General features: G+C 44.1%; 46 protein-coding genes (1 of these 46 running past the window's edge). 25 read left to right on the plus strand and 21 right to left on the minus strand.

Annotated elements, in window-relative coordinates; genetic code table 11:
* A protein-coding gene (locus tag BY457_RS02840; RefSeq protein ID WP_106151811.1) for an alpha-2-macroglobulin crosses the window boundary here: on the minus strand, positions 1 to 5202 show its 5' portion. The gene continues 324 nt to the left of window position 1, outside the view; 5202 of the gene's 5526 nt are visible here — the first part of the coding sequence; the start codon lies at positions 5200 to 5202; the stop codon falls past the left edge of the window.
* Between the two features lie 128 nt (positions 5203 to 5330).
* A complete protein-coding gene (locus tag BY457_RS02845; RefSeq protein WP_106151812.1) occupies positions 5331 to 6431 on the minus strand; it encodes an SGNH/GDSL hydrolase family protein in 1101 nt (366 codons plus the stop codon).
* Positions 6432 to 6578: 147 nt separating this feature from the next.
* Between BY457_RS02845 and BY457_RS02850 the strand changes: the two genes are divergently transcribed.
* The 7 genes from BY457_RS02850 to nagA all read left to right on the plus strand — a co-directional run bounded on the left by BY457_RS02850 (position 6579) and on the right by nagA (position 14575).
* Positions 6579 to 8219, plus strand: coding sequence for a DUF6377 domain-containing protein (locus BY457_RS02850; RefSeq protein WP_106151813.1), 1641 nt, complete (start codon positions 6579 to 6581; stop codon positions 8217 to 8219).
* 267 nt (positions 8220 to 8486) lie between these two features.
* Entirely contained in the window at positions 8487 to 9665 is a 1179-nt protein-coding gene (locus BY457_RS02855) for a DUF418 domain-containing protein (RefSeq protein ID WP_106151814.1), read from the plus strand.
* A 180-nt stretch (positions 9666 to 9845) separates the two neighbouring features.
* A complete protein-coding gene (locus tag BY457_RS02860; protein ID WP_106151815.1) occupies positions 9846 to 11003 on the plus strand; it encodes an MFS transporter in 1158 nt (385 codons plus the stop codon).
* 180 nt (positions 11004 to 11183) lie between these two features.
* A complete protein-coding gene (locus BY457_RS02865; RefSeq protein WP_106151816.1) occupies positions 11184 to 11786 on the plus strand; it encodes a MarC family protein in 603 nt (200 codons plus the stop codon).
* Between the two features lie 72 nt (positions 11787 to 11858).
* Complete coding sequence (locus BY457_RS02870; protein WP_106151817.1) at positions 11859 to 12761, plus strand: DMT family transporter; 903 nt, start codon at positions 11859 to 11861, stop codon at positions 12759 to 12761.
* Between the two features lie 100 nt (positions 12762 to 12861).
* A complete protein-coding gene (locus BY457_RS02875; protein ID WP_106151818.1) occupies positions 12862 to 13320 on the plus strand; it encodes an SRPBCC family protein in 459 nt (152 codons plus the stop codon).
* A 115-nt stretch (positions 13321 to 13435) separates the two neighbouring features.
* Complete coding sequence (gene nagA, locus BY457_RS02880) at positions 13436 to 14575, plus strand: N-acetylglucosamine-6-phosphate deacetylase (protein ID WP_106151819.1); 1140 nt, start codon at positions 13436 to 13438, stop codon at positions 14573 to 14575.
* A 286-nt stretch (positions 14576 to 14861) separates the two neighbouring features.
* On the opposite strand, the gene BY457_RS02885 is transcribed toward nagA, so the two are convergent.
* Together BY457_RS02885 and BY457_RS02890 are read right to left on the minus strand one after the other, a co-directional pair.
* Positions 14862 to 15476, minus strand: coding sequence for a deoxynucleoside kinase (locus BY457_RS02885; protein ID WP_106151820.1), 615 nt, complete (start codon positions 15474 to 15476; stop codon positions 14862 to 14864).
* A gap of 373 nt (positions 15477 to 15849) precedes the next feature.
* Complete coding sequence (locus BY457_RS02890; protein WP_106151821.1) at positions 15850 to 17361, minus strand: GH3 auxin-responsive promoter family protein; 1512 nt, start codon at positions 17359 to 17361, stop codon at positions 15850 to 15852.
* Positions 17362 to 17448: 87 nt separating this feature from the next.
* On the opposite strand from BY457_RS02890, the gene BY457_RS02895 reads away from it, so the two are divergent.
* The 3 genes from BY457_RS02895 (at position 17449) to BY457_RS02905 (ending at position 20278) form a co-directional block, all read left to right on the plus strand.
* Entirely contained in the window at positions 17449 to 17979 is a 531-nt protein-coding gene (locus BY457_RS02895; RefSeq protein WP_106151822.1) for a CvpA family protein, read from the plus strand.
* A gap of 92 nt (positions 17980 to 18071) precedes the next feature.
* Positions 18072 to 19364, plus strand: a complete 1293-nt coding sequence (gene tyrS / locus BY457_RS02900; RefSeq protein WP_106151823.1) for a tyrosine--tRNA ligase — start codon at positions 18072 to 18074, stop codon at positions 19362 to 19364.
* Between the two features lie 11 nt (positions 19365 to 19375).
* A complete protein-coding gene (locus tag BY457_RS02905; protein WP_106151824.1) occupies positions 19376 to 20278 on the plus strand; it encodes a CPBP family intramembrane glutamic endopeptidase in 903 nt (300 codons plus the stop codon).
* 66 nt (positions 20279 to 20344) lie between these two features.
* Here the strand turns inward: BY457_RS02905 and frr are convergent, their stop codons facing one another.
* The 6 genes from frr to BY457_RS02940 form a co-directional block, all read right to left on the minus strand.
* On the minus strand, positions 20345 to 20908 hold the full coding sequence (frr, locus tag BY457_RS02910) for a ribosome recycling factor (protein WP_106151825.1): 564 nt from the start codon (positions 20906 to 20908) through the stop codon (positions 20345 to 20347).
* Between the two features lie 178 nt (positions 20909 to 21086).
* Positions 21087 to 21869, minus strand: coding sequence for an alpha/beta fold hydrolase (locus BY457_RS02915; protein ID WP_106151826.1), 783 nt, complete (start codon positions 21867 to 21869; stop codon positions 21087 to 21089).
* A gap of 368 nt (positions 21870 to 22237) precedes the next feature.
* Entirely contained in the window at positions 22238 to 24580 is a 2343-nt protein-coding gene (locus tag BY457_RS02920) for a hypothetical protein (protein ID WP_106151827.1), read from the minus strand.
* A gap of 7 nt (positions 24581 to 24587) precedes the next feature.
* Positions 24588 to 24998, minus strand: a complete 411-nt coding sequence (locus tag BY457_RS02925; protein ID WP_106151828.1) for a hypothetical protein — start codon at positions 24996 to 24998, stop codon at positions 24588 to 24590.
* A 396-nt stretch (positions 24999 to 25394) separates the two neighbouring features.
* Complete coding sequence (locus BY457_RS02930) at positions 25395 to 26126, minus strand: YiiX/YebB-like N1pC/P60 family cysteine hydrolase (protein WP_106151829.1); 732 nt, start codon at positions 26124 to 26126, stop codon at positions 25395 to 25397.
* Between the two features lie 322 nt (positions 26127 to 26448).
* Positions 26449 to 27801, minus strand: a complete 1353-nt coding sequence (locus BY457_RS02940; RefSeq protein WP_106151831.1) for a phospholipase D-like domain-containing protein — start codon at positions 27799 to 27801, stop codon at positions 26449 to 26451.
* 544 nt (positions 27802 to 28345) lie between these two features.
* Between BY457_RS02940 and BY457_RS02945 the strand changes: the two genes are divergently transcribed.
* The 4 genes from BY457_RS02945 (at position 28346) to BY457_RS02960 (ending at position 32977) form a co-directional block, all read left to right on the plus strand.
* The gene (locus tag BY457_RS02945) at positions 28346 to 29047 is read left to right on the plus strand and encodes a succinate dehydrogenase cytochrome b subunit (RefSeq protein WP_106151832.1); all 702 of its coding nucleotides are present in this window, start codon (positions 28346 to 28348) and stop codon (positions 29045 to 29047) included.
* Between the two features lie 22 nt (positions 29048 to 29069).
* Positions 29070 to 31010: a fumarate reductase/succinate dehydrogenase flavoprotein subunit gene (locus tag BY457_RS02950; protein WP_106151833.1), complete on the plus strand. Its 1941-nt coding sequence runs from the start codon at positions 29070 to 29072 to the stop codon at positions 31008 to 31010.
* 32 nt (positions 31011 to 31042) lie between these two features.
* On the plus strand, positions 31043 to 31798 hold the full coding sequence (locus BY457_RS02955) for a succinate dehydrogenase/fumarate reductase iron-sulfur subunit (RefSeq protein WP_106151834.1): 756 nt from the start codon (positions 31043 to 31045) through the stop codon (positions 31796 to 31798).
* A 477-nt stretch (positions 31799 to 32275) separates the two neighbouring features.
* Positions 32276 to 32977, plus strand: coding sequence for a hypothetical protein (locus BY457_RS02960; RefSeq protein ID WP_106151835.1), 702 nt, complete (start codon positions 32276 to 32278; stop codon positions 32975 to 32977).
* A gap of 26 nt (positions 32978 to 33003) precedes the next feature.
* On the opposite strand, the gene BY457_RS02965 is transcribed toward BY457_RS02960, so the two are convergent.
* Together BY457_RS02965 and BY457_RS02970 are read right to left on the minus strand one after the other, a co-directional pair.
* A complete protein-coding gene (locus BY457_RS02965; RefSeq protein WP_106151836.1) occupies positions 33004 to 33750 on the minus strand; it encodes a glycosyltransferase family 2 protein in 747 nt (248 codons plus the stop codon).
* A 16-nt stretch (positions 33751 to 33766) separates the two neighbouring features.
* A complete protein-coding gene (locus tag BY457_RS02970; protein ID WP_106151837.1) occupies positions 33767 to 35023 on the minus strand; it encodes a glycosyltransferase family 4 protein in 1257 nt (418 codons plus the stop codon).
* A 124-nt stretch (positions 35024 to 35147) separates the two neighbouring features.
* Here BY457_RS02970 and BY457_RS02975 point away from each other — a divergent pair, with 124 nt between their 5' ends.
* Positions 35148 to 35702 carry a GNAT family N-acetyltransferase gene (locus BY457_RS02975; RefSeq protein WP_106151838.1) on the plus strand — a complete coding sequence of 185 codons (555 nt, stop codon included), beginning with the start codon at positions 35148 to 35150 and terminating at the stop codon, positions 35700 to 35702.
* Between the two features lie 4 nt (positions 35703 to 35706).
* Here the strand turns inward: BY457_RS02975 and yidD are convergent, their stop codons facing one another.
* The 4 genes from yidD to BY457_RS02995 form a co-directional block, all read right to left on the minus strand.
* The gene (gene yidD, locus BY457_RS02980) at positions 35707 to 35958 is read right to left on the minus strand and encodes a membrane protein insertion efficiency factor YidD (RefSeq protein ID WP_106151839.1); all 252 of its coding nucleotides are present in this window, start codon (positions 35956 to 35958) and stop codon (positions 35707 to 35709) included.
* Positions 35955 to 36350 (minus strand): ribonuclease P protein component, encoded by a 396-nt coding sequence (locus BY457_RS02985; RefSeq protein WP_106151840.1) that lies wholly within the window; start codon positions 36348 to 36350, stop codon positions 35955 to 35957. The genes yidD and BY457_RS02985 overlap by 4 nt, the downstream gene beginning before the upstream one ends.
* A gap of 99 nt (positions 36351 to 36449) precedes the next feature.
* A complete protein-coding gene (locus BY457_RS02990) occupies positions 36450 to 37196 on the minus strand; it encodes a uroporphyrinogen-III synthase (RefSeq protein ID WP_010662309.1) in 747 nt (248 codons plus the stop codon).
* A gap of 50 nt (positions 37197 to 37246) precedes the next feature.
* Positions 37247 to 38431, minus strand: coding sequence for a DUF4271 domain-containing protein (locus tag BY457_RS02995; protein WP_106151841.1), 1185 nt, complete (start codon positions 38429 to 38431; stop codon positions 37247 to 37249).
* A gap of 691 nt (positions 38432 to 39122) precedes the next feature.
* Between BY457_RS02995 and BY457_RS03000 the strand changes: the two genes are divergently transcribed.
* Entirely contained in the window at positions 39123 to 40598 is a 1476-nt protein-coding gene (locus tag BY457_RS03000) for a methyl-accepting chemotaxis protein (protein ID WP_106151842.1), read from the plus strand.
* A gap of 137 nt (positions 40599 to 40735) precedes the next feature.
* Complete coding sequence (locus BY457_RS03005; protein ID WP_106151843.1) at positions 40736 to 42139, plus strand: ABC transporter substrate-binding protein; 1404 nt, start codon at positions 40736 to 40738, stop codon at positions 42137 to 42139.
* 51 nt (positions 42140 to 42190) lie between these two features.
* Here the strand turns inward: BY457_RS03005 and BY457_RS03010 are convergent, their stop codons facing one another.
* From BY457_RS03010 to BY457_RS03025, 4 genes are all read right to left on the minus strand, one after another.
* On the minus strand, positions 42191 to 42928 hold the full coding sequence (locus BY457_RS03010) for a hypothetical protein (protein WP_146130946.1): 738 nt from the start codon (positions 42926 to 42928) through the stop codon (positions 42191 to 42193).
* Between the two features lie 566 nt (positions 42929 to 43494).
* Positions 43495 to 44073 (minus strand): LOG family protein, encoded by a 579-nt coding sequence (locus tag BY457_RS03015; protein ID WP_106151845.1) that lies wholly within the window; start codon positions 44071 to 44073, stop codon positions 43495 to 43497.
* A gap of 330 nt (positions 44074 to 44403) precedes the next feature.
* Positions 44404 to 45108 (minus strand): DUF6048 family protein, encoded by a 705-nt coding sequence (locus BY457_RS03020; protein ID WP_106151846.1) that lies wholly within the window; start codon positions 45106 to 45108, stop codon positions 44404 to 44406.
* A complete protein-coding gene (locus tag BY457_RS03025; protein ID WP_106151847.1) occupies positions 45068 to 45538 on the minus strand; it encodes a DUF6452 family protein in 471 nt (156 codons plus the stop codon). The genes BY457_RS03020 and BY457_RS03025 overlap by 41 nt, the downstream gene beginning before the upstream one ends.
* A gap of 462 nt (positions 45539 to 46000) precedes the next feature.
* Between BY457_RS03025 and BY457_RS03030 the strand changes: the two genes are divergently transcribed.
* The 8 genes from BY457_RS03030 (at position 46001) to BY457_RS03065 (ending at position 55654) form a co-directional block, all read left to right on the plus strand.
* A complete protein-coding gene (locus tag BY457_RS03030) occupies positions 46001 to 47323 on the plus strand; it encodes a M16 family metallopeptidase (protein WP_258176541.1) in 1323 nt (440 codons plus the stop codon).
* A gap of 82 nt (positions 47324 to 47405) precedes the next feature.
* Entirely contained in the window at positions 47406 to 49469 is a 2064-nt protein-coding gene (locus BY457_RS03035; RefSeq protein ID WP_106151849.1) for a M16 family metallopeptidase, read from the plus strand.
* A gap of 332 nt (positions 49470 to 49801) precedes the next feature.
* Positions 49802 to 50371, plus strand: a complete 570-nt coding sequence (locus tag BY457_RS03040; RefSeq protein ID WP_106151850.1) for a TetR/AcrR family transcriptional regulator — start codon at positions 49802 to 49804, stop codon at positions 50369 to 50371.
* Between the two features lie 49 nt (positions 50372 to 50420).
* Positions 50421 to 51194: an outer membrane lipoprotein-sorting protein gene (locus tag BY457_RS03045; protein ID WP_258176542.1), complete on the plus strand. Its 774-nt coding sequence runs from the start codon at positions 50421 to 50423 to the stop codon at positions 51192 to 51194.
* Positions 51195 to 51271: 77 nt separating this feature from the next.
* The gene (locus BY457_RS03050; RefSeq protein WP_106151852.1) at positions 51272 to 52516 is read left to right on the plus strand and encodes an ABC transporter permease; all 1245 of its coding nucleotides are present in this window, start codon (positions 51272 to 51274) and stop codon (positions 52514 to 52516) included.
* A gap of 61 nt (positions 52517 to 52577) precedes the next feature.
* Complete coding sequence (locus tag BY457_RS03055) at positions 52578 to 53789, plus strand: ABC transporter permease (protein WP_106151853.1); 1212 nt, start codon at positions 52578 to 52580, stop codon at positions 53787 to 53789.
* A 60-nt stretch (positions 53790 to 53849) separates the two neighbouring features.
* Positions 53850 to 54533, plus strand: a complete 684-nt coding sequence (locus tag BY457_RS03060; RefSeq protein ID WP_106151854.1) for an ABC transporter ATP-binding protein — start codon at positions 53850 to 53852, stop codon at positions 54531 to 54533.
* Positions 54530 to 55654, plus strand: a complete 1125-nt coding sequence (locus BY457_RS03065) for a hypothetical protein (RefSeq protein WP_106151855.1) — start codon at positions 54530 to 54532, stop codon at positions 55652 to 55654. Before BY457_RS03060 ends, BY457_RS03065 begins: the two co-directional genes overlap by 4 nt.
* Positions 55655 to 55729: 75 nt before the next feature.
* Here the strand turns inward: BY457_RS03065 and dxs are convergent, their stop codons facing one another.
* A complete protein-coding gene (gene dxs / locus BY457_RS03070; protein ID WP_106151856.1) occupies positions 55730 to 57640 on the minus strand; it encodes a 1-deoxy-D-xylulose-5-phosphate synthase in 1911 nt (636 codons plus the stop codon).
* Positions 57641 to 57671: the final 31 nt, after the last annotated feature.

Here is a 57671-nt window from a genome sequence, read left to right on the forward strand (position 1 = left end):
CACAACATACAGAAAATCCGTACCTTGTTCAATATTCTCCGGATTAATACGACTACCGTCCATGGTCTGAAATGAAGTTTCCATCCGAAGGTTCTCCGAAAAAGAGGAAGAATCAATCCCAGCGGGAGTGCCTGTCACAATAAGCGTTGCAAACAACTCATCGTCAGTGTCATTGGCAACCTTTACTGAACCATCACGCACCTCACTCACTTCAATATCCCTCTGAGAAACGGCCTTATCAGACCCAATGGTCATCTCATCACCCGAATTCACACTGTAGGTATATTGCAGCGACTCCCCTGCCATGTGCTGACCGGAAAAATTAACAATACTCATCAAAGCCCATGCGGTGGTTTGCGTACTATACCAGTTTTGACTACTCAGTCTTTTTGCGGCTTCACGAACCATTGGAAACGCAGTCTCTCTCCTGTCCAGCAGTGTTAGTGCGTTGATTAGAATCGCTTTATCCCGCAAAGGTGACCCATAGGTACGGTAAACAACCTTAGCTTCATCGGAATCGACACCACCATCCATCAATTCAACAGCCACTTCCTGCATACCGGATATGGAATAAGCGGATGCCAAAAGCCAACGAGCCTGCAAGATTAGATTTTCCTGCTGTCGCAATCGGTTCATCGCCCCTACAACGGGTTCTCCGGCCAGTGCAAGCGTAAACAAGCGATATGCCTGCAACATCTGCTCTGACCCCAAATAACCTGTTTCCGAATCAGGAAGCCAGGCTTTGGCCCGTTGCTTTTGCCATTTCAACCAGGCCGACTTCACGTTTGGCTTAACCATATATCCCTGTTTCTCGGCCTCCAACAGAAAATGTCCTGCATAAGAAGTGCCCCACTCGTTGGGATACGACTGACCGGGCCAATATGCAAATCCTCCCTCGGGAGTTTGATAGGAACTATAGCGATTCAATACACTTCCGATATTCTCCCGTGCCCGGGACTTTTGTTCCTCATTCATATCCACTATTTTGTCGAGATACAATTGAGGGAACCCCCCGGAAGTGATCTGTTCAATACAACCATGGGGATATTCAAGCAGATAGGAGAGCCTGGCGGTCAAATCCATTGGAGGAATAGCACTTACCTCCAACCGTATGGAGTTAGTCCCGGCAATTCCCGGCAACTCATATTTTAAAGACCCTGATTCCTTTCCCTTCAAGCTCGTAAAAACAGTTTTCGTCACCGACGGATTAGGCATCCTAATCATCAGGCTTTTGGTGATTTCATCTTTTCCCTGATTGCTGTTTGCCGAGATGACAAGTTGCGACATTCCGGTAACAGAACCGGTTTCCAGTTCAAAATAAACGGTCTGTTCACCAGGTTGGTCAAAGCTACGTTTCTGAGAGGTTTCACCCGATATCTTATAATGTTCCGATCCTTTCAAGGAAACCGTCACATCCCGTACTTTTTCATCAGTGACAAAAATCGTCACCGGAAGCCAGAGTTTCTCCTGCGGCCCCATCACACGAGGCAGAGAGCTCCATACCATTACCGGCTTTTTCACCTTAACAGTTGTCTCTTCACTTCCGGTAGCGGCCCCGTTGGTTCCTATAACCATTACTCTGACCGAACCGGTATATTCAGGAACCGTAAATTTGTGCTTTTCAGAACCACGCTTCAAATGAAACGGACCAAAAAAGCGGACCATCGGCTCAAAACGACGCATCTGATTCTGACTTCTGTCACCCGATAGTTCTCCGTCACCTCCAACGCTAAACAGCTGCTCAATTTTACCGCCAAAAGCACCAATCACCTCATCGTACAAATCCCAGGTTTTAATTCCCAGAGCCTGCCTTGCATTAAATCGCTGCCAGGGATCAGGCGTAGGGAAACCCGTCAAATCCAGCAAACCTTCGTCCACCACGGCAACCACATAATCAAAAGCTTCATTGTTTTTCTCACTCACCTCAATTTGGGCCTCACTGCCCGGCAGCCATGTATCTGATGTTTCAATTTGCGGTTCCAGTCTTGTTCCCGGATCCTCAACCAAAACCGGAACAACGCCATAAAGTCTGATGGGCCGGTTATTTCCTGTTTGAGCATGCGGCTGAAGCAGCGTGACACTCACATAGATATTGGGACTCATCTCCGGTGTGGCTTTAAAAGAGAACCGAGTCTCTTTAGCTTCGGGTGAAATCCACCAGCTTTTAAGAATACGGGTTCCTGTTTCCACTGAAACCAGGGCACGTCCTTCTTCTGCCGATGGAAAAGTGACCACCACATCTTCACCCACTTTATAGTTCTTTTTATCGGTAGAGAAGATTAATTCGGATGCACTTTCTCCTCCCCTGGACTCACGAGCCCATCCCGGCCAGTCAACCCTGACAGTGGCAGCAGTAGAGTGCCCGGAAGAAGCATTGGCAACCCTTATCAGGTATCGACCCCATTCAGGTTTATCAATGCGCAAATCAAAACTTGCTTTTCCGTTACCGGATGTGGTTACCATGCCATGATCAACCCTGTTGTTGCTGTGAAATGACACATAACGGCCCAGATCTTCATCTGATTTTTCCCACCACCAGCGCCACTCTATTTTATATATGCTGTAGGTAAGATTCTGTCCACCAACCGGATTACCTTCGGCATCCACCGTCACCAGTTCTATGGCATGATCCTCATCGGTAAGCAGGAGTCCCCGATCGTCACCAGGTGGTGTACGCATTCCTGTATAAACATCATAGGGAGATAACGAAACCCGTTGTGAGGAAATACTGAAGGCGCCTCCCTCTTCAAAAACCCGTGAGGTAAGCTGAGCCGTCAGTTTTCCTGGAGCACGCTTATACGATGGCACTCTTTCCCGGAACGAAGCATTTCCCTTATCATTGAGAAGACCATCAAAAATAGTTACCTCGGAAGCATCCAGGCTACGGGTAGCATCATCAAAAATATATCCTGAGTAATCAGGAAAGGAGGTCTTTCGCTCCTTTACCGACATGCGCACATCTGCCCTGAGATCAGAGGCAGGAGAACCGTGTAACCATTCGGAATGAACAGAGAAATCTGTCGATACACCCGATTGTAATTCCTCTTCAGAAAAATCCAGATTTATCTTTAACCGGTTGGGCCTGATGGTTTCCACGCGCAATGTTTTTTCAAACACCACACCTCCCATCGAAATCCGGGCCAGCCACATCCCGGTGGGAGCCTCTTCAGATGTGAGGGTACGAAAGGTATAAAGCAAATTCCGTGGATGTGTACTTACCTGACGGTCAACCAATCTTCCGCGCGGATCGGTTAGCTCAAAAGTTACGGGGTGATTGGAAGACAAGGTTCCGGGACTACTTTCCACAGGCATAAATGAGACAAAAATAGAATCACCGGGGCGCCAAACTCCGCGCTCTCCAAAAATAAATCCACGCAATCCCTCCTTTACGGTTTCCCCGGCTACATCAAAACGATCCAGCGGCAAAGCCTCACCCTCATTGAGCTTAAGATACCCGCGTTGCTTGCCCTGTTTGGCCACAAGCAAAAACGGTGTCTCCTCAAAATTAAAAGCAGCAAAACCCTCTTTATCACTGATCTCTTTGCCCATAGACACCATCTGCAGATTAAACACTTCCACCTCCACTCCTTTGAGTGGTTCGGTATTGCGCAAGTCGGTAACAGTCACCAGCATCTCCCCATTGGTACCACGTTTGGCCATAATTCCCAAATTGGAAGCCAGCACATTGGTTGCCACCCAACGCTGACGAGTGTAGTAAGAATCGGAACATGGATCATCCCTGTCGTACCAGTTGTAGTTGGAGTTATAATTGTATGGATAAGTGGAATAGTAATCATCTGGCTCATCCCAAAACTCATCATCCGAATCAGACTTATTGCCAATGGAAGGTTCCGATTCATCCCCTTCTGAACAGGCATAAATGGCATCCTCTTTTTCAAATCCCAACTCCACGCGATAAATTGCCCCAGGATCGGGTTGTACAAATTTCGAGAGATCAAGCGAAAAGGTATTCCATCGATTCAAGTCCAATGTGGGATCATTATCAATGTCAATGCGTTGTCTGTGAACCAACCGACCGGCACGTTTTAATTGCGACTCTCCTCCAAGTTGGTTGATCTGAAGAAAATGTCCGATGTTGTGCTCATAAATCTTGATAATCCGGACTTTCACCGATTTGAGACTCACTGCTCTGAATGGCAGGTACAAACCATCTGAAAAAGGCATAATGGTTCCTTCTCCTAACAATTCAACCTGAGGCGCTTCAGTGGAAAAAGAAAATGAAAAAGCTCCTTTCCTGTTTAACTTTGTTCCGGCAACATTTGTGATTTCCGGCAATATCTTCAATGTCTGATTTCCCGTGACGGACTCTCCGGGATAAAGTTCCACCCTGTTGTTTTCGATATTCCAGTCAAGATCAACACCCTGCATCACAAAAAGTCCGGAAACATCCTGAGCCGGATCTATGGGGTCACTGAAGGTTACCGTAATCACATTGCGAGGAGCAGACTCCATGCGGGCAGACACAATTTTGAAGTCATCGAGGGCAGGAATGGCAACCTCCAATTCACGATTATCGTCGGGCGATAACGGGCCCTCTGCAACTTCTATCAGCAATTCGTTCTCTGAACGGCCCCGGGACAAACCTGTCACCGACAGTTCATGAACCCTGCCATCAATGTGTGTCCATTCAGGGGACAACTCCGCTCCTTCGTATGTTACTGTTACATTTTTCTCTACCACTTCGTCAACAGCTACATCAGCCAGAGCCACGCGGGCAGTAACTGTATAGGAATCATACTCGGACACCGAAACCGGCTGGATATTTTCCAGACTCAACCAGGCATTTTGCTGAACTGTGCGAAAGGTGAAGAAAAAGGATTCTTTCTCCCCGGGCAACAACCGGGGAAGATTTACCTCAACCTTAAACTCCTTCCCGGAAGGGAGCATCTCTTCAGGTTTAAAAACCAGGGTCCGGCTACCGACCCAAACTGCTGAGCCTTTAACTGATGGAGAAATCTTTACAATTCCCTCCTGCACAACCTTGCCGGCCTCGGCGTTTGCCACCGAAGAGGAAAACTCCACCATTACCGGAGAGGTGGAAGAAACCTGACCGGAAGTGAATGCACTAATTTTAGCATGAAATGGAGAATGCGCGGGCGCATCTTCTTTAACAGAAGATTCACAACCCCAAAAAAGAACTGCGACAATCAGCATTGACGCCAGCGAAGTAAAAATTTTCATAGGGACAGAGTTCCTTTAAATCTGATTTATCCATGAATAAATTGTAATGAGTTGTACAAACTCGTTCCAAATCACATATAAATCAGGTTGAATTAATAATTGAATATAAAATACAATCGTGATACCTATTAGTCTTGCGAAAAGTCATCTTCTACAACCGCCCACCCCATCAGATCAGATAGATAAGCCGTAAGTTCAGCGGCATTTTTCTGATGCTGGGCCACGGTAGGATGCGAATCAATACCAATTCCCAAATCGCCTGTTTGGGGGGACATTTCAAAAAAGGTAACAGAGCCCCTTCCTTTGTCATTGGCCGTATCCACAATATATTTGAGATAACCCCTCACCTCATTCAGTACATCTCCATTCATCATAGGCCCAAGCAGACAAACAATTTGAGGCTGATGGTATTTGGATTGAATGATATCCAGCAAACGCAGGTAGTTATCCACATACAATACTGAATCTCCCCCAATGGTGCTAAAATCATTGGTTCCAAGATTGATGCAAAACACATCGGGTTGCCTGGCAAAATCATATTTAGGAAAATCCTCGTACAAAAATATGCGGTCATAACGATTGGTCATACAATCGGAATTTCCTTCTGCGGGTCCGTCATAATTGCGATATACCCCGATACCTGACTTTGAAACAGAGATATGCCGGGCATATAAATTTCTGGCAGTTATGGCAGCATAAGTCAGATAATGATTTTCTGTCTCCGGTCCAAAAGTATCTCCATTCAGTCCTTCGTTTCCATAACCGCAGGTGATGGAATTGCCAATGAACTCAATAAGGCGGTCCTGTTTGGTAAAGAGTGGTTTCAAGGTTGCCCCCGATTCAAGCTCAAAACCTCTAAAGGTTGTTTTGCCAAAGCTGACTTCCGTGCGTTTAAAAAGTTCTATCTCATGATTTGTCCCAGTCAGTCCTTCCGCCAATACGTAAGCATGTTTTCCTTTAGCTGTATGAATTGTTCGTAACACTTCACCGTCCAAAATAACATTGTAGAAGTTTTCCCCTTTCTCATCCTCCAGTATGGCAATGATAAGGCCTCCGTCAAAACAAGCCCTGATACTCACTCCGGAATAAGCAAAAGATGGAGCTTCAGGGTTTGAAAAATCGATACGCCCTGTATATTCAATCAGAGCGTTACGTGCAGAAATACGGCTTTGAGCATTAAGCAAAAAACCGATCATTGAAAACATAAAAATCAGAAATATTTTTTTCATTAAGGTCACCTTTTCATTTGACCAACTAAAGTACAACAAATCGATGAAAGTTTGATGTTTGGCTTGAAGAGATCATCAACCCGCCATGACTTTTGTCCAATTTTATTAATTTTACAGTTCATAATCAAAAGGCAAACATTAAAAGCCATGAGACAAGCCATTTTCCTGTTCTTTCTTTTACTGACTTCCACAAACAGCGCCTTTGCCAATATTAGTGCAGAGGCTATCCTCGATAGTCTGGATCAGACCATTGCCCGAAAGCAGGAATATGAACAACAAAAAGAAAAGGAGCTTTCCCTGCTTAAAGAGTGGCTCCGGGAAGCGACGACACAAAGGGAAGAATTTGATCTCAGCACACGATTGTATGAAGCCTACCGAAAATATCAGATCGACTCGGCCATTGTATATGCTCAAAAAGCTCTGAAAAATGCAAAAACCCCAGAGAATGTTCAACACACACATCTTCAGCTCGTCATTTTGTACTCTTCCACAGGCATGTTTCGCGAAGCAGAAACCATTCTCCAACGGTTAAATAAAAATGAGCTTCCAAAGTCGCTGTTGGCTGACTACTACAATGCCTGGCGCTTGTTCTTCAATTATTATGCGGCTAATGTGCAGCTTCCCGAATATGATCAAAAAACCAGAACCTACCGCGACTCTTTGATCCAGGTATTGAATCCAGAATCGATGTTTTTTCGCATCAACCAAGCGGAAAGTCTTATAGAAAAAGGGGAAACTCAGCCAGCCGGCCAACTGTTGACCAATATGCTCGGGGAAATCAATCCTGAAAATGAGAACTATGCCATGGTCACCTTCTTAAAAGGATTGCTGCACGAAATCAGAGGAGAAACAGAAAAAAGTCAACGATTCTTCGCTTTATCTGCCATCAATGACATCCGAAAATCCACGAAAGACAACTCTTCTATTCAACATCTGGCGGCACTGGCTTATGAACAGGGCAATATAGAACGGGCTTTCCAATATTCCCAAGTGGCCCTCAACGACGCCCTGTTTTGTAACGTGCAGTTCAGAACTTATTATCTGACACAGTTTTTTACGTTCATCAATGCCAATTATAAGGAGAAAATTGAGAAGCAAAAAAACCAGTTGCTGCTCTTTCTTTTTCTTATCAGCCTGCTTTCTCTGTTTCTGATTGGAGCGGTAATATATGTTTACAAACAAAAAGACAAAGTATCCGGAATCCGCCGGGAGCTGGATGAAATGAACAAGGAACTTTTACGTCTGAACAACAACATAAAGGAGAAGAACAATCAACTGAATGAGCGAAACACCCTGCTGCAGGATGCCAATCAGATTAAAGAGGAGTACATAGCCCACTTCTTTGATCTGTGCTCCAGTTACATCAACAAACTGGAGGATTACCGTAAATCACTCAACAAAAAGGCTGTCAACGGAGAGCACGAAAAATTGTTCAAGATGCTTAAGTCCACCTCCATCATCGAAACGGAGGTGGAAGAGTTGTACCGCAATTTTGACACGATTTTCCTCAATTTATACCCTACTTTTGTGGAGGAATTTAACCAGCTTCTTACCGATGAAGAAAAATCGGAACCAAAGAACGGTGAGAAGTTAAACACTGAGTTGCGCATCTTTGCATTGGTTCGACTGGGCATTACCGATAGCGTAAAAATAGCCTCGTTTTTACGTTACTCTCTAAGCACCATTTACAACTACCGCACCAAAGCCCGCAACAGGTCGGCTGTGCCCCGTGAAAAGTTTGAAGAGATGGTTATGAAGATTGGCACCCTGCGAAAACCAAATCAGTAGATAAATCTTACGCAAAGCTTTAGCCAATCATTAACAATGCCCTGCAAAGATCTGTTCATTGCGAACGTAGTGAAGCAATCTCAATTTTCTAACCGGACACCAATCATTCCATTTCTACTACTTTTTCAAGCTTCACAACAGCAGCAACAAACTCTCTATCAGGAACAAATGTTTTACAACAACTACTTTTAGCACCTTCTTTCACAGGTCGCTTTCTATTTGGCTAACTTTGATTTCCGAAATAAACAAAAACGATAAAACAAATTCATGGCTGCAGAAAGTAAAAGGTTTTATGTAGTGGATGCATTGCGTGGCTTTGCCATCATTTCAATCATGTTATTGCACAACATCGAGCATTTCGACTTCTACTATGTGCCGGAAAACATCCCCCAGTGGATGGCATCCATTGATACGATCATCTGGGATACGATGTTTTTCCTTTTTGGAGGTAAATCATATGCCATGTTTGCCCTTCTATTTGGTTTGACCTTTTACATCCAGATGCACAATCAGGAGAAACACGGAGAAGATTTTCGACCGCGTTTTGCCTGGCGTATGTTTTTGCTGCTGATTTTTGGAATCATAAATTCTGCATTCTTCCAGGGAGACATTTTATCAATTTATGCAATACTCGGAATCCTGCTGATACCGGTGGCCAGATTCAGTGACAAAGCACTATTTATTATCGCCCTCATTTTATTTCTGCAACCCTACGAAATGATCAGGCTTTTTATAGCAATTCAGAATCCTGAAATGCAGATATCCGATCCTGCTTCATGGGCATATTTCGGGAAAATGAGTGAATACGCTGCTGGAGATTCCTTATTTGCCACCATCAAAGGGAACCTCACCAACGGCAAGGTGGCCGTGCTTCTCTGGAACTGGGAAAACGGACGATATTTTCACATTCTGGCCCTGTTTATCTTTGGATTACTTGCCGGCCGAAGAAAGTTATTTGCCTGGAATGACGCAACCAAACAATTCTGGACCAAAGCACTCATTATTTCTGCAGTAGCCTTCATTCCTTTGTTTGCAATAAAAACCAGCACCGGAAACCTTATAGACAGTGACGCCATTCGCCGCTCTTTCAGTATCATTGAAACTTCCTGGACCAACATAAGTTTCATGATTGTCTTGCTTTCTGGGTTTGTTTTGCTTTTTCATTCAAAGTTGATGCATAAAGTACTCAATGTCTTTACCCCAATCGGAAAGATGAGTTTATCAAATTATGTGTTTCAGTCAATCATAGGGGCGTCCATCTACTATGGATTCGGACTCGGTTTATACAAACATGCCAACACCACCCCCGCATTTCTCATCGGACTGGTTCTTGCTGTCATCACCTGGCTTCTTTGCAGCTGGTGGGCAGCAAATCATAAAAGGGGACCACTGGAAGCCATCTGGCACAAAGCAACCTGGTTCAATTCAGAAAAAAGACATCATTAAGGCGAGGCTTTCTGTCTGTAACAACACACTCCTTTCACACACGCCAATGACAATCTGTTACAGAGACTGCCAATTTAAAACCACCCGGAGACTGGATTCTGCGGGTGGTTTTCGTTGTAATCCGGATTATCCATAATTTTTTTAACTTCGATAAATTTTTAATTTTTCCTTTTATCCTGTATGCAACTGAAAACAAAACAATTCTGGGTTTCAGGTCTGGTGATGATGCTTTTCGGAATCACCATGGTAGTGGTGGGCACCATCAACAATTTCCTGGTCGTGGAGTTTGGCGTAGATAAACTTTTCATCGGCCTTTGCGCATCCATCCTGGCTGCCGGGGTGTTTTCAGGTCTTTTCTCATTTGGGCCAATGGTTGAGCAATGGGGCTACAAACCGGTAATGTTGGGGGGGTTACTGCTGGCAATCGCAGGCATAACAGGAATTGTTTACACCCCTCTGGTACTTTATGTTCCGGTATTTTTCTTTTTTATCGGAGCCGGAGGAGGAGCTGTCAATGGAGCCACCAATATGCTGGTGGCCAACATATTTCCAAAGAACAACAGCGCATATCTAAGTCTGCTGGGCGTGTTTTATGGCATCGGAGCATTGGGATTGCCGTTGCTTACCTCACTCATGCTTGAGAGTGATTTTCCCTATCAGACCATCCTGACTCTGGTGGCGGGATTTCTGTTTATCCCCATCCTACTGGTCTCGTTTCTGAAATTCCCCGGAGCCGTCAGGTCGGCCCCCATCCCTCTGAGGAAGTTCTTTCTCATGCTTACCCATCCGGCAATACTACTTTTTGGGTTTTATATGTTTTTTCAGGGCTCTGTAGAAGGCATCATTCCGGTATGGGCTCCGTCCTACCTTTCAGAAATCACAGGAGTAACATACGAAAAAGGGTTATATGCCATTACCATCAGTGCTACGGGCCTTACTTTCGCCCGTCTCTTGCTTGGGCGTTTTCTTAAAATATATCCTACTTTCCATGTATTGCTTATCAGCATGGTCATTTTCACTTTCGGAACAATCATCTTCGGCTGGGGTAGTTCGTTTTTGATCAGTCTCGCCGGAATTGCCATTATGGGACTGGGGATGGCAGCCTTCTTTCCGGTAATGATGGGCTATACTGTAAGTCATTTCCCTGAAAATCCTGGAACTGCCCTTAGCCTGGTTATGGCAATGGGCCTGGGTGGCAATTTACTAATCAACTATATCACCGGCATTATGCTGGATTCTTTCGGCGTCGATAAATTCATTTACATGATTGCAGCATTAATTCTCGGCCTTTTTATATTGCTTTATTTAATAAAAACCAGGCTTTTGGATCAAAAATAACCAGTGTATATCAGAAGCCGCCTCCCCTTTTGCCCAGAGCTAAAGGTTCCCCGAAATCATCCATGGTGGAATCACAATGCAACCAGGATGCTGGTCTCTCCTTAAAAAAACATTTTTTTACAAGGAAATAAATGCTACTTTCGCGGCCGATTTTTTCAACAAAACAATAATAGTAAGAGCATGGAAAATCTGGGAGACTCAGTTTGGTCAGCAGCAGTATTGTTATTTTTCCTGATGGATCCGTTGGGTAACATCCCCGTATTGTTATCCATTCTCAAAGGAATTGAAACCAAACGTCAGCGAATCATCATTGCCCGTGAACTTTTCATAGCCCTGGGAATTCTCCTCGTCTTTCTTTTTGCAGGAAAACCACTGCTCAATTTCCTTCATCTGGAACAGGAAGCAGTAACCATTTCCGGGGGGCTTATACTTCTGATCATAGGTTTACGCCTTATCTTTCCTCAGAAACACGGCCCCATGGGACAAACCCCGGGAGGAGAGCCTTTTCTGGTACCCATTGCCATCCCAATGATTGCAGGTCCCTCCGTGTTGGCTATGCTCATTCTGATGACACAAAGCCAACCCGGCAACATGACCAACTGGTTTTTTGCGTTGCTCATTGCGTGGGCACTTTCGGCCATCATCCTCCAAACTGCTCCGGCACTTCTTCGCGTATTAAAAGAAAGAGGACTCATTGCCCTCGAACGCCTCATGGGAATGATTCTGGTAATGATGGCTGTTCAGATGCTCATCAACGGTTTTAAAGTTCTTTTTGCAGGTTAACAGAATCTGTTTCTTTTTTGCCGGATTACCTTTGACAATTCCTAATCACTATTCTTATATTAGTGATTAGCTATGTTAAGAAGCCGCCTTTTACTCCCCCTTACCTTCATCCTCCTTTGGAACTCCGGGTTCATTGGAGCTGAATTTGGTTTGCCTTACACAGGACCCTTTACACTCATGTTCTGGCGCTACGGAATCCTTACGCTCATCCTTTTTCTTTACCTGCTGATAACCAATCGACTCTGTTTTCCGGAATGGCGTATAACGATTCCAAATATGTTGGTAGGTTTATTAGCGCATGGTGTGTGGCTGACCGGTGTTTTATTCTCCTTAAACCTGGGTGTTCCGGCGGGCATTGTTGCTCTGATTACAGCACTTCAACCCATGGCCACGGGGGCTTTTTCGGGATTAACTACAGGGGAGCAGACCTCCCGGCATCAATGGACAGGACTGACCATCGCCTTTGCCGGGGTGGCCCTTACCATACTTGCACGCATGGACTTTTCCGACCTCGGAACAAGCGGGGCCTACCTTATTCCTTTTGTCTCGGTAGCAGCCATGACCTCAGCCAACCTGATAGAACGAGAAATGGAAATTGCAGAACACTGGCGCCTTCTACCCATGGATCAGACACTTTTTCTCCAAAGTCTGGCCACATTTATGGTTTTCATCCTGCCTGCTGTATTTTTTGAAGATCTAAAAACTCAATGGAAACCCCCTTTCATCCTAACCCTGATGTGGCTTATTGTACCTGTATCAATCGGGGCCTATGCGAGCATGTGGAAGCTGCTTGAACGAATGGAAGCAAACCGCTTTGCAGCCTTTTTCTATTTCAGTCCACCTGTCACCATGCTTATGGCCTGGGTTGCTTTTGGCGACACTCTCTTGCTCACCGATTTGGGAGGACTGACCATCGTATTTACAGGAGTAATCTTCACTCAAAAACATTCTTTTAAAAGGGCAGGGAAAGATTAAAATAGAAGTGTCTGTTCATAAAGTACCGTTCTTCATTACACCACCAAACAAAAGAACGAGCCGGATTGTTTTTAAAAGCACATTACTCAAAAAATCACCAATGGGAATTTATCGTTTACAGGTCCAACAAAAGCTTAATGCTTCCAGGGAAGAAGTCTGGGATTTCATCTCGTCCCCTCACAACCTAAAACTTATCACTCCTGAACATATGGGATTCGATATCCTCACACCCGGGTTGCCCGAAAAAATGTATGCCGGAATGATGATTGAATACCAGGTTCTTGCTCTTCCCGGCTACAAAACACGATGGCTTACGGAAATCACCCAGATACAACCGGGTGAATTTTTTATTGATGAACAACGTTCCGGACCGTATAAGTTGTGGCACCACCAGCACCACATCTCTTATAATGAAAACGGAACCCTCATGACGGATATCGTACACTACATTCCACCGTTTGGCTGGTTTGGAGACCTGGCCAATCAACTGATGATCAAAAAACAACTCAATGCCATTTTTGAGTTTCGGAGAGTGGCCCTGGAGAAAAGGTTTCCCTGATAAAGATCCCTTTAAAAAATCAATGATTATCTGGTTGTTCAGAAATAAAATGACTATCTTAAAATGAATTTCCAGATTAGTCGGTTGCTTTGTATTGATTTTAAATTATTAAGCCATGTCTCCAGCATTCATTTTAAAAAACGGAAGAATATTCGACGGACGTTCCTTTCTGTCACCCGGTTTTTCTATCGTGGTGAGGCCTCCGCACATCCTGGCCATAACCCCTCATCCCCCATCTCATTTGCCCTCCATCGATCTTCAGGGAAAAGTGATTGCCCCGGGGTTCATCGACTTACAGGTAAATGGGGGCGGAGGGAAATACACTTCCCTGGAACCATCTGAAAAGTCTTTCCGGCAAATCCTCAATTCCCATCTCCGGGAAGGAACCACCTCCATGCTGCTAACCATTATTACTTCTGCGGATGAAACCCGCCGGCAGGCCATAAGCAGCATGCAGACAATCATGGAGAAAAACCAATCTCTTCTTGCCGGAGCTCATCTGGAAGGTCCCTTTCTCAATCCATCAAAAAAAGGAGCTCACCATGAACCATGGCTGCAACTTCCTACCCCCGATCTCCTCAAGCAGGTATCCGAAGAAGGCGGTGACACCATTAAAGTCATAACCGTTTCTCCGGAACTGTTCACTTCAGGTAACCTGGACATTCTTTTGGACACTGGCTGGGTACTATCGGCCGGACACACCACCGCCTCCTACGAAAGTGCTGTGTCCTTCTTCGATCATGGCGGCCTTATGGCAACACATCTCTTCAATACCATGCCGTCACTTAAAGGAAGAGAGCCGGGAATTGTCACGGCCATCTTTGAGCATCAGGGAGCCAAAGCAGGGATTATTGCCGACGGGCACCATGTTCATCCAGCTGCCATTCGGCTGGCACAAAAAGTGATGGGAGATCGTTTATTTCTGGTTTCTGATGCCACGTTCCTCGGGCAGAAAGACGGTGAAGTTCACTTTGGTCCTGCCACTTTCCGCATGAAAGACGGAATCTGTTACAATCAGGACGGCAAACTGGCAGGCTCCTCAATATCAATGAGTCGCGCAGTTCAATACTGCATTACAAAAGCAGGAATATCAGAAACAGATGCTTTACGAATGGCCACGTACACCCCCGCATCAATTCTGAAAGCCACAGATCACATTGGAAACCTGCGCAAAGGAGTACTGGCCAATATGGTCGTTTTGGGTGAGACCTGGGAAATTGAAAAGGTTTATTATGAAGGCGAACCGGTGGAATAGGCAATTCTCACTGATGACAAAAAAGGGATATTTATCACATCCGAAAAGAATTGAATTGAGAGCCTCAAAAATGGCGGATCAGAATCCGCCACACCTGTTCCTCCCTTCTGTTTTATGAGATAGTCAGCACTAAAAACCAACCGGCTTTACTTACAAGGAATACATAATGTTGTTGTTTTACTAAAAGATTGAAAGTCTTTAAGCAATCGCCTGGAGCGTTGCCCTGAGCTATTGCTATCAGGCTTTCAGTCTGCTTACAACATCCCTGTCTTATTACTTAGCAAGATTAAAACAGACCATTGATTTTGCTGTCAACCTTATCAATGACAGCACTCAAATTGCTTCTGTCCTTGATGAAGTCGTTGTTGTCCACATCCACAATCAATAAATTGCTCTCTCTGTAGTTTTTGATCCACCCTTCGTAACGCTCATTCAGCCGGCGCAAATAATCCAGGCGGATTGATGACTCATATTCCCTCCCCCGCATTTCTATCTGACGAACCAGCGTGGGGACAGACGCCCGGAGATAAATAAGCAAATCAGGAGGAGCAATCAAACTGCTCATCAGATTAAACAAACCGGTATAATTTTCATAATCCCTCGGACTCATCAGTCCCATATCGAAGAGATTGGCTGCAAAAATCACCGAATCTTCATAGATTGTCCGATCCTGAATAACACTGGTATTGCCTTCCCGTATTTTCACAATCTGAGAAAAGCGACTCTTCAAAAAATAGACCTGAAGATTAAAGGACCATCGCCGCATATCATTGTAAAAATCTGCCAGATAAGGATTGTCTTCCACATCCTCGTAATGAATATCCCATCCATAATGACGACCAAGTAAACCGGCAAGTGTTGTTTTTCCGGAACCAATATTTCCGGCTATTGCAATATGCATCTGAATTATTTTTTATGAAAGGTACTATTTAGTGTTTGTCCATAAAGTACCATTTACTGCGTTACGCTTGCCCGAAAATTACTCATTTACTCAAGTAAACTGCTTATTTTCGGGCTTCGCAAGCCCCCGAAGAAAAATCGGGGCAGGCTTTGTAACTGGCACTTTCTTGACAAACACATGACCAGAACCAAATTTTGCTTAGTTTATAGACGGGTACTAAATAGAGTCCGTCTATAAACTAAGCGTTTTTCAAGTGTTTGAACTAGAAAGTTCAAATTCAAGGCGTGTGAAAAATCTAAACCGCAGAATACTAATGTATTTGAGGATTTAGATTTTGAGCAACAACGCAGAAGTTGGACTTTATAGACAAACACTATTTATTCATCTTCAACAGATCATCAAGATAATCCCGGTTATTGGACAGTCGTGGCACCTTATTTTGACCACCCAGCTTGTTGCGCGATTTCATCCAGTCGAAAAACAAGCCTTCCCGTGCTACCACCAAATCAGGAGGATCTAAAGTAATGCCTTTATATCTTTTAGCCTCATAATCACTGTTTACATCCTGCAACCCCTGATCAAGCGTATCCCGGAATTTCTCCGTCGAATCCGGTGCTTTTTCAAATTCAATAATCCACTGATGGGCTCCTTTACTTCCGGTACTCATATATAACGGACCGGCAGTAAATTCCTTAATAACTGCCCCTGTGGCTGCGCAGGCAGCATCCAAAGCCTTGGTGGCATTGTCAATGATAACCTCCTCTCCAAAAGCATTGATAAAGTGCTTGGTACGTCCGGAAATAATAAACTTAAAGGGATACCGGTGAGTGAAACGCACCGTATCGCCGATCATGTAACGCCACAATCCACCATTGGTACTGATTATGATGGCATAGTCCTTATTCAGCTCCACCTCATCGAGGGTCAGTGCTTTGGGATGAGCTTTCCCCACCTCTCCCATCGGAACAAACTCAAAAAACACCCCATAATCAAGCATGAGCAACATGGATGAAGACTTCGGATCGTCCTGAATACCGAAAAACCCCTCCGATGCATTGTAGGTCTCCATATAATGCATCTTATCGGTAGGGATCAGCTCCTTGTACTGTTGCCTGTAGGGAGTAAAATTAATACCACCATGAATAAAAAGCTCCAGATTGGGCCAAATGTCCAACAAGTTCTTTTTTCCTGTTGTATGAAGAATATGCTTGATCAGCACCAGAAACCAGGACGGAACTCCGGCAAGGGAAGTCACATTCTCCTTAGTGGTGATTTCAGTCATTTTCTCCAGCTTCTCTTCCCACTCTTCCATGAGGGCAACATCGGGACCGGGAGTTTTCAGAAACTGGGTCCAAAAGGGCAGGTTTTCTATTAGTATGGCGGATAAGTCGCCATAATAGGAATCATTACTGAAATTATTAATCTGATGGCTTCCCCCCAAAGTCAGGGTCTTGCCTGTAAAAACCTCATTATTCGGATAATTGTCGTTGTACAAGACCAATACATCGCGGCCCCCTCTGAAATGGCAGGACTCCAGGGCAGATTTGGTTACCGGAATGAACTTACTTTTTGAGGAGGTAGTCCCGGAAGATTTGGCGAACCAGCGCGTTACGCCCGGCCATAAAACATCCTTCTCTCCCTTCTTCAAGCGTTCCACATAAGGTTCGAAACCTTCGTACCCCTGAACCGGCACACGCTCCTGAAACTGATGAATACTCCGGATATCTGTAAAGCCATGTTCCTTCCCCCACTCTGTATCCCGGGCTTGTTCAATGAGAGAAAAAAAGACCGATTCCTGCACTTCCATGGGCGCTTTTCGAAAAAGATCGATCTGCGACAACCGTCTGGCATTGAACAGTCCAACAATGCTGGGTATAATTGGCATAAAAATGTCTGTTTTTTGTTTAGATTGTAAATATAAATAATTTTGCTCCAATCAATCAACCACATCCATCAACACAAACCATAAACTATGAGTTATTTCGATATTATCGTGGGGATCCTGCTTATCCTGGCGGGACTCAAAGGGCTCAAAAACGGTCTGGTCAAAGAGCTCGCCGGCCTCACAGCTCTGATTCTGGGAATCATATTAGCCGTTCAGCTTTCTGATTTTACAGCCAGTCTGCTTTCCGGATTTTTCCAATCTGACCACATGCCTGTAATCGCTTTTCTGGTCACTTTTATTGTCGTTGTAGTCGGGGTGCACCTCATTGCTCAACTGCTTCACACTCTTATCAACGCCGTTGCACTGGGAATATTCAACCGAATTCTGGGTCTGGCCTTTGGTATCCTCAAGGCCGGCTTCTTCATCAGCATCTTACTGCTTGGTCTGCAGGTTTTCGGGTTGGAAAACTCCGTTGTAACGCCCAAAGAACAACAACGGTCCAAACTCTACCCGCCGGTAAAAAGTGCCGCTCCTTTTATTTTCGATCTTTTTGAAAAAGATCTGGATGAGTTTTTCCGTCCCGATAAAGACAATGGGCAAAGCCCTGTGACAGTTTAACCTGATCAGGCAAAACAGGTTCATTTATTATTTGTATTTTTGCCGATTCTAAAGCAAAATCTATAATTCCGGATACAGAAAATTTTATAAATATGAATTTCGTAGAAGAACTGAAATGGCGCGGTATGATTCACGACATCATGCCAGGAACAGAAGAACAACTGGAAAAAGAAATGACCTCAGCTTATGTGGGTATTGATCCCACAGCCGATTCTTTGCACATCGGACACCTTGTAGGAGTCATGATGTTGCGCCACTTTCAGGCCGCAGGCCATCAGCCAATTGTGCTTCTCGGTGGAGCTACCGGAATGATTGGTGATCCTTCCATGAAATCTCAGGAAAGAAATCTGCTTGATGAAGAGACTCTCCGACATAATCAGGCCTGCCTGAAAGAACAATTAGCCAGCTTTCTTGACTTTGAGACCAACGAGCCCAACAAAGCCCTGATGGTCAACAACTATGACTGGATGAAGGAATTCTCTTTTTTGGAGTTCATCCGCGACATTGGTAAACACATCACTGTCAACTACATGATGTCCAAAGACTCCGTGAAGAAACGTCTGGGCAGTGAATCTCGTGAAGGGCTCTCATTTACCGAGTTTACCTACCAGCTGGTTCAGGGATATGATTTCCTGCATCTTTACAACCAAAAAGGCTGTAAATTACAAATGGGCGGTTCCGATCAGTGGGGAAACATCACGACAGGTACAGAACTTATCCGCAGAAAAACAGGAGGCGAGGCGTTTGCCCTTACCTGTCCGCTGATTACCAAAGCCGACGGAGGAAAATTTGGTAAAACGGAATCCGGGAATGTTTGGCTAGACCCCGAACGCACCAGTCCTTATGCCTTTTATCAGTTCTGGCTGAATACCTCAGATACCGACGCGGAAAAATACATCAAAATCTTCACACTCCTTTCTAAAGAAGAAGTTGAAGCCCTGGTTGCTGAACATCAGGAAGCCCCTCACATGCGCAAACTACAGAAGCGACTGGCCGAAATCGTAACCGAACTGGTACACGGCAAAGAAGCTCTGGAAACTGCCATTGAAGCATCACAGATTCTTTTCGGGAAAGCAGTTACCAATACGCTTCGAAAACTGGACGAAAAAACGCTTTTGGCGGTATTTGACGGAGTTCCAACTTTCAACATCAGCAAAAATGAACTAACCGCCGGCATCGGTATCATGGATTTGGTAGCTGAAAAAACCCAGGCATTGCCCAGTAAGGGCGAGGCTCGCCGAACCATCAAAGGTGGAGGTTTGGGACTCAATAAAGAGAAAGTAACATCCGACGATCTGGTTGTCACCACCGACGACCTGCTCAACGAAAAGTACCTACTGATACAAAAGGGGAAGAAAAACTATTTTCTCATCATAGCCGAATAAATCCGGATACCATGAAGGAAATGTGGAGTCATTTGGGCGGGTTTGGAAAACTACTGGTCACTGTACTGTTGGTCTTTACCAGCTTTATGGTCTTTTCCCTGATTGCACTGCTGGCAGCACTTCCTTTCTCGGATGGACTTTCGTTGCTCAGCGGTCCGCAAGCACCACTGTCAACCGGGATGCTTCGCTATTTCCAGATTGTACAAAGTATATCTGTATTTATCATCCCGTCATTGCTGGCGGGATTGCTTTTTTGGGGGCATCTTACCCGCGGAATCGGGTTCACTCAGCCCCGTGCAGTGTCAATCATATTCAGCCTGCTCATTATTGTGGCTTCACAACCACTGGTAAGCTACCTTGGCATCTGGAACAGCTCCATGCAATTACCGGACATGCTCCGGGGACTTGAGCAATGGATGGCCCGGTCGGAAGAAAATGCGGCAGATTTTATTTTTCAGATACTGGACACGGACGATCCGGCCATTCTATTACTGAATATTCTGATGATTGCCATTCTCCCGGCACTGGGTGAAGAGATGCTTTTCAGGGGTGTTTTACAACCCATTTTTGGAGAGTGGTTCCGAAACAATCATTTAGCAATACTGGTAACAGCTTTTCTTTTCAGCGCCATACACCTGCAATTTTTCACTTTTATGCCCCGGTTTTTCCTTGGTCTGGCATTGGGATATTTAATGGTTTGGAGCAGGAACCTGTGGTACCCGATCGCAGGGCATTTTGCCAACAACTTTCTGTCTTTGGTGATCTTTTATTTCTACCGGCACACACATCCTGAAATCAATCCAATGGAGCCCGACGCTGAAATGCTGTCACCGGTGTGGCTTCTGCCATCAATAATACTGCTGTTTTGGCTTTCCTGGTCATTTTTCCGGAAGGAAAATTCACTTAAATCCTGATATAAGAGCACAAAAAAACGTCCACCGAAATTCCGGGGACGTTTTTTATCGATTTGGCGGATTTTTCTATACAGTCATAATATCCTTCTCTTTCTTCTCAAGCAGGTCATCTACTTTCTTCGTAAAGTTATCCGTTAGTTTCTGAACCTGATCTTCGGCATCTTTTTCCATATCTTCAGGCAGGCCGTCTTTCTTCAATTTTTTCAGATCATTCATAACATCACGACGCGCGTTTCGGATACTGATGCGGGCTTCTTCACCCTCCTTTTTCACCTGCTTAACAAGTCCCTGACGACGTTCTTCGGTGAGAGGCGGAATATTTATACGAACCAACTCACCATTGTTATCCGGATTAAGCCCTAAATTGGCATTCATGATGGCCTTTTCTATGGGGCCGATCATACCGCGCTCCCAGGGCTGAACAGCAATGGTCCGGGGATCCGGTGTGTTAACACTGGCCACCTGCTGCAAAGGTGTCATGGAACCGTAATAATCAACCATTATTCCATCCAGCATTTTGGGGTTTGCTTTACCTGCACGGACTTTACCCAGTTCCCGGTCCAGATGGTCGATGGCTTTTTGCATATTTTCTTCTGCGCTTTCCAGCAAAATTTGAACATCATCTTCCATGATTATAAAAGTATTGGTTGGTAAAAAATTAATTTCTTATTCTTTAATTGTCAACAAAAATATAAAACTTTGGAACATTACGAAACAACAGACACTTTATCAGTCAGGGAAATCTGCTGTTTGTGCCCTGGATAAGCCACTACTCCGATGTAGCCACAAATACCTATATCAGAACAAATTACTTTTCCAAAAACTGCTTTGCCACTTCCAGCGAAGCCTCGGGAACTTCGAGAAAAGAAGCATGACCACAACCGGTGAAATGGCAGTGAGCCATCTGGGGATATTCCAACAAAAGAGTTTTGTAATAATCTGCCGGCATAAACGGATCATCACTTCCGGTAATCAATAAAACATCTTGCATTTTTTGTTTCATCAACTCCCCATAATCCGATCGGTTCATTATGGCCTCAAGGGTTTTTATCATTCCTTCGGCGGGACACCTGTCAGCTTCGGCTTTCAGTTTCCGCCCCATATCCGCAAGACGCTCTCTGTTTTCGGGTGCAAACATCGAAGGACCCACACTTTTTATCAACAAAGACTTTCTGCCTTTCCGAATTAATTCTATTTGCCTTTTGCGTCGTTCAATCTGAACGGGACTATCCGTCATTGGCGTGGAATGCAACAAAACAACCTTGCCAATTCGCCGGGGATAGAGAAGTGCCATTTCCAGGGCAAGATATCCCCCCATGGAATGCCCAATAATATGGACGAGTCCGTTGGATGCTTGATGCTGACCTATAACATCCATCAAATGCGCAGCCCAGTGAGGGAACATTTCCCCAGCCTCCCAGGCAGGTGTGCTTCCATGTCCAGGCAAGTCCGGAATATACAATGATCCGTTCAGGGCCATTTTTTCAGCCCAGGGAAGCCAGACGCCGCCATTTTCCAGAAAACCATGCAGAAACAAAAAAGCGGACTCTGTCTTTTCTGCCCTGTGGTATAAATGCATCGTATAATCCATTACGGCAAAAATAACGAAATAAACTTTCTCCAGGGATTATTCACTTTTGCCATGACTTGCCACCAAGATGATAAGGTCACTAATTAGTGACTGTCTGTAAACTAAGTAAAACTTCTCAAGTTCGCTGTGTCGGTCCAGAAGGTTTCGTTTACAAGGCTTGCCATTAGCGGAAATGCGGAGTTTACTAAAGTAAATGAGTAATTTCCGCTAATGGCGTAACGTAGTAAACGGGACTTTATGGACGGACACTAATTACAAGGTGGATGGACAAAAAAAGACTCATGGAATGCAAAGAGGAGACAACCCTTTATCCAGGCGTCTTTGCACTCCGATGAGCCTCTGTATATGATTCCTGAGAAATCCAATCCTTAACGCGAAACTATCAGTTCCGGTTTTTTAGAGCGTGCTTTCACAATCCCGAATTCGGAACTGAATTTCTCAATGTATTCCATAAACAATGGGATTCTTCTCACTGTATAACCACAGTCATTCTTGAATGGAACACACCGGATTTCTGTAAACACCGACCCTTTTTCAGTAACAACAATCACCTTTATGGGAACTTCCATCTCTTTTCCCGAATTGGATGATAAAGTAAGATAATTACCGGAAGTTTTATATTCAAAGACTTCACCCTGCACACGAACTTCACCTTCAGTTTCCGGCTTAAGTCCATGTCCGTCAACCGACCAATTGACTGAAGAAACAACGGCATCTCCATCCACCGAAGCCCGAAAATGACCAGTTTTACTTTTTCTTTCCGGAACCCTTCTTTCCAGCCAATCCCCAACTGCTTTATGGTAATCCAAAAATTGCTTATCGAGTGTTAATGCTTCACCATAAAGAGGTTCTAATTTAGCATCAACTGCTGGTATCGCGCTTTTTAAAGCTACCTGCAGGCCCTGCTTTTCATCAACACGCTCGCTTCTGATTGCTTCAACTTTATCAATTAAATCCAGTGACTTGTCATCAAATTCCAGCTGTACCTTTTCCCTAAAGTGACTGTTTAGTTCAGCGGCAGAGGTATAGTTAATTTCAGCCACCTCAAAATTCGCCCATGCAGGCCGGCATCTGAAAGACCCGACAATGCGCACCGTTGACGACTCCATTTGATAAGTACGATAACGAATGTAATAATTCGAATCATCCACATGATATATCTGAAAAAGACTCAGACACCCATCAGAAGTTTTTGCCCCAAATACTCTTCGGGAACAAACATACTTATCTTCAATCCATGGCAGCGGAAAATCTACATATACCGCAACCTGATCAAAAGGAACCTCATTAACCTCTCCATATGTCAACCGATACAGATGAAATCTTCTGGCTTTTGAAAAATCAGGCAACCTGCCGGCACCAAGTGATGTTCCACAAAGGGTTTTCATCTTTCGCCCCACATGAGTGCCCTCTAATTGAAATTCAGCTCCGCTAAAGTTGCTGCTTTTCACAATTCCGTTATCCAAATCCAGGAAATAACCATTTCGAAGGGTCAGATTGCCTTCCGATTTAACTTCTGCATATTCCTCCGGAAACAAGTCATAGGTAATCGTCAGGTCATCAATAAAGGCCCGGTCAAGTACATTTCCCACACCAACCAGAGGAACTGTTACTCCTGCCCCTCCGATTGCATCCGTTACCTGGCCAGCAATATTACTTACTGTGGATTCTATCACAGATTGGGCAATCCACAATATCAAAGGAATCAATATGGCACCCACAATTGATGAAATGACTCCAATCAGGATACCGCCAAGAGCTCCCAGGATTCCACCTGCAAGATAACAATACCAGGGAATATCCACGTCAATATCAGGATCATCAGTCTCGAAACGAACTCTCAATTCACCCGCCTGAATGGATACAAAAATACGGGCCCCTATCTCCCCTGAAGCCTCGTAACAAGTGCCTGATTTCTTAACCTTCCCGGAAACTTGTATATTATCATCACCGGGGGCAATATCAAGTTCGGTAAGTTTTACTCCATCTTTTATTGTGTGACTTCCGCGGAAACGACAATTGCTAAACGCCCCTTCGGAAAGACCAATGGATTCTTCTATCCTGGGCCCTATATTCCGGCACAGCCAGTCAAAATTAATCGCGACTGCGGCACCAGCTCCTTCTCTGGCAAAGGCACTGTTAAAGGCTCCAAGGTTGCCTGCTGTCCCTCCTCCAAAAGTAAGCATCACACCTAACGCATCTCCATCCTCATCTGTGGAATCATCAATAATCTTCAAATCAGCTCTGGTTATATCAAGCGTATCTGAAGAAGATCGATTCACCGGAATAGGAATCAGTGGAATGGAATGCTCCTTAAGCCTATTTGCCACAAAAGTATTGACCAGCCCTATCGATGTGCCGTCAATAGATAATTCACAAACAAACAGATGATCCTTGAAATCTATTTGAACCAGATCCATGTCTTCATCAGAGCGATCAACCACCATCCCCGCAACAATTCTAAGCTGTCCTGTATTTTCTTCTCCAAATTCGAGCGATGCTATTAATTCCACGGGGTTTTCCGCAGAAGCCGGAACATCCGGCGGTCGGTTAAAGTTGGTTGCAAGATCAAACCTCTCAAGAATATAAGAGTCGGGGAATAAACTACCAAGAAAACCTTCATTATCGAAGATGCCGGAGACAAGATTATTGATGGTCGCTGTACTTACTTCAATAACCATGTCAAATCCATGTGTTTGACTTCCTGCCATAGCACTATTATTTTATGTTAATCCTAATTTTGGGAACAAGCCTCTGCCCGTTGGGCATCATAAAATCCTCTACAGGCAATATTTCCTGCAGTCTGAACCCTTTCATTTTCCTTTCCAAAAAAGGAGATACCTTGATTTTATGCTTTTCCAAAAAAGCCCCGGGATCTTGCACAAAAAGCTCTTTCTCCTTTGGATTCCGAAGCTTGGCGGTAATTATCTTTTCATGCTCCATCAACTCATTCAGTTGCTCCTGAATTCCTGGGGAAAACTTCTCAAAACCAACTGCATCAATCAGATCTGGTCTTTTGAAAGTTATCTTCCGGGCTTTTAAACCAGGAATCGTAGTTCTTTTTGTTTCTTTTGGAGCTTTAGCGGGATTGTCCACACTTTTTCCGGATTTCTTTTCCTGTTTTTTCATCAGTATATAATTTATCTAAGTTATTGGTCTGATGGAACTCGCATGTAAGGAATTTATACATTGTCTTTTGTGACATCCCTTGCCATGCTCGTTTCATAGACACATAATTTTAATTCAACACAATCACGGACTCTCTTACAACTGTTTAGTAGTAGGATCACAACTGTTTTATTCGTTTAAAATTTTGTATTTGCCTGATAAAAAACTAATTAAAAAATTGAGCACGAATGAAACCGCTTCGCTGTCGCATTATATTTTTTAAAACATATTCTCTTGTGATATTTATGCTTAAACAAGTGTTTTTGATAAAATGCAGAATGTCAATACCTTACGATTTCATCTAACCTCTAACTTCTAAAATCTAACGATCTATTGTTATGATATTATCGAAATAATTTAACCGTTGCGGTTCTTATTCTTCAACTGAATAACTGCAATATCAGAATACCTGACACTCTTACTTTTCCAGACAAGCCTGAATCCTGGCGTAATAAAATCATCGGGAATCAAAATTTCTTTCCTGAGAAAAAACACCTGGCGGGATTTAATACTCACCCCATAATCTTTCAGGACTTTTTGAAAACATGCATACACCAGTTCGGTACAGGAAAGAGCATTGTAATTGGAAAAATTAAACCCAAAATCATAAGGTCTGTTGAGAAAACGAATTGCGGAACCAATAACTTCATCGGTACTGAGGTTGTCACCTTTCCCGGATTCAATAGATGGATTTCGTCTGAGGACAACCATATAATCGCACCGACAGAAGTTTAGAAAGTCTTCCATAAACACGCCTTTCGCCATAGCATGAATGACCATCTGTTCTCCGGCAACGATTGCATCCTGCCTTACATCAGGAACGTATTTCCGGGCTTTGTCCAACGTTGTCTCACCAATAAAAATACCTGCATGCGTGAAAAATCCGGGAATAAAATAACCATCCAGATAGGAACGATATCCCCTTATTAAGATATCTCCGGGCCTGACACTTTTCATGGCCTCCCTCATCTCATCTCCTTTGATAAGGTAACTCCCCGGATCGTAAAGTAAAAACATTGGATAGACATAAACCTTAATGTCTCCAAAAAAGGTTAAGCCTTTGTTGCGCAGGTTTTCAAGCAGTTTCATAGTTCTTCATTTATCCACAACAACCAACCATTCCGGTGAAAGAATGAAAACCGGAATGCACAAAAGCCGCTCAATTATGCAAATTGAGTGGCACCTGAAGATAAGCTTTGGTAAAATGAAACAAGTCCCGATTGTTCGGAACGAGTTCCATTCGACCTTAATTAACAAATTTTATACGGATGAAACGAGCATGGCAAGGAATCCACAAAAGAACATGTATAAACCCCATTCATGTGAGTTCCATCAGACCAATAACTTAAACAAATTTTATACTGATGAAAGAAGTGGCCCTAATCAGGCTTAATGTATGGCCAAAAAAAGATTATGTCAATATCCGCTTGTAATTCTTCCGGAGAAGTTCATTAAATATTTCTTCCGGAATCAGCTCTTTATCAATCATCAGGTCACGTTCATGCAATACCCGATCAAAGGCATTTCGGGCCGGAAGCTTATGTTTTATCTCACTTAAAATTACTTCACGACAGTCTTTTAAATCTATGTAAAATTGTGCTTCAACCTGCCTTATAATTTCCGGATCATATATCAAAACATTGCTTTCTGAATGGTGATAAGTTGATCCCCTTGCGATATTGTAGGATCCAATGGAGCAAACAGTGTTGTCAATCAATAGATTTTTAGAATGAAAAGCACCTTTGGGCTGCCATTCATAAATATGTATTCCATTCTCGAGCAAATACCTAAAATGCTTGGTACATTCCCAGTACATCCAGCCAAATAGACCGTTCAGCATCAAACTTTTAGAGGATTTTTTGCTGCAGGTAATCAAATGAACCTCCACACCCCTTTTCACAGCTTCGGCCAGATAATAACCATAAATTCTTGGCGGACGAATACCATGACACCCCCAAAAAATATGCTCCTTTGCAGAAGCTATTAGTTCAAGAAATTTATTGGTAAGAGGTAATTCTTCATCGTCGTATGGCTTGTGAGCCATATATGCCACGGAGGCAGTTCCGCAAGGTTTATTATTTTTGAGGTAACCGGGAAACTGCTCCTCTACAAAGCCGGAGTTAATCCATTTGATGGTTTTTACAAACTCATAATACCGGGAACGGGGCTTCTCGCGAACTGTTCTCTCCCACAATTTGTATCGATAAAAGTCCTTCAAAAACTGAATTTGAATATCCCTTACCACAGGTCCTTTAAGATAAACATCACTGTCACGCCACGCTTCTTCTCTTATGCCACCGTAAGCATATTTATCTCCCCAGTTAATCCCTCCCAGGATCACCTCCTCCCCATCAATGACCATGTATTTTTCATGAAAGTGCTGCTTAAGTTTAAGCTTGGCATTTCGCATCAGCTGCTTAAATGGGTGGCCTTCTTCCCAGTGGATTCTCCATCCCTGACCAAGTGGATTGTATTGATGCAATTCAGCCCCGTTTTTTTCAAGCCGTTTCAATAGTTTCCCGACAAAAGTCGTTTTATTAACAATTTGGTCTAATATGATTTTAACTTCAACCCCTCTTCTCAGCTTTTCCAAAAGCTTATTCACCAACCGATGCGTCGTTTCATCATTCATAAACGAAAAGGTGACAAGATGAATGGTTTCCTGGGCATTGTCAATCAGCTTCCACCGTTTTTCAAAAGACAATTTCCCTGAGGGTAAAAACTCCACATAATTCCCTTCTCTGATTTTAGAATTTGACATCATGCACAATCATTTTTTTATGATTCCTTTTCAGACAGTATTCCGTTAAACTTTTCGATAATGACTAACGAGGAACTATTTAAACACCAGTAGTTTTCAGAATGCAAATTCATAATTACATCGAACCATTGGTTCTTTTAAAACCCTGGAATATGCAATCTTCAAAAATTTTGTTTACTTAGAAAGATACATAAATTGCAAAGGGAATTCAACTCACCAGAAGAAACTCAAGAAAGATACATCCACTAAAAGAAGTTAAAACCACCGGAAATAAACCAACCTGAAGTTTTCAAAAAACACATTTTTTATCCTATCTTTACACTAAGATTCCTTCGAAAACCTCCAAAATGTAAATAATTGCATCGCAGATGTAAAATAGTGTTTCATCACGAGGTGTAAATCAGCCCGGCAAATTAGACTTGTTATAAATAAAGAACAATTTCTTTAATTTTCTTAGCGAATAAAAAACGTAGCATCTACCTTTGCATTTCTAAAATCCCAAAGGGGTAAAATAAATATCGAGATACAACTAAAAAATAATGATTTTATGAGCAGTACACTTGGTTCTTCTATTGGGAAGAAGTTGCTGATGAGCCTTTCAGGACTTTTTCTGATTATGTTCCTGCTGGTTCACCTAACCGTGAACTCGTTTCTTTTAATCCCCGACGGGGGTGAATTTTTCAATGCCGGGGCACATTTTATGGCCACAACGCCTGCCATCAGGGTCATTGAGCCATTGCTGGCCATCGGGTTTTTGATTCACATATTGTATGGAATCAAGTTGACCCTGGAAAACCGCAAAGCACGTGGATCAGCCCGGTATGCATCAGGGAAAAAGACCACCGGCGTTACCTGGGCATCTCAAAACATGCTGGTTTTGGGAATTACCATAGGTGCTTTTTTGGTGTTGCACATCGCACACTTTTGGGTGAAGATGAAACTTACCGGCGATCCGTTACTGGAGCACACCACCATTACCATTGGCGGGGTTGAGACCGAAGTCGAAAATGCTTACGCACTGGTCAATCACACTTTCAGTTATCTCTGGATTGTGATTGTTTATGTGGTTGCTGCCGTGGGACTGGCCATTCACCTGTCTCATGGTTTCTGGTCGGCTTTTCAGACCATCGGATTCAGCAACCAGATTTGGAGAAAGCGCCTGACGGTTCTGGGCAATATTTTTGCCTTTGTAATTGGCTTTGGCTTTTCCATCATTCCCGTGCTTCAGTATTTGTTCTATCAAGGCTAATCATTAAAAAACCGGAGAGATTATGGTAAAAATAGATGCAAAGATTCCCGAAGGGCCAATAGCTCAGAAATGGGAAAACTATAAAGCTAACCAGAAACTGGTTAACCCCGCAAACAAAAGAAAACTGGATATCATTGTTGTTGGTACCGGTTTGGCAGGTGCTTCTGCAGCTGCTTCATTTGGTGAAATGGGCTTTAATGTAAAAGTCTTCACCATTCAGGACTCCCCACGTCGTGCACACTCTATCGCAGCACAGGGTGGTATCAATGCTGCTAAGAACTATCCGAATGACGGTGACTCTATCTACCGTTTGTTTTATGATACAGTAAAAGGTGGTGACTATCGTGCCCGTGAAGCCAACGTACACCGTTTGGCCGAAGTCAGCAACAGCATCATCGACCAATGTGTGGCTCAGGGTGTTCCCTTTGCCCGTGAGTATGGCGGATTGCTCGATAACCGCTCTTTTGGTGGTGCTCAGGTAAGTCGTACATTTTATGCCAAAGGACAAACGGGTCAGCAGCTGTTGCTCGGTGCCTACCAGGCCCTCATGCGCCAGGTAAATGCAGGAAGCGTAAAATTGCATACCCGCAACGAAATGGTGGAAATTGTAATGGTGGACGGCAAGGCTCGTGGTATCATCTCGCGCAACCTGGTAACGGGTAAGCTGGAACGTCACTTCGGACATGCCGTTGTACTGGCCACCGGAGGATACGGAAACACCTTCTTCCTCTCTACCAACGCCATGGGATCCAACGGATCAGCAGCCTGGAAAGCCTACAAGAAAGGCGCTATGTTTGCCAATCCCTGTTTCGCACAGATTCACCCAACCTGTATCCCTGTTCACGGAGAGTTCCAGAGTAAGCTTACGCTGATGTCGGAATCACTTCGTAACGATGGTCGCATCTGGGTACCCAAAAAGAAAGAAGACGCTGAAGCCATCCGCGCAGGAAAACTCAAGCCTACTGAAATCGCTGAGGAAGATCGCGACTACTATCTGGAGCGTCGTTATCCTGCTTTCGGAAACCTTGTTCCCCGTGACGTGGCCTCACGTGCAGCCAAAGAGCGTTGCGATGCAGGTTTCGGAGTAGGAACCACCGGTCTTGCTGTATATCTCGATTTTAAATCGTCCATCGAGCGTCTGGGACGCGATGCCATCGAGGCTCGTTACGGAAACCTATTCCAGATGTACGAAAAAATTGTGGACGACAATCCATACGAAACACCTATGATGATTTATCCGGCAATCCACTACACCATGGGCGGTATCTGGGTAGATTATGAACTGCAAACCACCGTTCCCGGATTGTTCTCCGCCGGAGAGGCCAACTTCTCAGATCACGGAGCCAACCGTTTGGGAGCATCAGCATTGATGCAGGGTCTGGCAGACGGATATTTTGTTCTGCCTTATACAGTCCAGAATTACCTGGCAGACGATATTGCCACCCCACGCATGACCACCGAAGAGAAAGAGTTTGAGGAAGCTGAAAAGGCAGCAAAAAGCCATTTCGAAAAACTGATGGACATCAAGGGTAACCGCTCAGTGGACAGCATCCACAAAGAGCTGGGTCTTGTGATGTGGGACTTCGTGGGTATGGCCCGCAACAAAGAAGGTCTGGAACAGGCCATCGAAAAAATCCAGGCCATCAAAAAAGAGTTCTGGAGCAACGTACGTATCCCCGGTTCGGAAGAAGATATGAATGTAGAGCTTGAAAAAGCCGCACGTTTGGCCGACTTCATCGAAATAGGTGAACTGATGGCCCGCGATGCACTGCACCGTGAGGAATCCTGCGGAGGTCATTTCCGTGAAGAGTATCAGACCGAAGAGGGTGAAGCACTGCGTCAGGACGACAAATTTGCATACACCGGCTGCTGGCTCTTCAAAGGCGAGGATCAGGAGCCCGAACTTCACAAAGAAGAGCTGAAGTTTGAAGTAGTGAAACTGGTTCAGCGTAACTACAAGTAAACAGGGTGTTAATTTAAAACGAAGTATCAATCATGGAAAATTCAATAAATATCAAACTCAAAGTTTGGCGTCAGGCCGGCCCCAAAGCCAAAGGCCGGTTCGAAACTTATGAGCTCAGCAATATTTCTACAGACAGCTCTTTTCTTGAAATGCTTGACATCCTTAACGAGCAACTGATAAACAAAGGAGAGGAACCTGTAGCGTTTGACCACGACTGTCGTGAAGGAATCTGCGGTATGTGCTCACTTTACATCAACGGACGTCCGCACGGACCCGATGATGATGTCACGACTTGCCAGCTGCACATGCGTAAATTCAAGGATGGACAGACCATTACCATTGAACCCTGGCGATCTGCTGGTTTCCCGGTAATTAAAGATCTTATCGTGGATCGTACCGCATTCGACCAGATTATTGCAGCCGGTGGATATGTTTCAGTAAATACAGGAGGTATTCCTGATGCGAATGCCATTCCTATTCCCAAGCCCGATGCTGACGAGGCTATGGACGCTGCATCCTGCATCGGCTGTGGTGCCTGTGTGGCCGCCTGTAAAAACGGATCGGCCATGTTGTTCGTTTCAGCCAAGGTTAGCCAGATGGCGCTGCTCCCCCAGGGACGCGTGGAAGGTGCTCGCCGTGCCAAAAATATGGTTGCCAAGATGGACGAACTTGGATTTGGTAATTGTACCAACACCGGTGCCTGTGAAGTGGAATGTCCAAAAGGCATTTCATTGGCAAACATCGCACGCTTGAACCGTGAGTTCTTAAAAGCCAAGGCTCAGGACTAAACCATGGAAACCGTCTTTGCAAAAAGACAAACTCCCTGATATCACGGTAAAACAAATACATTTTCAACCCGCTTTCGCTGATTTTTCCCAATCATTCGAAAGCGGGTTTTTTTGTTAATTAGTGTCTGTCCATAAAGTACCATTTACTGCGTTACGCTTGTCCGAAAAGTACTCATTTACGAAAAGTAAACTCCGTATTTTCGGACTTCGCAAGCCTTGTAACTGGCACTTTCTGAACAGACACAGCTCCAGCCAGAAACTTTCCCGACTTTATATACGGGCACTAATTAGTGTTTGTCCATAAAGTACCACTTGCGTCCCCAAAGGATTGGGGCAGGCATAGCAATTGGCCCTTTCTGAACAGACACATGACTTTTTGCAAACTTTCCCGAATTTATAGATGGACTCTAATTAGTTATTAGTCTTGTATGTAGAAAATCTTTTTTTTAACTTCATAGCGCCGCAAAAAGAGAGACCATGCCATACAGACGACTTCCAAACACTGACCAGGCCCGACTGAGGGCACTTAAAACAGCCCAAAGCAAAGGGGCTCAGCTCCCACCAATGGAACTCGCCTTTTCTCAAAAATCACTTTTCGACATCAAAGCTTTCGTGCCTCAATATGAACAGGCCATTCAACAGTATCAATTCAGTCGTGACCGTCAGGCTAAATTCGGAAAATCTCTTTCCGAGCACTTCAAATTATCCCGAATGTATCTCTCTCATTTCTTGCAAGTGGTGAACATGGCCATAACCCGGGGAGAATTAAAACCAGATGTCAGATCATTTTACGGCCTGGATCGTGAAACAAAAGCCATCCCTGACATCAATACCGAACAACAATTACTGGAATGGGGCAAAAAAGTCATTCAGGGAGAGGACAAACGCATGAGCCAGGGCGGGTCGAGGGTGTTTAACCCCACCATTGCCATGGTAAAAATGCGTTTCGAAAAATTTCAGGAAAACTACGACTTCCATAAAGATCTGCTCAAAACCTCACAGAAAATGCATGAAAAGGTTACTCAGGAGAGAGAAACGGCTGACCAACTCATTGTGAAAATCTGGAATGAAGTGGAAGCCACCTTCAACAACCTGGAACCGGATCAAAAAAGGAAAAAAGCCTCGGAATACGGAGTGGTCTATATCTATCGTCCATCGGAAAAAGAACCTCCGGAATAACTTCATATTTCCTTGTAATCAACAGGCTAAAAGCGTTTGTTCACAACCCAAAACCAAAAGAACCTCGGGGCAATAACAAAGTGCGAAAGTATGGTTGAGACAAGCCCGTAATTTCTGACCATTATCCGGAACCGCTCCTTCAGACCCGGAACAATATTCTGCCTCGTAAGACCGCCCTCTCTGAAACGACACAATACCTTATGCGTATTTCGGATTTCTGAAGCTCCGTGAAGAGCCTGAAGACACCAGTCAAAATCTGCCGAGAATTTATACCTTAAATCATACTTTCCGGCCACTTTTCGTGATGCGATGAACGCCTGGTGACTTACCAGCATACCATGTCTGAAATGACGCCAATTTAGCTTTTCCGGTGGCGACAACCGACGCAAACCAATTTCACGGCCATCAGAATGGATCATTAACGTTTCTCCGTAATAAACGTCCGCAAGAGTATCTTTCTCAAAAAGATTGTCTAACACATCGGGTGAGGCGGGTTCATCACCGGCATTTACAAACCAGAAATAATCCCCGGTAGCCAGCTCCATCCCCTTATTCATGGCATCGTACAGTCCTTTGTCAGGCTCACTGATCCAGCGGTCAGGTACCGTTTCATTCTGTCTGATTACATCCAGAGTCCCATCGGTGCTCCCGCCATCCACGATCACATATTCCAAATTGGAATAGGTTAACTGTTGGATTGTTGAAATGGTGGACTCAAGATTTTCGGCATCATTAAAAACAACGGTAATTATGCTTATTTTAGGTCTTTGCATTCGAAAATTTTCTAAATCACCCGGTAATTTGCTGATATAATTTTTGATATTGCTGAGCAATAACTTCAGGATCAAAGTTCTCCTCAGCAAAAATCCGTGCATTCCTCCCCAGTTCCGCATGGTTTTCCAGAACTGAAAGGATGCCCAGGGCCAGCTCTTTAGACTTTCCGGGAGCCGATAGAAACCCGGACTTCATATGATGAACCATCTCCGGAACACCGCCAATTTGAAAAGCCACCACGGGGGTCCCACAAGCCATGGATTCAACCACCGTATTGGGCAGATTGTCCTGCATCGACGGCAAGACAAACAAATCTGCAGCCTGATACAGGCCGGCCATCTCAACTTCGCTGGTTACAACATCGTATGAGTGAAGCTTAAAAGGCAATTGACCGCCCAATACTTCAATGTTTTTCCCGAAAACCATCAACTCAAGTTTCTCCTTCAGTTCAGGTTCTTTTTGCGCAATATAATTCAGCGCTCTTAACAAAAGTCCTATTCCTTTTCGGGGGTCAGCAACATTAGCGGCTCCAAAAAGCAGTAAATTCTTCCCTTCCGGCAAACCCAGACTCTGTCGCAATTTCATCTTATCCACAGGTCGGAAAAGCCGGGTGTCCACGGGATTGAAAATCTGCTCCACTTCATGTTTCAAATCCTTCCGAACAAGCGAACTTCCGGCTGCCATCTTCTGCATCCAGCGGCTGCAACCCACAAATGTAATGGCAGCATCTTTATATATTTTCTCTTTGGTCTCGTGCTGACGTGCGGACAAATCATCCGGAGCTGGCGATTTAAGCATGGGGCATTGGCCGCAGGTGGAAGTAAACCCGCCACAAGTTCCAGGATAATGACACCCTCCGGTAAAAGGCCAGGTATCATGAAGGGTCCACACCACCGGTTTTCCAAGATCTATTAATTTACGGAGTCCCTTGAGGGATAAAAAACCCTGATTAATCCAATGCAAGTGAATAACATCCGCCTCACGAACCAGAGGATGACGGCTGATGTCAAAACCGAACCTACTCCGGGAAAAGGAAAAACGATTCTGCCGGTTTTTTTCAAAAGGAACAAAGGAAAAAACCTCTCCAAGAAACATCATCTGTCGATATATCCCGGAGCGACCCAACAACTCAACCCTTGCGTGATCTCCGAAACCTTCCAGCACCAACATACGCACATCGGTGCCATGCTGATGCAAAGCATCCAGAAGTCTCACCGCAGCCACTGCAGCGCCTCCCACATGATCGCTTTTATTGATATGTAATACTTTCACGGATATTCGGGATTTATGGGTAAAGATATAATTTTTGAACGATACCGCCCGAAGATTTGTTGTGCTAACAAAACAGGGATAAAACATCCATGCAATATGGTAACCTCAAAAAAGCGGAAATGAGATGAAAGGAAAAGAGATAAAAATATTACAAGCTAAAGATGCAGATTTAAAGCACATCCTCTTTGTTGATAAAACAGTCTTTGGTTCTAATAAAAAAGCTGATTTAACGGCCAGAATTATCAAGGACAATGCTGCGCAACCCGTTGTTACATTTCTGGCATTTGACGATCAAACGGCTGTGGGTTATGCTATTTTCGCCAATGCTGAGGTGGACGGATGGCACCAGTCGGACCATGTAAGCATTCTTGCACCATTGGCTGTAATCCCGGAATACAAGGACTCCCAAGTCAATAAATTACTGATAGAAGAGGGTATAAAAAAACTTAAGCAAATGGGAACCGAGATGGTTTTCACTTTCGGAAACCCTGAATACTATAAGAAATTTGGATTCGTACCAGAAGCCGAAAGTTTCGGATTTGCTCCCCCGGCGACACTTACTAATGAGAGCCGTGAGAAATGGATGGTTCAGGCCCTCACCCTTAAAGGGCTGAGTAAAAACGTTGGATCTGTGGTTTGCTCCGAATCAATGAATAAACCTGAATTCTGGGGATTATAGACCGCTACGGCACCGGATCATGTCCACTTCCGCCCCATGGATTACAGGACAAAATTCGTTTGATCGCCAGCCAAAGCCCTTTAAAAGGTCCATGTTTTTTCAGCGCCTGAACGGAATAGACGGAGCAGGTTGGTGTGTACCGGCACGAAGGCCCGATCATCGGTGATATTACCCATTGGTAAATCCTAACAGGAATAATCAGAAGAAAAACCAGGATTTTTTTAAAGCCCTCATATATTTTCCGAAGCATCCTCATAAACCCTGCACCTCATTAATTAACCTTTGAATGGCCTTCTTCATAGCCTTCTCAATAGAATGATAATCCATTTCTTCTTTTGAAACAAAAAGAAAAGCGATCCCTGCCTGCTTGTTTTTCTCTTTCAAAACAGCGAGGAGTGGCTCTTTGTTCAGGCGATAGGCTTCACGCATTCGGCGCTTCAGCAAGTTACGCTTTACAGCCCTTTTGAACCTTCTCTTGGAAACCGAAAACATAGCCTGAACCTGTACATCCTCCGGAAGTGCATCACACAAATACTGCACCCTGAGCGGAAAAGCCATAAAAGCTTCACCACGGTCAAAAAGTTTGTCAATTACCTTCCGACTGCAAAGTTTCTCCGATTTCCCAAAAGTGAATGCTCTTTGCTTCATTTTCAACTTGCCTTCATTCCCTGATAAAATATTCTACATACAAAAAACACTCCTTCCCAGACCCGGGCAAGGAGTGTTTTAACTGTTCAAATATCGTTGTTATTTTTTGTTATGCTTTTTAATATACATCTCGAGCGCTGCCGTCATTGAAGGAGCCTGAGGCATAGGAGCCTGAATATCCAGCCGAAGTCCTGCTTCCTTTACTGCTTTCGCTGTGGCGGGGCCAAAAGAAGCAATAAGGGTGTCTTTCTGCTCAAAATCGGGAAAGTTTTGCATCAACGACTTTATTCCCGAAGGACTGAAAAAGACCAAAACATCATAATTGATGTCCTTAAGATCACTCAAATCGCTGCTAACCGTACGATAAAGGATGGCCTTGGTATATTTAATTTTAGCCTTGGTCAGCAGATTGGGAATTTCAGGTTTATGAATATCCGAAAGAGGTACCAGAAATTTCTCCTGCTTGTGTTTTTTGATTACCTCCACCAGGTCGGGAAATTTCCCTGTGGAATGAAAAATCTTCCGTTTTCTGTAAACAATGTACTTTTGGAGATAGAAGGCGGTAGCTTCCGAAATACAAAAGTACTTCATGTCATCGGGCACCGTAACCCGGGTTTCTTCACAGATCCGGAAAAAATGGTCAATAGCAGTTCGGCTGGTAAAAACCACTGCGGTATGATCCAGAATATTAATTTTCTGTTGTCTGAATTCTTTAGAAGAGACCCCTTCAACCTGAATGAACGGCCTAAAATCAATCTTCACATTGTTCTTTTCCGACAGGTCAAAGTAAGGGGATTTTGGTGTTGACGGCTTAGGCTGCGAAACCAGGATTTTTTTGATCTTCAATTTGCTTAAGTTTTAGTTCAACAAAACCAGAAACCATTACACTCTTTACGTCAATAAAACAGCACTTTAATCAGCATTGACAAGGGTAAAATTTCCAGGGCACAAAGGTACAAAAATATGTAATAACCTGAAAGCCCACCCCTTAAATTTGCCACAATTCCGCGGCCTACCTGAACTACATACATTAAAACAAAGACAGAAAAGCCAATAGATGGGATCCAATGTCGTGCCTCAGGCTCCAAAAAAGGAAAAAGAACCACCAGTGGCATCAAAACCAATCCAAACGCCTTGCTCATTACCGAGGATTGAAAAAGATACCGCGAAGTTGCTTCCTGAACCCGGAAAACCCATCCAATAAACCTATATACGATAAATTTAAGGGTAAATATGACTATCAGAAACCCAAACAAAGGGATAAGCAGCCTCCAACCCGAAAGGTCGAAAAACGTGCGCCCCGAAAGACGTAAAGATTCAAAAAACAGCAACGCGAAATTGGCATAAAACAAGAACTCCAGCCAAAAAGACGCTACAGCCCGACCTCCGCTGTTCGCAGATTGTAATTTACCTGCAATGTTTTTGAAAAAAACAGCACTAAAAACGTCTGAAAGGTATTTGTGCCATTTGAACCTGATAAGGCCTGTCAGCGCGACAAGAGCAACCAGGAGTATCAGAAACCAGTTTTGCCCAAGCAAAGGGACCTCCCGATGATGAACGTTAACGGGGATGGGATCCTGAATCTCGGCTGTTTCCAGCTTTTTGAGCGCTTTTTGTGCGATATTGGAGGAGTCAGACACAGACTGAATCCCCACTTCGTCCTTTTTTTGGTAATTCGCATGATCATCCACCTCCACATCTTTCGCACCCCCTGGGTATTGGAAATAATCCAACGGAAGCAGACTAATACTGTCATTCCTTTCAGAAACCCACAAATCACCCTGAAACCCTGAGGCCTGCCAATCGGTCAATAAAATGGCATCCAGAGAATCCGGCCCGGTATATAGGTTTTCGGGTTCAGCGTCATCAGCGGATGCATCCAATACCGATGCCTTTTGTTGAACTGCCTGCTCTTCCTGTTTTGGAGCAGAAGGCTCTTCCTCCTGCAACAATTGAATGGCAGGTGGCTCTACCTTAAGCTCAATGCGTTCGGGAACATCGATAGACGGCTGCAATATCTTCGCAGTACTATCCTCTTTTTGAAAGTTTGGCAAAAACACGGGAATCTCGTTTGGTCTCATCTGTAATCGGGTTAATCTGCAAAAATATAACAAATTAAAGGAATATATCCTCCTCCGGGATGGAATTATTAAATCGGAACAACAAGTGTCTGGTCAGAAAGTGACAATTGCAAAGCCTGCCCCGATTATTCTTCGGGGGCTTTCGACCCCCTGCCGCCTAAAGCTTTAGCGGTCGCACGGATTGTCAAAAGCGCAGTTTACTTACATAAATGAGTCTTTTGGCGGCAGGTATAACGCAGCAAGTGGTACGTTATGGACAGATACGAACTATTCTTATGATCTCTATGCCAAAAATATCATACTCATTTCATCCCTTCATCGTACCGTCGATAAATCCTATGAAGGCCTCAAGCAAAGTCTCATACATAATCGATTCTCAGGAAACCCTGCCATGCCAGCTTCGTTTTTAATATGGCAACGATCCCTTTTACAGGAAATTAATCAAGCTCTGTAGTTTCGTTTACCTCATGATTCAGCCACAATAATCAAAAAAACGTCAAAAAATCGTAACTTTTTTACAAAACATGAGTTATCAATTAAGACTGTACCCCATTATATTAGTCATTGCTCAAAAACCCATCGATCTTTTCAAACTTTTTTAAAGTCATTTTCAAAAATTAAAACTTTTTATATATTTGTAAAAACTGTTCTGTTCTGTTTTGTGATATTGTATAACCAAAAACAAAACGCTATGTTCGAAAAATACTTTAACAAACTGTCCTACAAGATAGGCGCTCTCATAATCCTCACCCAGCTTGCAGCACTGATCATCATCGGATATTTCTTCATCAGCACCTTTGCCGGAGAAATAGAAACCCGAATAGAAAACCAGATCAGCACTCCCGCCTACATGATGTCGGAAGGAGCGCTCGCTTACGAATCGGCAGAGAATGCAGAAATCATGGAAAATGTAGTTGGTGAGACCATCAGCGAATGCATCATTGTAGGAACCAATGGTTTTGTCTATTACTCTTTGAACCCCGACTTTCGGGAAAAATATGTGGATGAGACCACCCTTTACGAACATTTCCCGGAGGTAACTGATGAGATAAGTGACCCTGTTTTCAAAAATATGGAGCTGCAATCGAAAGAAAGTTACGCCAGCATTGCTCCAATTGTTCTGAGCGACGGCCGCAGACTGGGAACCATACTAATTGTTGCAGAAGCAGACAAGGTCGTTCAGCAAAAAGCAAATATTACCTGGGTCGTGATTGCAGGAATCCTTTTCTGCCTGATACTTACTTCAGCTGTCATTCTATTCCTTTTTAACAAGTTTATTACCACAAAAATTCATATTGTGCTGGATGTTCTGGACAACCTCAAACAGGGTAAACTACAGAACAAGGAAATCAACACCAACTCCAACGACGAAATAGGACTAATAATGAAGGCGGTTGACAAGTTGAACCAAACTTTTAAAGAGATTGTTTCCAAAATCCATTCCAGCTCCCAGCGACTTTCGTCTTCCAGCATCAACATGAGCGATGTTTCACAGCTTATTGCAGATGGGTCTAATGAACAGGCATCCTCTGTAGAGGAAGTTCTTGCCAGCATTGAAGAAATGTCGGCCAACATCGAAAACAACTCGGAAAACTCACTAAGAACAGAGAAAATCTCCGACAATACCTTTGAAGGACTCAAGAAAATGTCGGACGAAGCCGAGCTAAGTCTGAAATACATTCGTGAAATTGCAGACAAAATAACGGTCATCAACGACATAGCATTCCAGACCAACATCCTTGCGCTCAATGCAGCAGTTGAGGCAGCAAGGGCAGGCGAGCACGGAAGGGGCTTTGCAGTGGTTGCCGGAGAAGTGAGAAAGCTGGCTGAGAGAAGTAAGTTTTCGGCGGATGAAATCAACAAACTGGCCAATGACTGTGTAAACATTACGGAAAGTTCACACGACATGATGACCGAGCTGATTCCGGAAATTGGCAATACCACCAATCTCATCAAAGAAATAACTGCCTCCAGTATGGAACAAAAAACCGGAGCCTCTCAAATCAGCTCCGCAATCAGCCAACTGAACGAAGTTATTCAACGAAACACCAAATTTGCGGATGATTTGTCGAAATATTCCGGCGATCTCGAAAAAGAATCGCAGGAATTGAAAGCACGCGTCCGCTTCTTTAACACAGACATTGATGAACAAAACAGTGAACTTTAACCGGCGGTTTTTATCACTCTGTACCCCTGTTTACCGGGGCAGGCACCGGCATTATTGACGCTCAACATCAACAATGCCAATGGCCGATCAAAATAAGACTGATATCAACCAAAAGAATCATTTCAAAAACGTGTCGTATGAAACGAATCAAATATTTTCCATCCAATATTTTCCTCATTGCTTTTTCTTTACTGTATCTCCTTTCCTGCGCTGATTCAAATCAGTCAGCGGACACGGAAAGAGATAGCAATGAAATTGAACGCCCTGAACAAACAGAAATTAAAATGGTAGGTCAATGGCTCGGCCAGGGCGACAGGGAGCAGTTCATCCGTGAATTTGTGCGCGAGTACAATTTCCTCCATCAGGACAAGAAAGTTACCATGATTTTCCCTGAAGATTTGGTTGGCAACGACCGTGGAGGACAAAAACTGGATCAGATGACTGCCAAACAACTGAAAAGTGACCAATCAGAATACGATTTGTTGATGCTCAACAACGTAAACAACATCATCCTTGATGAACCTGACTGGGCCGAAAAATATCTGGTTGACTTTACCCAAATTGACGGCTTCGCAGAAAATACCGTGGACGGAGTTATCGAAAAAAACAAGGAACGATGGTCGGGAATCATCCCCGGTCCGTTTATAGAAGGCTATAATTACGCCCTGTGGAGCAACCAGGAGGTGGCAAAAAAGCTGGGAATTGAAATCAAACAAATCGGGATGACCTTTGAGGACTTCAGGAGTTATCTGAAAGCAATGCACGACTACAATCAAACGGTAAGAGAAGAAGAACGCATTTATGGAATACTGGAAGCAGGAGACTGGTCAACCCTGGTTAACCTCTTCAATCAACTCTTTTTATCCAATCTGGAAAATCCGGACCATTACCATAATGAATACATCAGTGAATCCAAACTAGAAGCCTGGCACCAAAGTCTGAAACAACTGGAAACGCTTGCCCCATATAAACCGCTCCATCCCGAATGGACATCGATGATCTGGAACGATATTTTTCCCGAAATGCTGAATGGGAAATACCTTTTCTTTTCAAATGCCACCTGGATGTACAACTTCTGGCAGGGAGTGAACAATGGCAACCTGAACAATATGATGCCTTCTGAATATCCGGTAACAAAACCGGTAAATTACTATATCGGCGGATATCAGATAATGTGGGTTGTTCCCAAAAACGCGAAGAACAAAGAGGCTGCAATAGAACTTCTGATGGCAATGAATCAGCCCAAAGTAGCTGACAAGTGGGTAAGAGCCGCCAAAAGTCCAACCGGTATCAAGGCAGAGTTGTCCTCATCTTCGATGGGAGGCGATCAATTTGAGAACTTCATCAACTCCATAGAAGAAAAATATGGTGAAAACAAAATTACCCTTGGCGGAAACAGCCAGTACATCTTTGATTATGATCGCCGGTTTTCCAACAACTATGGACATGAAGTAATGGCGGGTCAAATGACGGCCGACGAAGCCATAAGAACGATTAGGGAAAGCTTTAGAACACAGAATATCAAAATAGTAAAAGAGTGAGGTTCGCCCACTCTTTTACTTTATTAAATTACCAAATATGATTACACCAGATTAATTACAATTTTCATTGTAATCCTGAATGGCCTGTAAGCGCACATCTTCTCTAAAGACTGAATTATTAAGGACTTTATTCAAACCCGAAGCCTCTTCTCCGTCTTTACCGACTACTTTGTACGCTCCCTTCTGCTGTTTTTCCACAACCTGAGGACAATCAGAAAGCTCTTTTTCAATGTTCAAATTATTGACAAGTTTCAATTTTCCGTTTTTGCCAATTTTATATACAAGGTTTGGCTTTGCATTCTCCTCAAGCAGTTCCACATACTCATTTCCCTCATACACCATCACATCGGGGATTTCATAAAAGTGCATATACAACGATATTTTATCTTCTGAAATTCTGCGCATAAACATTTTTTTGGGTAGCATATTCATCCCTACGGCAGACATATCAGCATATTTGACCGATTCATAAACCAGCGAATCATAGGTATATCCGTCAATATCTTTTGCATCGTATTTCTCGAAGTGCTTATTCTTTACCTTCTCAGTATTTTCAAAGGTCTTGGACGGGATAAATTTAATTTTTGATTGAAATTCCCATGGTGCAGGGTACCACTTATCATCATGATAAGTCTTTCCAAGAATCTTGATATACCCGTCAGTGGCTTTACCACCTTTAATAATCGTGCCTTTTACAACACCCTCTTTTTTCATTTTCTCTTCAAGTTGTCCAAAAAGAACAGAAGAAACGCTGAAAAACAGCATCAAACAAATAACCAAATGTTTCATAGTATAAAATATAGATTAGAAAAAAAATATCAACGGGGAAAATCGCTGTCTTTCAAGACAATATGCAGCACAAAAACACGCCCCCCAACTAGGCATTGTCAAGAGGATTCACCATGAATACGAATTAAATAAGAACCGAAAATTTCAATAAGAAAATTAGAAAAGAGCCATTTAAAAACTCCTTCTGAATTGGCGAAAAGAATCGCAAGAATGGGGCGGGTCATAGATGTTGTGTTAAATTTCCTTAACAAAAATATATATTTTTTGAAGAAATCCCACTATTTATTGTACTTTTCTCACTAAAAATCCTGTCTATAATCTAAACGAACTTTGTTTTTAGCCCTGTTTCTGGTCAGAAAGTGCCAATTGCCAGGCTTGCGACCGCGTGCCGCCTAAAGCTTTAGCCGTGGCGCAAGTGGTACTTTATGGACAGAAATAACATACTATTTACATTGGTGTTGTTGGGTCAAACTACTGAGATGGCTTCACTGCGTTACCGATGACGGGCTTTTCAGGATGTTGGCCCCTGCAGTGCCACCAGGTTTTGACCAAACAAAGTCAGGATTCTACACACCGGCAAACCGAATGGCATCCTCATCCCAGGGTGTTGCACGCTCAATGGCTGCAACGACATCTTCGGGTCGTTCAACAATGGTCCACATCTCATTGTGAATGGGGCGCATAAATTGTTCCTCAACCATTTTCCGTGTCTGTTGCAGCATTCCGTCGTAATAGCCATTGGTATTCAGAACAACAATGGGGTGCGGGTATTGTCCCAGTTTCTTAAGCGACATCACCTCAAACAGTTCCTCCAGTGTTCCGGTGCCACCGGGCAAAGCCAGGATTCCGGAACTTCCCTGCACCATCAGCTCCTTCCGTTTATGCATGGTTTCCACATGAATCATATCCTCCACATCCTTATGTTCCCACTCCACATCGACCATGAAACGAGGAATAATACCGGTAACCACTCCGTTATGTTTCAGTGCCTCATCAGCAACAGCTCCCATAAGGCCAATTGCCCCGCCACCATAGATAATTCCATATCCGGACTGTACCAATGCTGCTGAAACACGCCTGGCAGCATCAAAATAAACTTCAGGAACCTTAGGACTGGATGCACAAAAAACAGCTATCTTTTTCATCCGTATATAATTTATTAATTATTGCCCGTCTATAAACTAAGCAAAGTTTCTCAAGTTCGCTGTGTCTGTTCAGAAGGTTTCGTTTACAAGGCTTGCCATTAGCGGAAATGCGGAGTTTACTCGAGTAAATGAGCAGTTTCCGCTAATGGCGTAACGCAGTAAACGGGACTTTATGGACAGATACTAATTAAGGCCGGATGGAACTCGCATGTAAGAACTTATACATATTCTCTTGTGGCAATCGTCGGCAAGCTCGTTTCATTGTTTCTTTTTTCTACAGATTGCAACAGGATCAAAAAAACCGGAATATTTATCATCCAATCAGAGGAATCATTTCTTCCAGGGAATCATATATTCCAGCACATAAGAGAACCCAACATTCACTGTGTTATCCCCATTGCCAAATCCGGGCACGGAATAGGGCTGAAGTTCACGTGCATTATCCTGGAGAATTTTTACCTTCAAATTCACTGTCCAGCCCATATAGAAATTCTTAAAAAGCTCTGTTCGGGGACCTGCAGACACTTCAAGCCAATGCGTATTCATCAGGTAAGCCGATTCGGAATCATGGAAATCACCCCAATAATCGTTCTCAATAGTATAACCTCCTGAGCGATGCTCCTGAAAAGCAAACCCATAATTTAGTCCCACGAAAATATTGTCGTTGTTTCCAACCTCATCCACCGAAAAAAAATCATACAGCAGTCCTGCTTTCACAAAGGAGCCGTTGCTTTCATACCTGAAGTTTCGCTCTTCAACATTCTCGTCCGAAAAAACCAAATTCTCAAACCCAGCTTCCCCTCTGAAGTACCATCCGGGGGATAAATTGATATGTGTTACGGCAGAGAAGGCCGACCTGTCAGTATCAAAAAAAAGTCCGATGGGCCCCTCAAGATTTACTCCCAGAGTAATTCCCTGAACCTGCTCTTCTTCAAAGAGCTTATCCGCTTTCTCGGAATTCTGTCCTCTGCCCGGACCGGGAAATAAAAACAGGCTAATAAATATAAAGCTTAATATTTGCTGTAGATTCACCATATTTTACAGTTGGATAAGCAATTGATACCGAATCTATAATAGACCTGGAATAAAGTATCGTATCTAAATCGAAAGTAAAAACATATCCGCAATCACGGGAGATAAAATCAAGTTCTTTGCTGTAAACTATCGATAATGTGTCCTTCAGCGTTTCTGACACACCCAGCACAAAAGTGGAGGTGTCACTTTCAAAATTCAGTGGCATAAAAAGTTCAGAAAGTCTCTGTTCACGGTAAATACTGTCGCTCATATCAATACCGATGAGGGATACATTTTCCAATGTGCTATCTTTATCGGAAGTGGACCATGCAGAGTAAAGGCGTGCCTGAACTGCATGCTGGTTAGAAAGGCACGCTTCCTCCCCTTCACAGCCGGGCGATACAAGCAGAACCATTAAACAAAGGGCCGATAAACCTGTTAAAAGCTTCATGAGTCAATCATTAATTTTCGGCATTAAAGTGCCGGCATTGGTCACCAAAGACTTCAAAAACCATGCGGTTTTTCTCAATACTTCTGCAAAGGTAGAAAATAAAGTCATTTTTTGAAGGAACCTCATCCTGTACGGTTTCGAACACAAGATTGTTCACTTGCGTGCGAATCAGGCATATACCTCTGAAGCCCAAACCCCCTTTACCTGTTAAAAACCACCCATTTAATATCCTTGGCCTGTAGTTTGTAAGAAAAACCTTTTGAATAATACGAAATTAACACATTTGCAGCATTCGTATCTTTTCGATTGAGCATTGTCTCAATAGATGGTAAGATTTCTATAGATTAGAGAAAACGTTATTTTAAACTTAAAGACTTAATTTCCTTAACATTGAATAAGCTTAACGGACTATTGATTTGTATAATAAACCCTGAAAAATAAATAACTTAAAGTATGACAAAAATGAAGAAAACCTTACTAACCCTGTTCGCCCTAATCCTGACGGGCAACCTGGCTTTTGCCGGACAGGGAGAAATTGAATTCACCGAGTATCGGCTCGACAACGGTCTTCATGTAATTCTGCATCAGGACAACACCACCCCCATCGTGGCAGTTTCCGTGATGTATCATGTGGGCTCCAAAAACGAACAACCCGACCGCACCGGTTTCGCACACTTTTTTGAACACCTGATGTTTGAAGGAACCGAGAACATTCCCAGGGGTGAATATTCCAAATATGTTGAAAAGGCGGGAGGCACTCTTAATGCAAACACCACAGCCGACCGTACCTACTATTATGAAATTATGCCCTCCAACCAGTTGGAAATGGGCCTTTGGCTGGAATCGGAAAGAATGCTCCACGCAAAAGTTGACAGTTTAGGCATTCAAACACAAAAAGGGGTCGTCATCGAGGAGAAAAAGCAGCGTTACGACAATACCCCTTACGGCTCTTTACTTGCAGAGACGATGAAACGGGCCTTTAAGAAACATCCTTACAGATGGACAACCATTGGAGACCCTGACCACATTCGGGCTGCAAAAGACGAAGAATTTCAATCGTTCTATGATGAATTCTATGTACCCAATAATGCGGTTTTGGTGATTGCCGGCGACATAAATGTGGATGACACAAAAAATAAAGTCGAAAAATATTTTGGATCTATTCCGGCAGGAGAAAAAGAGATTTACAGACCAAACATTGTTGAGCCCCCTCTTGGCGGCGAAGTTCGGGATACTATCTTTGACAATATCCAACTGCCGCTGCTGATACATGCATACCGGACTCCGGCTCTCAACACCTCTGATTATTATGCGCTGGAGATGTTGAACACCCTGCTTTCGGACGGAGAAAGTTCTCGTTTGAAAAAAGCATTGGTGGATGAACAGCAAATTGCTCTTCAGATCAATTCATTTCCTTTGCCATTCCGCGATCCGAGTGTAAACATTGTAATGGCATTTCCGAATATGGGAAATGACCTGAAAGACCTGGAAGCAGCAATGGAAGCTGAAATAGAGGAGGTCAAAAACAACCTCATCGGAGAAAAAGAGTTTCAGAAACTCAAAAATCAGATAGAAAATGATTTTGTGACCGGAAATACACGTATTGCCACCAGAGCCAACAATTTGGCAAGATATCATACCTTCTTTCGCAATGCGAATCTGATTAATACAGAGATTGAAAACTACCTTGCTGTCTCTCGCGAAGACATACAACGGGCTGCCCAAAAATATTTCACGGAAGACAACAGAGTCGTATTATTCTATCTTCCCAAAAACCAACAATAACCTATTCAACAAACTTCGGGCTTTAGAAAAGGCTTCTGACGCCCCGGCAGTTGTTGATAAAACTCAAAAAACAAGTAAAAAAATGAAGCGAATATTCTCTATAATTACCCTGCTTACGCTGGCAACAGGCATCCTGAGTGCCCAGATTGACCGTTCAACCCCTCCATCGCCGGGCCCTGCGCCTGAAGTGCAGATTGGGGATTATGACAAATTCACCCTCCCAAACGGACTCACCGTCATTGTGGTTGAAAACCATAAAGTTCCTGTAGTCTCTTATTCTCTTTCGTTGGATGTAACCCTTCCCGCGGAAAGAAATCTGGCCGGATACATCGAGTTGGCCGGCAGTATGCTCCGAAGTGGCACCACCAATCGCACCAAAGCAGAAATAGACGAAGCCGTTGATTTCATCGGAGCGAACCTGTCCACCGGACAAAAAGGCATCTATGCCAGATCGTTGACCAAACACAGTGACGAATTGCTGGATATCATGTCAGATATTTTGTTGAATCCTTCCTTTCCGGAGGATGAGCTGAAAAAACAGGTAACACAATACAAAACAGGTATTCAGGCAAACAAAGAGGAACCATCGGTTATCGCCCAGAACATTGCGGGAAAGTTGATTTACGGGCAGAACGACCCTTACGGGGAAATAGTTTCAGAAGAAACCCTCGATAACATAACCGCAGAAGATTGTCGCAAATATTACCAAAGCTATTTCAGACCCAACACAGCTTACCTGGTCATTGTTGGAGACATCAATACCAAAGAAGCAAAGAAACAAGCCAAAAAGTATTTTGGCAGTTGGGAAAAAGAGGCGGTTCCTCAAAACATCTTCCCCTACCCTGAAGGATTTGAAGCTCCGGTTGTTGCCATCTCCAATAAAGAAGGTGCCAATCAATCCACCATTATAGTTGCTCATGATGTGAATCTTACACCAGGACATCCGGATATTCCAAGTGCCCGTGTGATGAACAGCATTCTTGGAGGCGGATCATTCAATGCACGCCTGTTTCAGAATCTGCGCGAAGATAAGGCCTATACCTATGGAGCCTATTCAAGCCTGGAGTCGGACGAAAGAGTCGGTTCATTTATGGCTAGTGCACAGGTCAGAACTTCTGTAACCGACAGTGCCCTGACTGAAATTCTTAATGAAATGGAGCGTATTCGCACTGAGCCTGTCTCTGATGAAGAGTTACAGCTGGTAAAGAATTCCATAACAGGAAACTTTGGACGTGCGCTGGAAGATCCCCAAACGGTAGCTCGATTTGCACTAAACATAGAACGATACGACTTACCAAAGGATTACTATGAGACTTACTTACAAAGAATTGCAGAAGTAACTAAAGAAGATGTGCTCAACGCAGCCAAAAAATATTTAAAACCGGAAAATGCTGTTATCCTGGCTGTGGGCAATGCCTCTGACATTGCAGATAAAATGAAAGCTTTCAGCCCCTCACAAAAAGTAACTCAATACGACTACTACGGGAATGAGGTGGAGAAAAAAGCTGCTGATGCAAATGTTTCGGCAACCGGTGTACTGGCTGATTACATTGAAGCCATTGGCGGCCGTGAAAAACTTGAATCGGTTAACGATTTGAAAATGAATTTGGCCATGTCGATGCAGGGAATGGGCATCACCATTGAGATGCTCCAAAAAAAACCGGGTAAATTTTATCAGGCGACATCGATGAACGGAAATGTTGTTTCCTCACAGGTTTTGAATGGCGACAAGGGAAAAATGAAGACTCCAATGGGCGAACAAAAGCTGGAGGGAGAAATGCTTAAACAAATGCAGGAAAGTGCTTCTATTTTCCCCGAACTCAACTATCCTGAAAATGACACGGAACTAACACTTGACGGAGTTGAAAACGTTGACGGCAAGGAAACTTATAAAGTGATTGTTTCCAAGCCTTCAGGCACCTCCACCACCGTATTCTTTGGCGTAAAAGACGGATTGAAATACAAAGAGGTAGCAGAAACACCACAAGGGCTGGTTTCCACCACTTTTGATAAATATACTGATGTGGACGGGATCCTTTTCCCCATGTCCATGAAGCAGGTTATGGGGCCCCAGTCTTTTGACATTGAAGTTAAAGAAGTTGCCGTGAACAAAGGTATAGATGATGCCAAATTTGAAATAAACTGAACACCGAATGATTGATTCCTTTTCTATTTCCTTTTTTTAACCGCAATGCCCGAAACAGAAAACCGCTGTTTCGGGCATTGTTTTTTTTCTCCTGCCTGACTTAAACTACCTTATACATAAGAAAGGTACGATGTAAACAGACTGAAAGCCTGAGAGCAACAGCCCAGGGCAACGCACCAGTCTATTGTTTAAAGACCTTTGGCCTTTTAAAACCAGACCTCATCTTGCCCATTCATCCAGTCCCTTTAAAAAAAGTTCACCCGGCCTTGACAAACAAAAAAAGAGTTGCTACTTATGACTGACCGGTCAGTCATAAAAGAAGAAGATAAAAGATGAAACAACCATCCAACAAAACCAGGAAACGGGAAGTTATCCTGGAGAAATCACTGGAACTATTTGCCACCAAAGGCTACCATTCCGCCACAACAGCAGAAATAGCAAAGGCTGCAAATATTGCCAAAGGCACACTCTTTAACTATTTTGAAAGTAAAGAGCACCTGTTACGATCCCTCGTCTTTGAAACACTTCTGGAACTGGCCGAAATGATAGATCCAAACCACGATGGGATTGTAACAAAGGAAGAATTTTTCAGCGTCATCCATAAAAGTAGAAAGTGGATCGTTGAACATCCCCAATTTCTGAGTCTTTATTTCTCCATGGTTTCACAACCTGCAGTTTTCAACCTTTTTAAAGCTGAAATATCTGAAAAACTGGCTCCCTACATGGAAAAACTGGCAGCTTTCTTCCAAAAAGAAGGTTTTAAAGACAGCTATGCAGAAGTCCGTTTCTTTCTGGCCATGCTGGATGGGATCGCCATTCACTATGCCATGGATACAAAAAACTTCCCTATTGACGAAATAGAAGGAAAAATCATTGATTACTATCAGGGAAAAATGAGTTGAAATATCAGCTCACAGATTTGATAAAAACATAACCCAAAACATGAAAAAAATGACCATACAGAAAAATACCCCACGAAAAACACTCCTGTTTTTTACCCTGGCGATTCTGCCAATATTAACGATTCACGCCCAGCATCCAACCGCCAAAGAAATCGTTGAAAAAGCCGATAATTTAATGCGGGGAGAAAGCAGCTATGCTGAAATGGAGATGCAAATTATTCGTCCTTCCTGGTCTCGAACGCTCCGGTTCAATGCATGGGCAAAAGGAGATGATTACTCACTGATATACATCACCTACCCCCAGCGCGAAAAAGGCCAACGCTTTCTAAAGCGCGGCCGGGAAATGTGGAATTATGTGCCGGCCATCGACCGGATGATAAAAATCCCTCCCAGCATGATGATGCAGTCGTGGATGGGCTCCGACCTCACCAACGACGACCTGGTCAATGCAGCTTCCATTGTAAAGGATTATGACCATAAAACTCTGAGGACAGAAACCCTGCGCGGCCATGAGTGTTACGTCATCGAAATGATTCCTCACGAAGAAGCCCCGGTCGTATGGGGAAAGGTAATCTCCTGGATTTCCACATCTGATTTTCTGAATCTCCGCAACGAGTACTATGATGAAGCTTATGAACTGGTGAACGAAGAAATTCTGGATGAAATTGAAGATGTGGGCGACCGCACCATCCCCACCCGCTACACCGTAATTCCGGCAAATGAAGAGGGACACCAAACCATCATGAAATTTGAGAAAATAGACTTTGGCGAAGAGATGGAAGAGCGTTTCTTTTCCATTCAGAATATGAAACAGATGCGGTGAGATAGCTGTTAGCTCGTAGCTCGTAGCTCTTAGGGTATAACCCAAAAAAGAAACATAAGGCAACAAAAAAAGACACCATGACCACCCAAACGACATCAGGCGGATTTAAAAGCATCGTCAAAATTGCCTGGCGCAATCTTTGGCGCAACAAGAAGCGAACGCTGATAACCGCCTCATCCATTTTTTTCGGGGTCATTCTTTCAGCCCTGATGGGATCGATGCAGGAAGGCTCCTACCAAAAGATGATTGAGAATGTGGCACGGTTCTATGCCGGTCATGCCCAGATTCAGCACAAGGATTACCCCGACAATCAGTCCACCAACAACTCATTTGTTCCGTCGGACTCTCTGACAATCAAACTTAACAACACCGAAGGCATCGATATGGTAGTGCCTCGTCTGGAAAGCTTCGCCCTGGCTTCTTCGGGCAACCAAACCGAAGGGGTCATGGTATTGGGAGTCAATCCGGAACAGGAAGACGAGATGACCGAATTATCAGACAAAATAGTTGAGGGAAACTATTTCGATGGCCCGACACAACTGCTGGCAGGTAAAGAACTGGCCGAAAATCTGGGCATCTCACCCGGCGACACGTTGGTAATGATTAGCCAGGGACTGCACGGAGTGAGCGCTTTTGGAAAATATCCGGTGGCCGGTTTGTTCAGCCATCCCAATCCCGAACTCAACCGGCAATTGGTATATCTTCCCCTTGACGAGGCGATGTACTTCTTCCAGGCCTTCGACCACGTAACTTCCCTGGCGTTGGTTGGAAATTCACAAAAAGCCGTCAATAAAGCCATTCCTGAGATTAAACAACATTTAGAACAAGACCAGGTGTTGCGCACCTGGCAGGAGATGTTTCCGGCCATTCTTCAGCAAATCGAAAGCGACCGGGCAACCGCTTTAATCATGAAACTCATTCTTTATCTGGTCATCGGGTTCGGCATCCTGGGCACTGTCGTCATGCTGATGGCCGAACGCCAGCACGAACTCAGTTTGATGGTGGCTGTAGGAATGCACCGTTCCAAACTGGCGCTGATGCTGCTGCTGGAAATTCTCTGGATGGGCGTCATGGGGGTGATTGCCGGATTTATCGGTTCACTACCGGTCATTGCTTGGTTTGCGAGTCACCCCGTCCCCATCACCGGCCAGGCAGGCGAATGGATGAAAAACATCGGTTTTGAGCCTTACATGTTCTTTGCCTGGGATGTGGGCGTATTCCTGGAACAAATGCTGGTGGTTTTTGTGCTTACACTGCTGATTTCCTTTTACCCATTTGTGAGGGCTTTTAAAATATCCCCTATAGTCGGATTGAGAAATTGAAACTGATATTCAAACCACCCCGAATTCATCAATGAGGAACTCGGGAAAACGGCGAAACGTTATGCTACTAAAAATTGCATGGAGAAACATCTGGAGAAGTCCTGTCAGGAGCTGGATTATTATTGCAGCGCTCACGGCAGGCATGTTTGCAGGTATTTTTTCGTCCACCTTTATGAACGGATGGATGAAACAGCGACTTCGCGACGGCGTAGAGACCGAAACGGGCCACCTCCAGATATTCCGGAATAACTACCAGAATTCACGCAAACTATCCTTGCTCCTTCCTCCCGGCGAAATAACCAAAGTGAGCGCTCACCCGATGGTGCAATCCGCCACCGAACGAATCATCGTGCAGGGAATGGCAGCATCTGCGGAAACAGCGCGAGGCATCAGGATTCTCGGAGTTGAGCCGGAGATGGAAAAAAATGTCCTGAATCTCCATGAAAAAGTACGGGAGGGCAGCTGGTTCGATTCCCCCTACTCAAAAGAAGCTGTGATAGGCGAAAAACTGGCCCGTCAACTGAAAATTGATGTCCGCTCAAGAATCATCCTCAGATTTCAGGATTTAGATGGGACCCTGACAGGGGGAGCCTTCAGGGTGGCCGGGATTTTCCGCACCAGCAACACCGCATTCGACGGGACACACGTTTTGGTTCGCAGGTCGGATTTGGCTGAACTGACCTCCATCCCATCGGGTAAAAGTCACGCAATTGTTGTAAAACTTCAAAATGCGGAAGATGCTATGCATGTAGCCCCCCAATTTGAAGAAACACTGGAGGATGCAGATGCCGTTCCCTGGAAAGAGCTCAGTCCGGAACTGGGTTACATTACGGAGCTAAGCAATACCTATATGTACATTTTCGTAGTCATTATTCTGATGGCACTGGCTTTTGGAATCGTTAATACCATGCTGATGGCCGTACTGGAACGTACCCGGGAAATCGGGATGCTCATGTCGGTGGGCATGGCCCGCTCCCGCATATTCATAATGATTGTGCTGGAAACAGTGATGCTTTGCACCACAGGAGGCCTACTCGGCATTGGGGCCGGATTGTTTACCGTTTGGCGCCTGTCAAGCACTGGAATTGACTTATCCATCTGGGCAACAGGACTTACAGAAATGGGATTTGACCCGATTGTTTACCCTGAATGGGATGCAGTTCTTGTACTCAACATTGCCGGGATGGTTATCCTTTCGGGAATACTGGCATCCCTCTACCCCGCATGGAAAGCATTGAAACTGAATCCCTCCGAGGCCGTTCGGGTTATTTGAATTAAAACCATCACAGGTAATAAAACATTGTCAATTAGTCAACAACAAAAACCAAATACCATGGCCATAATCACCATTAAGGATTTACAAAAAACCTACAACAGCAGTCAGGTGCCGGTACATGCACTGAACGGAGTAGATTTAACCATAGATGAAGGCGAATTTACTGCCATTGTAGGTCCTTCGGGCTCAGGTAAAACCACCCTGCTTAATATTATTGGCGGACTGGATGACCCCAATGACGGACAGGTTATTATTAACGATACAGAAATCAACCACTTGTCCAGAGCCGAGAAAATCGATTTCAGATTGCATCATATCGGATTCATATTTCAGGCCTACAACCTGATACCGGTGCTTACAGCCCGCGAAAACATTGAGTTCATTCTGGAACTTCATGGCATTCCGAAATCGAAACGCCGACTGCGCAGCAACGAACTACTTGAAGCTGTGGGAATTCCCGAAAAGGCAGACATCCGCCCACGGCAGCTTTCGGGGGGACAACAGCAGCGTATCGCAGTGGCCCGGGCACTGGCATCAAGCCCCCGGTTTATCCTGGCCGATGAACCAACGGCAAACCTGGACTCTGCTTCTGCAGATAATCTTCTGACCATCATGGAAGAGCTCAACAAAAAAGAGAAGACCACTTTTATCTTTTCAACCCACGATGCCAGAGTTGTTAAGAAAGCCCGACGTGTAGTAACACTTGAAGACGGAAAAATTAAATCGGACTCCAAAAAATGAGAACCTGTTTATTGATTTTTGCATTGCTTATTTCCTGCAACATCAGGAGCCAGATGAAAGCGGATGGTTACCTGGGCGTCATGCCCGGATGGTATCACATGGAACAACTTGGGCAAAACCTGCGGGAAACCACCTTACACAACCGAATAAACTTAAGTTACGATTTCTCACCTACTGTAATCGGAGTTATTCAGTTTAGAAACCGGCTCATCCATGGGCAAACGGTCAATCAAATTCCCGGATATGCTGCTTTTATTGACAACGACCAGGGATTCCTGGATATGTCGTACAACCTGGCCTCAGGGAATTCAGCAATTCTCAACATGACCATAGACCGGCTCTGGCTCGATTTCTATCTGGGAAAACTGCAAGTCAGGGCGGGCCGCCAACGCATCAACTGGGGCCAGGCAATGGTATGGAATCCCAACGACATCTTTAATGCTTATTCGTTTTTTGATTTGGACTATCCCGAGCGCCCCGGAATCGACGGGTTACGACTGCAGCTTTTTACCGGACCGACGTCCCAGATTGATGGCGTTTTCAAAATTGATTCCGACCACAGAAAAACAATGGCCATGCGATTTCGCTTTAATGCCGGGAGGTACGATTGGCAGGTTTTGGGCGGAAGACTCAACGACCGGGACTGGACCGCAGGCATGGGATGGTCGGGACACATAGGAAATGCAGGCTTTTACGGGGAGGGCACTTTATTAATACCTGACCACGGAGAGGAAACCGTCATCGCATCCACAGGAATAAATTACACCTTCAAAAACAGCCTGCTTTGGCAAAGCGAATTTTTGTACAGCAGTAATTTAAGTAATACAATAGATGGATTTAGTAATTTCATTACAGGACAAGCATCTATAAAAAATCTCAGTGTCACCAAATATACCATTTTCAGTTCGATGCAATATCCTTTTACACCTCTCTTTTCAGGAACACTAAATGCAATGCACTTTGTAGGAACCAATGGATGGTATGCAGGTCCGTCGCTGGAGTATTCCCTGCAGCGAAACCTTTACCTCAGTGCTTTTCTAAATTTATTTCTCAACAAAACCTCGCAAGATGGCTGCACTACAGATTACCTGGGTGCTATCAGACTAAAGTGGTTCTTCTAAACTAATTTATACATGATTCTGTAAGCAGACCGGAAGCCTGGGTGCAACGTTTTGGAAATGGGGCATCCCACTTTTTCAAAGTTTTCCGGCGAGGTTTCGGGCAGCCTGCCGGATCCCTTCCATATCATAACCGCAATCGCGGGCCAGCTCAGTCTGCGTTCCCTGGTCTATAAAATCATCAGGGATACCCAGTCTTTTTATTTGGGCGAAATAACCATTCTCTGCCATAAATTCAATCACGGCAGAGCCTAAGCCTCCAACAATAGTACCATCTTCCACAGTAATAATTTTCTTATATCTGCCAAACACCTTATGAAGCAATTCCTGATCCAGGGGTTTAACGAAGCGCATATCACAGTGCCCGGCAGAAATACCCTCCTCCTTTAGCTGTGTTACAATGCGCTGAACCTTAGCGCCAATAGGACCAATGGTCAGAAATACAAGATCTGTTCCTTCCGACAACTCACGACCGGTGCCTACTTCAATCTTGTGGAAGGGAGTTTGCCAGTCAATTTTAGTGCCGTTCCCACGCGGATAACGAATGGAGAAAGGCCCCATGTCAGGTAACTGCGCAGTAAACATGAGGTTACGCAACTCTTCCTCGTCCATTGGAGAGGAAACAATCATATTGGGAATGCATCGAAAATAGGCCAAATCAAACGCACCGTGATGCGTAGGGCCATCGGCTCCCACAAGGCCACCCCGGTCGAGACAAAAAACAACATTTAATTTCTGGAGTGCTACATCATGAATTACCTGATCGTAGGCCCTTTGCATAAAAGTGGAATAGATGTTACAAAAAGGTACCATCCCGGAGATGGCCAGGCCTGCGGCAAAAGTAACCGCGTGCTGCTCGGCAATACCCACATCAAAGGCGCGATCAGGCATTTTCTCCATCATCAGGTTCAGACTGCAACCTGTAGGCATAGCTGGTGTAATACCCACAATTTTTGGGTTTTTTTCGGCAAGCTCAATAATGCTGTGACCGAATACATCCTGAAATTTAGGAGGCTTGGGAGTATTGGATGATGTTTCCAAAAAGCGACCGGTGGTTTTATCAAACTTCCCCCCGGTAGCATGCCAGGCAGTCTGATTCTCCTCTGCTAACTTAAAACCTTTTCCTTTTTTTGTAATGATATGGAGAACTTTAGGGCCATTTATCTCCTTTAAATCTTTAAGCACATTTGCCAATCGCTCCACATCATGTCCATCCACAGGACCAAAGTATCGGATATTTAAACCCTCAAAAATATTGGTCTGCCGGGTGAGTAACGTTTTTATGCTGTTGTTGATTTTGATGATCATATCGCGCGAACGCGGACTACCGATGTTAAACTTCTGAAGTGCTTTAAAAACGTCCTTTCGCAGTTTATTGTAGGTATGGCTGGTGGCAATATCCACAAGATATTCACTAAAACCTCCCACATTGGGATCAATGGCCATATTGTTGTCATTAAGCACCACAAGCACATTGGCCTTGCTGGCAGCCAGGTTATTCAGCCCTTCGAAAGCCTGCCCTGCAGTCATGGCTCCGTCGCCGATCACAGCCACAGTCTGCCGGGTCTTATCTCCCTGTCTGTTGGCAGCAACAGCCATTCCCAATGCAGCAGAAATAGAGGTCGATGAATGCCCAACTCCAAAGGCATCGTATTCACTTTCAAAAATATTGGGAAAACCGCTAAGCCCTTTATATTTTCGATTGGTATGAAAACGATCACGCCGTCCGGTCAAAATCTTATGGCCATAGGCCTGATGTCCCACATCCCAAATGATTTTATCCGTCGGGGTGTTGAACACATAATGAAGGGCAACGGTAAGCTCTACCACTCCGAGACTGGCACCAAAGTGCCCGGGATTACACGAGACAGCATCAATAATATAATCGCGCAATTCCGAACAAACATGCATCAGATCCTTCTGTGGAAGCCTGCGCAGATCCTCTGGCGAATCAATATGTTTCAAAAATTCTTTAGCGACCTCTTCCATTCCCTTTTCTCTTTTTTACAATACTACGGTT

It is taken from the genome of Marinilabilia salmonicolor, from assembly GCF_003003035.1.
Lineage (GTDB): Bacteria > Bacteroidota > Bacteroidia > Bacteroidales > Marinilabiliaceae > Marinilabilia > Marinilabilia salmonicolor_A.

What these genes read in the sequence shown, in the direction of transcription:
- BY457_RS02845 (WP_106151812.1), bottom strand. Translation starts at nt 6,431, where the DNA reads ATGAAAAAAATATTTCTGATTTTTATGTTTTCAATGATCGGTTTTTTG.
- BY457_RS02850 (WP_106151813.1), top strand. Translation starts at nt 6,579, where the DNA reads ATGAGACAAGCCATTTTCCTGTTCTTTCTTTTACTGACTTCCACAAAC.
- BY457_RS02855 (WP_106151814.1), top strand. Translation starts at nt 8,487, where the DNA reads ATGGCTGCAGAAAGTAAAAGGTTTTATGTAGTGGATGCATTGCGTGGC.
- BY457_RS02860 (WP_106151815.1), top strand. Translation starts at nt 9,846, where the DNA reads ATGCAACTGAAAACAAAACAATTCTGGGTTTCAGGTCTGGTGATGATG.
- BY457_RS02865 (WP_106151816.1), top strand. Translation starts at nt 11,184, where the DNA reads ATGGAAAATCTGGGAGACTCAGTTTGGTCAGCAGCAGTATTGTTATTT.
- BY457_RS02870 (WP_106151817.1), top strand. Translation starts at nt 11,859, where the DNA reads ATGTTAAGAAGCCGCCTTTTACTCCCCCTTACCTTCATCCTCCTTTGG.
- BY457_RS02875 (WP_106151818.1), top strand. Translation starts at nt 12,862, where the DNA reads ATGGGAATTTATCGTTTACAGGTCCAACAAAAGCTTAATGCTTCCAGG.
- nagA (WP_106151819.1), top strand. Translation starts at nt 13,436, where the DNA reads ATGTCTCCAGCATTCATTTTAAAAAACGGAAGAATATTCGACGGACGT.
- BY457_RS02885 (WP_106151820.1), bottom strand. Translation starts at nt 15,476, where the DNA reads ATGCATATTGCAATAGCCGGAAATATTGGTTCCGGAAAAACAACACTT.
- BY457_RS02890 (WP_106151821.1), bottom strand. Translation starts at nt 17,361, where the DNA reads ATGCCAATTATACCCAGCATTGTTGGACTGTTCAATGCCAGACGGTTG.
- BY457_RS02895 (WP_106151822.1), top strand. Translation starts at nt 17,449, where the DNA reads ATGAGTTATTTCGATATTATCGTGGGGATCCTGCTTATCCTGGCGGGA.
- tyrS (WP_106151823.1), top strand. Translation starts at nt 18,072, where the DNA reads ATGAATTTCGTAGAAGAACTGAAATGGCGCGGTATGATTCACGACATC.
- BY457_RS02905 (WP_106151824.1), top strand. Translation starts at nt 19,376, where the DNA reads ATGAAGGAAATGTGGAGTCATTTGGGCGGGTTTGGAAAACTACTGGTC.
- frr (WP_106151825.1), bottom strand. Translation starts at nt 20,908, where the DNA reads ATGGAAGATGATGTTCAAATTTTGCTGGAAAGCGCAGAAGAAAATATG.
- BY457_RS02915 (WP_106151826.1), bottom strand. Translation starts at nt 21,869, where the DNA reads ATGGATTATACGATGCATTTATACCACAGGGCAGAAAAGACAGAGTCC.
- BY457_RS02920 (WP_106151827.1), bottom strand. Translation starts at nt 24,580, where the DNA reads ATGGCAGGAAGTCAAACACATGGATTTGACATGGTTATTGAAGTAAGT.
- BY457_RS02925 (WP_106151828.1), bottom strand. Translation starts at nt 24,998, where the DNA reads ATGAAAAAACAGGAAAAGAAATCCGGAAAAAGTGTGGACAATCCCGCT.
- BY457_RS02930 (WP_106151829.1), bottom strand. Translation starts at nt 26,126, where the DNA reads ATGAAACTGCTTGAAAACCTGCGCAACAAAGGCTTAACCTTTTTTGGA.
- BY457_RS02940 (WP_106151831.1), bottom strand. Translation starts at nt 27,801, where the DNA reads ATGATGTCAAATTCTAAAATCAGAGAAGGGAATTATGTGGAGTTTTTA.
- BY457_RS02945 (WP_106151832.1), top strand. Translation starts at nt 28,346, where the DNA reads ATGAGCAGTACACTTGGTTCTTCTATTGGGAAGAAGTTGCTGATGAGC.
- BY457_RS02950 (WP_106151833.1), top strand. Translation starts at nt 29,070, where the DNA reads ATGGTAAAAATAGATGCAAAGATTCCCGAAGGGCCAATAGCTCAGAAA.
- BY457_RS02955 (WP_106151834.1), top strand. Translation starts at nt 31,043, where the DNA reads ATGGAAAATTCAATAAATATCAAACTCAAAGTTTGGCGTCAGGCCGGC.
- BY457_RS02960 (WP_106151835.1), top strand. Translation starts at nt 32,276, where the DNA reads ATGCCATACAGACGACTTCCAAACACTGACCAGGCCCGACTGAGGGCA.
- BY457_RS02965 (WP_106151836.1), bottom strand. Translation starts at nt 33,750, where the DNA reads ATGCAAAGACCTAAAATAAGCATAATTACCGTTGTTTTTAATGATGCC.
- BY457_RS02975 (WP_106151838.1), top strand. Translation starts at nt 35,148, where the DNA reads ATGAAAGGAAAAGAGATAAAAATATTACAAGCTAAAGATGCAGATTTA.
- yidD (WP_106151839.1), bottom strand. Translation starts at nt 35,958, where the DNA reads ATGAGGATGCTTCGGAAAATATATGAGGGCTTTAAAAAAATCCTGGTT.
- BY457_RS02985 (WP_106151840.1), bottom strand. Translation starts at nt 36,350, where the DNA reads ATGAAGCAAAGAGCATTCACTTTTGGGAAATCGGAGAAACTTTGCAGT.
- BY457_RS02995 (WP_106151841.1), bottom strand. Translation starts at nt 38,431, where the DNA reads ATGAGACCAAACGAGATTCCCGTGTTTTTGCCAAACTTTCAAAAAGAG.
- BY457_RS03000 (WP_106151842.1), top strand. Translation starts at nt 39,123, where the DNA reads ATGTTCGAAAAATACTTTAACAAACTGTCCTACAAGATAGGCGCTCTC.
- BY457_RS03005 (WP_106151843.1), top strand. Translation starts at nt 40,736, where the DNA reads ATGAAACGAATCAAATATTTTCCATCCAATATTTTCCTCATTGCTTTT.
- BY457_RS03010 (WP_146130946.1), bottom strand. Translation starts at nt 42,928, where the DNA reads ATGAAACATTTGGTTATTTGTTTGATGCTGTTTTTCAGCGTTTCTTCT.
- BY457_RS03015 (WP_106151845.1), bottom strand. Translation starts at nt 44,073, where the DNA reads ATGAAAAAGATAGCTGTTTTTTGTGCATCCAGTCCTAAGGTTCCTGAA.
- BY457_RS03020 (WP_106151846.1), bottom strand. Translation starts at nt 45,108, where the DNA reads ATGGTGAATCTACAGCAAATATTAAGCTTTATATTTATTAGCCTGTTT.
- BY457_RS03025 (WP_106151847.1), bottom strand. Translation starts at nt 45,538, where the DNA reads ATGAAGCTTTTAACAGGTTTATCGGCCCTTTGTTTAATGGTTCTGCTT.
- BY457_RS03030 (WP_258176541.1), top strand. Translation starts at nt 46,001, where the DNA reads ATGAAGAAAACCTTACTAACCCTGTTCGCCCTAATCCTGACGGGCAAC.
- BY457_RS03035 (WP_106151849.1), top strand. Translation starts at nt 47,406, where the DNA reads ATGAAGCGAATATTCTCTATAATTACCCTGCTTACGCTGGCAACAGGC.
- BY457_RS03040 (WP_106151850.1), top strand. Translation starts at nt 49,802, where the DNA reads ATGAAACAACCATCCAACAAAACCAGGAAACGGGAAGTTATCCTGGAG.
- BY457_RS03045 (WP_258176542.1), top strand. Translation starts at nt 50,421, where the DNA reads ATGACCATACAGAAAAATACCCCACGAAAAACACTCCTGTTTTTTACC.
- BY457_RS03050 (WP_106151852.1), top strand. Translation starts at nt 51,272, where the DNA reads ATGACCACCCAAACGACATCAGGCGGATTTAAAAGCATCGTCAAAATT.
- BY457_RS03055 (WP_106151853.1), top strand. Translation starts at nt 52,578, where the DNA reads ATGCTACTAAAAATTGCATGGAGAAACATCTGGAGAAGTCCTGTCAGG.
- BY457_RS03060 (WP_106151854.1), top strand. Translation starts at nt 53,850, where the DNA reads ATGGCCATAATCACCATTAAGGATTTACAAAAAACCTACAACAGCAGT.
- BY457_RS03065 (WP_106151855.1), top strand. Translation starts at nt 54,530, where the DNA reads ATGAGAACCTGTTTATTGATTTTTGCATTGCTTATTTCCTGCAACATC.
- dxs (WP_106151856.1), bottom strand. Translation starts at nt 57,640, where the DNA reads ATGGAAGAGGTCGCTAAAGAATTTTTGAAACATATTGATTCGCCAGAG.